The sequence below is a fragment of the Streptococcus sp. 27098_8_113 genome (assembly GCF_041432545.1).
GTDB lineage: Bacteria > Bacillota > Bacilli > Lactobacillales > Streptococcaceae > Streptococcus.
This window is the reverse complement of record NZ_JAPVZU010000013.1, coordinates 1-57,022: the sequence shown is the minus strand read 5'-3', so window position 1 is coordinate 57,022 and position 57,022 is coordinate 1. Positions and strand designations below refer to the sequence as shown.

At 42.6% G+C, this 57,022-nt stretch carries 58 protein-coding genes, 4 pseudogenes and 1 riboswitch (1 of these 63 cut by a window edge); of the genes and pseudogenes, 14 read left to right on the top strand and 48 right to left on the bottom strand.

Features of this window, described 5'->3' with window-relative positions:
• The 24 genes from rlmN to O3644_RS07975 form a co-directional block, all read right to left on the bottom strand.
• A protein-coding gene (gene rlmN, locus O3644_RS08090; protein WP_125380449.1) for a 23S rRNA (adenine(2503)-C(2))-methyltransferase RlmN crosses the window boundary here: on the bottom strand, positions 1-333 show its beginning. 756 nt of this gene lie to the left of the window's left edge; the window shows 333 of its 1,089 coding nt (coding positions 1-333); it begins with the start codon at positions 331-333; the stop codon falls past the left edge of the window.
• Positions 334-342: 9 nt separating this feature from the next.
• Positions 343-906, bottom strand: a complete 564-nt coding sequence (locus O3644_RS08085; protein WP_371595445.1) for a YutD family protein — start codon at positions 904-906, stop codon at positions 343-345.
• 185 nt (positions 907-1,091) lie between these two features.
• On the bottom strand, positions 1,092-2,189 hold the full coding sequence (locus tag O3644_RS08080) for a SepM family pheromone-processing serine protease (RefSeq protein ID WP_371595444.1): 1,098 nt from the start codon (positions 2,187-2,189) through the stop codon (positions 1,092-1,094).
• On the bottom strand, positions 2,182-2,667 hold the full coding sequence (gene coaD / locus O3644_RS08075; RefSeq protein WP_371595443.1) for a pantetheine-phosphate adenylyltransferase: 486 nt from the start codon (positions 2,665-2,667) through the stop codon (positions 2,182-2,184). The genes O3644_RS08080 and coaD overlap by 8 nt, the downstream gene beginning before the upstream one ends.
• Complete coding sequence (gene rsmD, locus O3644_RS08070) at positions 2,657-3,196, bottom strand: 16S rRNA (guanine(966)-N(2))-methyltransferase RsmD (RefSeq protein ID WP_371595442.1); 540 nt, start codon at positions 3,194-3,196, stop codon at positions 2,657-2,659. The genes coaD and rsmD overlap by 11 nt, the downstream gene beginning before the upstream one ends.
• Before the next feature lie 85 nt (positions 3,197-3,281).
• Complete coding sequence (yidD, locus tag O3644_RS08065) at positions 3,282-3,542, bottom strand: membrane protein insertion efficiency factor YidD (RefSeq protein ID WP_187421898.1); 261 nt, start codon at positions 3,540-3,542, stop codon at positions 3,282-3,284.
• Entirely contained in the window at positions 3,539-4,270 is a 732-nt protein-coding gene (locus O3644_RS08060) for a pseudouridine synthase (RefSeq protein WP_005592340.1), read from the bottom strand. The genes yidD and O3644_RS08060 overlap by 4 nt, the downstream gene beginning before the upstream one ends.
• A 133-nt stretch (positions 4,271-4,403) precedes the next feature.
• A complete protein-coding gene (gene scpB / locus O3644_RS08055) occupies positions 4,404-4,949 on the bottom strand; it encodes an SMC-Scp complex subunit ScpB (protein WP_005590827.1) in 546 nt (181 codons plus the stop codon).
• Positions 4,942-5,652 (bottom strand): segregation/condensation protein A, encoded by a 711-nt coding sequence (locus O3644_RS08050; protein WP_371595441.1) that lies wholly within the window; start codon positions 5,650-5,652, stop codon positions 4,942-4,944. Before O3644_RS08050 ends, scpB begins: the two co-directional genes overlap by 8 nt.
• 2 nt (positions 5,653-5,654) lie before the next feature.
• Positions 5,655-6,386, bottom strand: coding sequence for a site-specific tyrosine recombinase XerD (gene xerD / locus O3644_RS08045; protein WP_371595440.1), 732 nt, complete (start codon positions 6,384-6,386; stop codon positions 5,655-5,657).
• Positions 6,383-6,844: a cyclic-di-AMP-binding protein CbpB gene (cbpB, locus tag O3644_RS08040; RefSeq protein WP_187421894.1), complete on the bottom strand. Its 462-nt coding sequence runs from the start codon at positions 6,842-6,844 to the stop codon at positions 6,383-6,385. Before cbpB ends, xerD begins: the two co-directional genes overlap by 4 nt.
• Positions 6,841-7,362, bottom strand: coding sequence for a metallophosphoesterase (locus O3644_RS08035; protein WP_371595439.1), 522 nt, complete (start codon positions 7,360-7,362; stop codon positions 6,841-6,843). The genes cbpB and O3644_RS08035 overlap by 4 nt, the downstream gene beginning before the upstream one ends.
• Entirely contained in the window at positions 7,338-8,315 is a 978-nt protein-coding gene (locus tag O3644_RS08030) for a nucleoside-triphosphate diphosphatase (RefSeq protein WP_371595438.1), read from the bottom strand. Before O3644_RS08030 ends, O3644_RS08035 begins: the two co-directional genes overlap by 25 nt.
• Positions 8,312-9,106, bottom strand: a complete 795-nt coding sequence (racE, locus tag O3644_RS08025; protein WP_125371384.1) for a glutamate racemase — start codon at positions 9,104-9,106, stop codon at positions 8,312-8,314. Before racE ends, O3644_RS08030 begins: the two co-directional genes overlap by 4 nt.
• Positions 9,107-9,205: 99 nt before the next feature.
• Positions 9,206-9,454 (bottom strand): YneF family protein, encoded by a 249-nt coding sequence (locus O3644_RS08020; protein WP_015605536.1) that lies wholly within the window; start codon positions 9,452-9,454, stop codon positions 9,206-9,208.
• 57 nt (positions 9,455-9,511) lie between these two features.
• On the bottom strand, positions 9,512-10,762 hold the full coding sequence (locus O3644_RS08015; protein WP_371595437.1) for a diaminopimelate decarboxylase: 1,251 nt from the start codon (positions 10,760-10,762) through the stop codon (positions 9,512-9,514).
• Between the two features lie 256 nt (positions 10,763-11,018).
• Positions 11,019-11,669, bottom strand: coding sequence for an HNH endonuclease (locus O3644_RS08010; protein WP_371595436.1), 651 nt, complete (start codon positions 11,667-11,669; stop codon positions 11,019-11,021).
• The gene (locus O3644_RS08005) at positions 11,662-12,285 is read right to left on the bottom strand and encodes a hypothetical protein (protein WP_371595435.1); all 624 of its coding nucleotides are present in this window, start codon (positions 12,283-12,285) and stop codon (positions 11,662-11,664) included. The genes O3644_RS08010 and O3644_RS08005 overlap by 8 nt, the downstream gene beginning before the upstream one ends.
• A 22-nt stretch (positions 12,286-12,307) precedes the next feature.
• Complete coding sequence (locus tag O3644_RS08000) at positions 12,308-14,515, bottom strand: ATP-binding protein (RefSeq protein WP_371595434.1); 2,208 nt, start codon at positions 14,513-14,515, stop codon at positions 12,308-12,310.
• Between the two features lie 3 nt (positions 14,516-14,518).
• Positions 14,519-16,000 carry a class I SAM-dependent DNA methyltransferase gene (locus O3644_RS07995; RefSeq protein WP_371595433.1) on the bottom strand — a complete coding sequence of 494 codons (1,482 nt, stop codon included), beginning with the start codon at positions 15,998-16,000 and terminating at the stop codon, positions 14,519-14,521.
• Between the two features lie 53 nt (positions 16,001-16,053).
• On the bottom strand, positions 16,054-18,705 hold the full coding sequence (locus tag O3644_RS07990) for a valine--tRNA ligase (protein WP_371595432.1): 2,652 nt from the start codon (positions 18,703-18,705) through the stop codon (positions 16,054-16,056).
• A gap of 1,286 nt (positions 18,706-19,991) precedes the next feature.
• Positions 19,992-20,246, bottom strand: coding sequence for a DUF1912 family protein (locus O3644_RS07985; protein WP_285875261.1), 255 nt, complete (start codon positions 20,244-20,246; stop codon positions 19,992-19,994).
• 26 nt (positions 20,247-20,272) lie between these two features.
• Positions 20,273-21,634, bottom strand: a complete 1,362-nt coding sequence (locus O3644_RS07980) for a DUF438 domain-containing protein (protein WP_371595431.1) — start codon at positions 21,632-21,634, stop codon at positions 20,273-20,275.
• A gap of 2 nt (positions 21,635-21,636) precedes the next feature.
• Complete coding sequence (locus tag O3644_RS07975) at positions 21,637-21,867, bottom strand: DUF1858 domain-containing protein (protein WP_371595430.1); 231 nt, start codon at positions 21,865-21,867, stop codon at positions 21,637-21,639.
• Between the two features lie 292 nt (positions 21,868-22,159).
• Here O3644_RS07975 and O3644_RS07970 point away from each other — a divergent pair, with 292 nt between their 5' ends.
• Positions 22,160-23,092: a nitronate monooxygenase gene (locus O3644_RS07970; protein WP_371595429.1), complete on the top strand. Its 933-nt coding sequence runs from the start codon at positions 22,160-22,162 to the stop codon at positions 23,090-23,092.
• Between the two features lie 232 nt (positions 23,093-23,324).
• On the opposite strand, the gene rlmD is transcribed toward O3644_RS07970, so the two are convergent.
• Positions 23,325-24,683 carry a 23S rRNA (uracil(1939)-C(5))-methyltransferase RlmD gene (rlmD, locus tag O3644_RS07965; protein ID WP_371595428.1) on the bottom strand — a complete coding sequence of 453 codons (1,359 nt, stop codon included), beginning with the start codon at positions 24,681-24,683 and terminating at the stop codon, positions 23,325-23,327.
• 55 nt (positions 24,684-24,738) lie between these two features.
• Between rlmD and O3644_RS07960 the strand changes: the two genes are divergently transcribed.
• The 4 genes from O3644_RS07960 (at position 24,739) to O3644_RS07945 (ending at position 27,442) form a co-directional block, all read left to right on the top strand.
• A complete protein-coding gene (locus tag O3644_RS07960) occupies positions 24,739-25,515 on the top strand; it encodes an aminoglycoside 3'-phosphotransferase (RefSeq protein ID WP_048763763.1) in 777 nt (258 codons plus the stop codon).
• Between the two features lie 25 nt (positions 25,516-25,540).
• Positions 25,541-26,317 carry a recombination regulator RecX gene (gene recX, locus O3644_RS07955; RefSeq protein WP_371595427.1) on the top strand — a complete coding sequence of 259 codons (777 nt, stop codon included), beginning with the start codon at positions 25,541-25,543 and terminating at the stop codon, positions 26,315-26,317.
• An 86-nt stretch (positions 26,318-26,403) separates the two neighbouring features.
• On the top strand, positions 26,404-26,937 hold the full coding sequence (locus O3644_RS07950) for a DUF402 domain-containing protein (protein ID WP_005590859.1): 534 nt from the start codon (positions 26,404-26,406) through the stop codon (positions 26,935-26,937).
• Between the two features lie 187 nt (positions 26,938-27,124).
• On the top strand, positions 27,125-27,442 hold the full coding sequence (locus O3644_RS07945) for a DUF960 domain-containing protein (protein WP_048763759.1): 318 nt from the start codon (positions 27,125-27,127) through the stop codon (positions 27,440-27,442).
• A 57-nt stretch (positions 27,443-27,499) separates the two neighbouring features.
• On the opposite strand, the gene O3644_RS07940 is transcribed toward O3644_RS07945, so the two are convergent.
• A complete protein-coding gene (locus O3644_RS07940) occupies positions 27,500-27,934 on the bottom strand; it encodes a GNAT family N-acetyltransferase (RefSeq protein ID WP_048763757.1) in 435 nt (144 codons plus the stop codon).
• A 62-nt stretch (positions 27,935-27,996) separates the two neighbouring features.
• Between O3644_RS07940 and O3644_RS07935 the strand changes: the two genes are divergently transcribed.
• A complete protein-coding gene (locus O3644_RS07935; protein WP_048763755.1) occupies positions 27,997-28,422 on the top strand; it encodes a MarR family winged helix-turn-helix transcriptional regulator in 426 nt (141 codons plus the stop codon).
• Positions 28,423-28,542: 120 nt separating this feature from the next.
• Here O3644_RS07935 and O3644_RS07930 read toward each other — a convergent pair whose 3' ends face one another.
• From O3644_RS07930 to O3644_RS07915, 4 genes are all read right to left on the bottom strand, one after another.
• On the bottom strand, positions 28,543-30,084 hold the full coding sequence (locus O3644_RS07930) for an ABC-F family ATP-binding cassette domain-containing protein (protein WP_048763753.1): 1,542 nt from the start codon (positions 30,082-30,084) through the stop codon (positions 28,543-28,545).
• A gap of 94 nt (positions 30,085-30,178) precedes the next feature.
• Complete coding sequence (locus tag O3644_RS07925) at positions 30,179-30,835, bottom strand: CBS domain-containing protein (protein ID WP_048763750.1); 657 nt, start codon at positions 30,833-30,835, stop codon at positions 30,179-30,181.
• A gap of 277 nt (positions 30,836-31,112) precedes the next feature.
• Positions 31,113-31,967, bottom strand: coding sequence for a bifunctional methylenetetrahydrofolate dehydrogenase/methenyltetrahydrofolate cyclohydrolase (locus O3644_RS07920; RefSeq protein ID WP_148888311.1), 855 nt, complete (start codon positions 31,965-31,967; stop codon positions 31,113-31,115).
• 140 nt (positions 31,968-32,107) lie between these two features.
• Positions 32,108-32,338 carry a DUF1797 family protein gene (locus O3644_RS07915; RefSeq protein WP_005592360.1) on the bottom strand — a complete coding sequence of 77 codons (231 nt, stop codon included), beginning with the start codon at positions 32,336-32,338 and terminating at the stop codon, positions 32,108-32,110.
• A 241-nt stretch (positions 32,339-32,579) separates the two neighbouring features.
• Here O3644_RS07915 and O3644_RS07910 point away from each other — a divergent pair, with 241 nt between their 5' ends.
• Positions 32,580-34,853, top strand: a complete 2,274-nt coding sequence (locus tag O3644_RS07910) for an AAA family ATPase (protein ID WP_371595426.1) — start codon at positions 32,580-32,582, stop codon at positions 34,851-34,853.
• 125 nt (positions 34,854-34,978) lie between these two features.
• On the opposite strand, the pseudogene O3644_RS07905 reads toward O3644_RS07910, so the two are convergent.
• The 8 genes and pseudogenes from O3644_RS07905 to O3644_RS07870 all read right to left on the bottom strand — a co-directional run bounded on the left by O3644_RS07905 (position 34,979) and on the right by O3644_RS07870 (position 41,444).
• Positions 34,979-37,014, bottom strand: a pseudogene (locus O3644_RS07905) (cation:proton antiporter).
• 12 nt (positions 37,015-37,026) lie between these two features.
• Positions 37,027-37,281 (bottom strand): hypothetical protein, encoded by a 255-nt coding sequence (locus O3644_RS07900; protein WP_371595425.1) that lies wholly within the window; start codon positions 37,279-37,281, stop codon positions 37,027-37,029.
• Positions 37,282-37,327: 46 nt separating this feature from the next.
• Complete coding sequence (locus O3644_RS07895; protein WP_371595424.1) at positions 37,328-37,876, bottom strand: class I SAM-dependent methyltransferase; 549 nt, start codon at positions 37,874-37,876, stop codon at positions 37,328-37,330.
• On the bottom strand, positions 37,870-38,817 hold the full coding sequence (locus O3644_RS07890; RefSeq protein WP_371595423.1) for a TIGR01212 family radical SAM protein: 948 nt from the start codon (positions 38,815-38,817) through the stop codon (positions 37,870-37,872). Before O3644_RS07890 ends, O3644_RS07895 begins: the two co-directional genes overlap by 7 nt.
• Positions 38,818-38,876: 59 nt before the next feature.
• Complete coding sequence (locus O3644_RS07885) at positions 38,877-39,176, bottom strand: MGMT family protein (RefSeq protein ID WP_371595422.1); 300 nt, start codon at positions 39,174-39,176, stop codon at positions 38,877-38,879.
• A gap of 101 nt (positions 39,177-39,277) precedes the next feature.
• On the bottom strand, positions 39,278-39,928 hold the full coding sequence (locus O3644_RS07880) for a phosphatase PAP2 family protein (RefSeq protein WP_148878019.1): 651 nt from the start codon (positions 39,926-39,928) through the stop codon (positions 39,278-39,280).
• Positions 39,918-40,481 carry an ECF transporter S component gene (locus O3644_RS07875; protein WP_045498937.1) on the bottom strand — a complete coding sequence of 188 codons (564 nt, stop codon included), beginning with the start codon at positions 40,479-40,481 and terminating at the stop codon, positions 39,918-39,920. Before O3644_RS07875 ends, O3644_RS07880 begins: the two co-directional genes overlap by 11 nt.
• A 154-nt stretch (positions 40,482-40,635) precedes the next feature.
• A riboswitch (FMN riboswitch) is annotated at positions 40,636-40,854 on the bottom strand.
• An 80-nt stretch (positions 40,855-40,934) separates the two neighbouring features.
• Entirely contained in the window at positions 40,935-41,444 is a 510-nt protein-coding gene (locus O3644_RS07870) for a tRNA (cytidine(34)-2'-O)-methyltransferase (RefSeq protein WP_371595421.1), read from the bottom strand.
• 304 nt (positions 41,445-41,748) lie between these two features.
• On the opposite strand from O3644_RS07870, the gene trkA reads away from it, so the two are divergent.
• Positions 41,749-43,098, top strand: coding sequence for a Trk system potassium transporter TrkA (trkA, locus tag O3644_RS07865; protein ID WP_314042760.1), 1,350 nt, complete (start codon positions 41,749-41,751; stop codon positions 43,096-43,098).
• A gap of 4 nt (positions 43,099-43,102) precedes the next feature.
• Entirely contained in the window at positions 43,103-44,542 is a 1,440-nt protein-coding gene (locus O3644_RS07860; RefSeq protein ID WP_371595419.1) for a TrkH family potassium uptake protein, read from the top strand.
• Between the two features lie 48 nt (positions 44,543-44,590).
• Here O3644_RS07860 and tnpA read toward each other — a convergent pair.
• Both tnpA and O3644_RS07850 read right to left on the bottom strand, forming a co-directional pair.
• Positions 44,591-44,981 (bottom strand): annotated as a pseudogene (gene tnpA / locus O3644_RS07855) (IS200/IS605 family transposase).
• A 228-nt stretch (positions 44,982-45,209) separates the two neighbouring features.
• Complete coding sequence (locus tag O3644_RS07850) at positions 45,210-45,377, bottom strand: hypothetical protein (RefSeq protein ID WP_371595452.1); 168 nt, start codon at positions 45,375-45,377, stop codon at positions 45,210-45,212.
• Between the two features lie 133 nt (positions 45,378-45,510).
• On the opposite strand from O3644_RS07850, the gene O3644_RS07845 reads away from it, so the two are divergent.
• Both O3644_RS07845 and O3644_RS07840 read left to right on the top strand, forming a co-directional pair.
• The gene (locus O3644_RS07845; RefSeq protein WP_371595418.1) at positions 45,511-46,305 is read left to right on the top strand and encodes an ABC transporter ATP-binding protein; all 795 of its coding nucleotides are present in this window, start codon (positions 45,511-45,513) and stop codon (positions 46,303-46,305) included.
• Positions 46,306-46,355: 50 nt separating this feature from the next.
• Positions 46,356-46,559 (top strand): annotated as a pseudogene (locus O3644_RS07840) (beta-carotene 15,15'-monooxygenase); the annotation flags it as partial.
• A 287-nt stretch (positions 46,560-46,846) separates the two neighbouring features.
• On the opposite strand, the pseudogene O3644_RS07835 reads toward O3644_RS07840, so the two are convergent.
• Positions 46,847-47,080: pseudogene (locus O3644_RS07835) on the bottom strand (bacitracin ABC transporter permease); the annotation flags it as partial.
• A gap of 62 nt (positions 47,081-47,142) precedes the next feature.
• Positions 47,143-48,756, bottom strand: a complete 1,614-nt coding sequence (locus O3644_RS07830) for a ribonuclease Y (protein WP_371595417.1) — start codon at positions 48,754-48,756, stop codon at positions 47,143-47,145.
• A gap of 277 nt (positions 48,757-49,033) precedes the next feature.
• Between O3644_RS07830 and O3644_RS07825 the strand changes: the two genes are divergently transcribed.
• Positions 49,034-49,516, top strand: coding sequence for an S-ribosylhomocysteine lyase (locus O3644_RS07825; protein WP_005590897.1), 483 nt, complete (start codon positions 49,034-49,036; stop codon positions 49,514-49,516).
• Between the two features lie 95 nt (positions 49,517-49,611).
• Here the strand turns inward: O3644_RS07825 and O3644_RS07820 are convergent, their stop codons facing one another.
• The 6 genes from O3644_RS07820 to O3644_RS07795 all read right to left on the bottom strand — a co-directional run bounded on the left by O3644_RS07820 (position 49,612) and on the right by O3644_RS07795 (position 55,521).
• Positions 49,612-50,301 (bottom strand): response regulator transcription factor, encoded by a 690-nt coding sequence (locus tag O3644_RS07820; RefSeq protein WP_125378832.1) that lies wholly within the window; start codon positions 50,299-50,301, stop codon positions 49,612-49,614.
• Between the two features lie 9 nt (positions 50,302-50,310).
• A complete protein-coding gene (gene gndA / locus O3644_RS07815; RefSeq protein WP_371595415.1) occupies positions 50,311-51,735 on the bottom strand; it encodes an NADP-dependent phosphogluconate dehydrogenase in 1,425 nt (474 codons plus the stop codon).
• Positions 51,736-51,897: 162 nt separating this feature from the next.
• Positions 51,898-53,361, bottom strand: coding sequence for a flotillin family protein (locus O3644_RS07810; RefSeq protein WP_125378834.1), 1,464 nt, complete (start codon positions 53,359-53,361; stop codon positions 51,898-51,900).
• Between the two features lie 180 nt (positions 53,362-53,541).
• Entirely contained in the window at positions 53,542-54,225 is a 684-nt protein-coding gene (locus O3644_RS07805; RefSeq protein WP_371595414.1) for a Bax inhibitor-1/YccA family protein, read from the bottom strand.
• A gap of 19 nt (positions 54,226-54,244) precedes the next feature.
• Complete coding sequence (locus tag O3644_RS07800; protein ID WP_048766208.1) at positions 54,245-54,736, bottom strand: HD domain-containing protein; 492 nt, start codon at positions 54,734-54,736, stop codon at positions 54,245-54,247.
• Positions 54,737-54,780: 44 nt separating this feature from the next.
• Positions 54,781-55,521, bottom strand: coding sequence for a TrmH family RNA methyltransferase (locus O3644_RS07795; protein WP_371595413.1), 741 nt, complete (start codon positions 55,519-55,521; stop codon positions 54,781-54,783).
• A gap of 141 nt (positions 55,522-55,662) precedes the next feature.
• On the opposite strand from O3644_RS07795, the gene O3644_RS07790 reads away from it, so the two are divergent.
• Positions 55,663-55,941 carry an acylphosphatase gene (locus O3644_RS07790; protein WP_371595412.1) on the top strand — a complete coding sequence of 93 codons (279 nt, stop codon included), beginning with the start codon at positions 55,663-55,665 and terminating at the stop codon, positions 55,939-55,941.
• A gap of 81 nt (positions 55,942-56,022) precedes the next feature.
• Positions 56,023-56,943 (top strand): membrane protein insertase YidC, encoded by a 921-nt coding sequence (gene yidC / locus O3644_RS07785; RefSeq protein ID WP_371595411.1) that lies wholly within the window; start codon positions 56,023-56,025, stop codon positions 56,941-56,943.
• Positions 56,944-57,022 lie beyond the last annotated feature (79 nt).

The following is a 57,022-nucleotide window of genomic DNA, read 5'->3' as shown; positions in this document are numbered from 1 at the left end:
GCAGCCAACTTGGGTGGTCACACAGACAGAAAGTCCATAGTGCTGGCGCATAAGTACCGTCTCAATCAGCATGCCATCCGGCAGCTCAAAGAGATACTTGACCGTACCGTCAGCCGACTCCTGAACAATACGTTGTTTAAGCGGATTGACAACAAACTGATCATTGAGCTTGGCAATCAAATCCTTGGATAGATTGGTCATTTCCTCAAATGACTGGACACGCTTGCGATAGAGCCACTCCCAAATCTGGGCAGCACGGAATTTCTTTTCTCCCTGAGCTTCCGCCCATTCAATCATTTCTTCTCGCGTTAAGCTATAAATCGATGGTTTCATGTTTCTCCTTTATTTCTGGCGAATGACAAAATGGCGCTGCGATTGACTAGATGCTGCTTGCTTTGCCTGTTTGCCTTGTTTCTGTTGTTTGTTCTTGTTTACCTTTGAACGATGTTTTTGCTGATCATCCTTCATTCTTTTAGAGCCACGTTCCCTAGAAATTTCTGGATGTTTTTTGCTGTCCGATTTTCTCTTATGATGGGATTTTTTGTCAAAGGCAGCCCGTCTTGGCTGAGCATTTTCTAAAACAAAATAGGCACAGTCGTAATTACAATACTCTAGCAGATAGTCTTGTAAACGGCTGATTTTCTCTGCATTTTCCTTGGCTTTCTCATCCCGATAAAAACCGCGCAACCGCAACTGTTCATTGCCCCAGTCGCCAACAATATAGTCAAACTTATTCAGAATTTCTGAAAAGCGTTGGTGAAAGGCCGTCAAGTCAAAGGCCTCTTTATAATTCTCCACCAATTCAAACTCAAATTTTTCTGCAATTATCTTGCTGCCCATTTGCTTAAATTCTGGGCCAGGGAATTTATTGTAATTATACAACTCAGGTGAAATCTCTTTACGCATACCTATCCTTTGTCATTCATCTATCTTACTTCATATTATTTTATCACAAAACAAGGGGAATTTATCTTTTTCCAGAAGAAAAAGATCTTTTTGTAAAAAGTCAGACGATTTAATAAAAACTGCTAATCATTTACCAAAGAATAAATCCTTAGTTCAGCTCTAAAAGTTAAAAATCTTAGCCGAAACTAAGATTTTTTGGTTTTTTCTAAATAATCAATCGCGTCCTGAAGGGTTTTGACTGGCACGATTTTCATATCCGTTTTGATTTCCTTGGCTGCTTCAAGCGCTGCTTCATAGTTGGTTTTGGCTTTAGGATTAGCCTTTTTTTCTTCCTCGCTGACAGGATTATCCGGAGCAAAGAAAATTGTCGCTCCGATCTTGGCAGCAGAGACGACTTTTTTGTCAATCCCACCAATATCACCAACCTTACCTTCTCTGTCAATGCTGCCCGTTCCCGCAATCACACGGCCATCTCGCAAGTCAGGATTGGCCAATTGAGTATAGATGGCTAGGCTAAACATGAGACCAGCACTGGGACCACCGATACCTTCGGTCGAAAATTCAATCGGAACACTACTGTTGACCTCCGTACGGTCAATCAAACTAATGCCAATTCCGTTTTTGCCATTTTCCAGCTTGATGATTTTTCCCATTGCCGTCTTGGTTTTTCCATCTTCCTCGTAGGTCACCTTGACACTATCGCCCAAGGCCTGAGAATTCACATATTTGACCAAATCTTCTGAGCTTTCAAAGGTCTTGTCATTGACTCCCGTAACCGTATCCGCAATATTCAAAATCCCTTTAAAGGTCGAATTCGGAGCTACTTTCAGAACATAGACACCCAGATAGTTCATCTTGATGTCTTTTCCTGCAGCTTTGAGACCTTGGTATTTGGCCATATTTTGCGACGTTTCCATATAAAATTGGTTAATGCGCATATACTCAGCATCACTTGAGCCACCTGTCATATCCTGAGCTGAATAAATATCCGTAAAAGGCGTCAGCCAAGCGTAGACCAGATGAGCAAAGGTCGCATGCTGGATCCCAACCGTTACAAAATTGTAGGAACCCGGTGCCTGATCTTCTTTTCCATCCACAGTCAGAACCTTCCGAATGTCTTCTGCGCCTCCAGGCACCTCAATGTAGTAAGGCAGGGGAACAATGAAAGAGAAAAGGAAGAGCACGACCACAATAATAGAGGCTAGTCCAGCACAACCAACTACTTTTAAACCACGTTTATCTTCCTTCGTCATCGTTTTCGGATTTGTCATGTCATTATTCATCTTTTTTCTCCAATTCCTCAATCACACTTGCTGGTACATAGGCAGAAAGATTCTGCTGAAAAGCAATCAATTCCCGCATCGCTGAAGAACTGATGTATCGGTAGGCCGGCTGACTCAGCAAAAAAACGGTCTCCAAGTCAGGTGCTAAGTCCTTATTGAAAAAATGTAGGCTAGCTTCATAGTCCAAGTCCTGACCGTTGCGTAGGCCGCGGACAAGAGTAGTCACATCTAGTCTTTTTGCCACATCGACCGCCAATTCATCATGGGAAGTGATGACTTCCACATTTTCCAAATGCGCCAAAGCCGCTAGAACCATTCTTTTTTTCGCATGGATGCTAAAAAATCCTTCTTTGTGAGGATTGTAGAAAATGCCCACATACAGGCGATCAAACATCCGACTGGCACGCTCAATCAAATCCACATGTCCATTGGTAATGGGATCAAATGACCCTGTAAAGAGTCCAATTTTATCTGACATAGACCGTCACCTTTGAAATTCCATATATTTTTTGCTTCCAGATACCTAAGTCTGCGATTTCTTCTGGCAAATCAACCGACTTGTCCGTCTCACAAACAACCATAATATCCTCGCTCAAGAGCTTGCGCTCCACCATTTTTTCAATATCCGCAATAATCTGCTCCTTGGCATAGGGCGGATCCAGCAGAACCAGATCAAACTGGCCGGTCAACTGCTCCAGCGCTCGACTCGACTCCATCTTGAGCAGCTCAAAGCGCGCTGCTTCCTTGGTCATAACAATATTTTCTGCCACGATAGCTTGCGCCCGCCGATCTTTTTCAACCAAAACAGCGGAATTCATGCCACGAGATACCGCCTCAATCCCCAGACTGCCGCTGCCTGCATACAGATCCAGCACCCGGCCACCATCAAAATATGGCCCAATCATATTAAAAATCGCACCCTTGACCTTATCTGTCGTAGGTCGCGTTGTCTTGCCATCTAATGTCTTGAGGGGTCTGCCCCCGTACTTCCCTGAAACAACTCTCATAAAAAACATTATAACAAAAATATTGAAAAGCTGATAGTAATTGCTAAGGATGGACTTTATTCTCTAGCAAAAAACGGAAACAAGGCTATTTCCGTTCGAAGTCTGTTTTAGAGTCATTCCGCCGAAGACTAAAATGGTCTGGCACTGGATCGTCCCCTTCCTCGGACCAGGGATGGCAGCGACCAATTCTGGCCAAGCCCATCAGCACTCCCTTAGCTCCGTGTTTTTCAATGGCTTCAATCATGTAATTGGAACAGGTCGGCCGAAAACGGCAGGAAGGCGGAAAGGCAGGGGAAATAAAGCGCTGGTAAAATCGAACCGGCGCTATCAATATTTTCTTAATCATTTTTTCTTAGTCTTAGTCACAGCCAAGTTATGCAACTGGCTGACTTCCTTTTTACTCAATCGCCGTGCCTCACCCGGCTTGAGACCAGTTAAATCCAGATGTCCAAACTGAGTTCGTGAAAGCTTGTCCACTGGCAGCCCCACTGCTTCAAACATCTTCTTGACCTGATGATTGCGCCCTTCGTGGATGGTCAACTGAACAACCGAGCGATTCTTCACGGGATCGACCTTGAGAATCTCATAGACAGCTGGCTTGGTTTTCTTGCCCTCAATGACCAGACCGCGGGTCAGCGGACGCAGAACTTCCTTATTGGCCACACCCTTGACACGCGCCACATAGACCTTGTCAATTTCATTTCGCGGGTGAATCATTTCATCTGTGAAGTCACCGTCATTGGTCAAAATCAAGGCACCAGAAGTATCCCAGTCTAGTCGGCCAACGGGATAAATCCGCTCCTTAACCTGCGGCAGCAAATCAACGACTGTTTTGCGCCCCTTGTCATCGGTCACGCTGGAAATCACCCCGCGCGGTTTATTGAGCAGGTAGTAGACCTTTTCTTCATTGTAGATAGGCTGGCCTTCCACTTCTACTCGGTCGCCCGACTTGATGGTAGTCGCTAGCTCACGCACCACCTGACCATTCACGGTCACTAGTCCCTGCTTGATCAGCTCCTCAGCCTTTCTCCGGCTGGCAATTCCCGCATGGGCAATGTATTTATTGATTCTCATCGATATTGTCCTTTCACAAGATACAAAGACCATTTTCACAACTTTAACAGCTGGAAAAATGGCAAATAGGGGAAGCAGTGCCTCCCTCAAGGCTTGGAATCGTTCAGAAAACGTCCCTTATAGAATGAACTTGTCACTCTCCGAAAAGCTGACTTTCCTCAGCAATGAGCTCCGCTTCGTCCACAATCGGCAATTCGTCCAAATGGTTGATGCCCATGTAGTCCAAGAAATAATCCGTCGTCACATAGAGATTAGGACGGCCAATGACTTCCTTCTTGCCATCTTCCCGAATCAGCTCAAAGGCTAGTAACTTCGAAATCGCCCCGCTGGAATTGACCCCACGAATATCATCGATCTCCACCCTTGTTATGGGTTGCTTGTAAGCAATGATCGACAAGGTTTCCAGTGCAGCTCGGGATAAGCTCTGATTGATTGGCGCTCGCGAATACTCCCGTAAAATCTCAGCAAATTCAGGCTTGGTGACCAACTTATAGGTCTTTGAAGTTTCCAGCAAGGTCAAGCTGGAGTCAGGATTTGCTTGATAGTTCTCCGCCAATTTTTCCAAACTCTGGATAACACCAGTCGGCGGCAAGGAAAGGATTTCTGATAGCTGATGGACTTTCAGACCGTCTTCCCCCGCCACAAAAAGCAGGGCTTCAATCTCTGCTAATTTACTCATTCTTTCTTCCTACTAAATAAATATTTCCAAAGTTTTCCTCCTGAATGACCTGCACCTCCTGCACCTTGACCAACTCCAAAGTTGCCAAAAAGAGCGTAATCACTTCATTCATATCTTTGGTTTCTGCGAAAATATCATGCAGGGCAAGGCGTTTGTGAGCCTGACAGCGTTGGCGCACTACTTCCATCATGTCCTCGATCTTGTACTCATCTCGCACAATGGTCGTATGACTCTTGGAAAACTCCTCCTGCTTCTTGGTCATCACCTTGGAAAAAGCTAAAAAGAGATCAACAGTTGTCTTGTCGTGCAGGAGCTCAGCGTCTTCATAAACCAGTTCCAGCTTGGGCTTGGAGTAGTAAAGAGCTCGGTCCTCATGCTGGAGGGACATTTTCTGGCCTAGCAGCTTGAACTTCCGATATTCCTCAATCTGACTCAGCAAATCCTGCTCCAGATCATCTTCCAGATCCACCTGATCTACCACCTTGGGCAAGAGCTTGCGACTCTTGATCAGCATGAGCTGGCTGGCCATGACCATGTATTCTCCCGTCACTTCCAGCCGCATGGCCTGCAGAGTAGACACATAAGCCAGATATTGCTCGATGACCTCGGTAATGGGCACATCGTAAATATCGACCTGATACTTGGATACGAGGTGGAGCAACAAGTCCAGCGGCCCCTCAAAATCTTTTAACTTGATATCCATTCTTATCTATATTTTTCTAATGTAATCACTGTCTTCAAGCCCAGATCACGAGCAATGTCATAGATGCCGACACCTTTTTCCCGCTGACGCAGGATAAATTGCTCCCGCAGGCTTTGGGCTGATAAACTGGCCTGACCCTGCTCGATCAAGAAAGCTTCTAGCTGACGAAAACCCCACTGGCGTGAATAGGACTTGCCATTCTTTTCAAATAAATAAGTCCCTGTCAAATAATCGCCCAATTCGCTCGTCAGACTTTCAGGAATTTTAATAATCCGCTTCTGCCCAGCCTTCTCAATCCGTAAAACCTGAAAATCAAGATTGACATCTTCAACCTTGACCTGCAGGATTTCACTTGGCAAGAGACCCATTTCCAAAATCAAGAGCGCTATCAGCCGGCCTTGTGGTACCGTAGAAGCTTCCCAAAAGGCTGACAAGTCCATCAGCTCGCTTCCCAGTTCCTTGGAAATAGCAACTTTGGGCAGGGTCAAGCGGTGAAATTCCCCAATCATCTTGTTCTCATAAAGATAATAGAGAAATTGATTGACCGCTGAGAGCTTGCGCTTCTGGACAGCCGCCTTGAAATCCTTGATAGAGGCTTGATAAATCCGCAAGTTAGTCTCCGTCACCTTGCTGTGGATTTCATTGACAAATTGCTCCAGATCGTAGGAATAGGCTAATTTTGAATTTTCTGAGATATTTTTTTGTTCTAAAAAAGGGGTGATTTGTTCTTTCATTTTTTGGAAATCTCATACTGACTCGTGAAGGTATGCATCAACGAGTTAACAGCTTTTAAAATCGACTTTCTAGTAATGATGCCATAAAAATGTTGTTCTTTGTCCACAACAGGCAGGAAAGACTCATCCACCAGCTTGTGCAAAACGTCCGCAATCTTGTAATCTGGCTCGACAGTCAGACCATCCTTTCGTGTCATGTGGACAATGTCCATCGACATAAACTCTTCCTCTGCCAGCTCATGCTTCATCCGATAGGCCATGATGTCCGTAAGAGAAATGGTGCCAACGAACTTTTTCTCCGCAGTCACCACTGGAATGCGCGAATAGGTCATCTGGCTAAGCAAGAGAATGGCATGATCCACATTGTGCGTGTCAATCATGACTGCCAGATTCTCTCCCGGCGTCAAGAAAGTGTCTTCATGCTGCAACAGATAATCTTCAAATTCCTTAGCAATCATCGGGCAAACTCCTTGGACAAGCTTGGATAGAGTTCATGATTTCGCGTATAGAAATCAATTTTAAAACGGTCATCATCAATCTCTACCTTAGCATAGAGACGTTCGTTGATTGAGCCACGAGGTTGGCTAATGGATCCCGGATTGAGGAAGAGAGTCTTGCCTTGCATCCAAGCATCTGAAACATGCAAATGGCCATAGAGACAAATATCTGCCCCCACTTCCTGAGCCCAGAGATCCAACTTTTGGAAGCTAAAGTTGATATTGAAAAGGTGCCCGTGGGTCTGGGCAATAATGGTCCCATCCAAATCTGTCACCAGCCGTTCTGGATAACCAGGATAAAAGTCCATATTGCCCGCTACGACATGAATCCCTTTCCAGACTTCATCCTCAAAAGGTAATTCTGAGTCTCCATCATGGAAAATAGCATCGACTTTTCCTAGATAATGATGTTTCATTTCTTCGACAATGGCACGGTCCCCATGGGAATCGCTCATTACGATGATTGTTTGCTTTGCCATGCTGGAAATACCTCCATTAATTTTTGCACTGCTTGTGCACGATGGGACTGGGCATTTTTCTCTTCGATTGTCAGCTCAGCTGATGTTTTTCCTGTCTCTCCAACCAAGAACAAGGGATCATAACCAAAGCCATTTTCACCTTTTGGCTCATGGGCAATGTAGCCAGGCCAGTCCGCTTCAACTACTAAGGATTCCTTATCTGGACTTGCGACCACCAGAGTCGTGTGGAAATGAGCAGAGCGGTCTTTAATATCAAAGACCATGGCCAGTTCATGCAGGAGTTTGATATTGTTTTCATCATCCGTCGCACCAACTCCAGCAAAGCGAGCGGACCAGACGCCTGGTAAGCCACCTAAGACATCCACTTGCAAGCCTGAATCATCTGCCAAAACCATTTTGCCAGTCAACTTGCTAATCGTTTCCGCCTTGAGGCGGGCATTTTCTTCGAAAGTCATGCCTGTTTCAGCCACTTCTGGCAAATCAGGATAGTCATTCAGATTTTCTACCTCGTAGCCCAACTTCCCGAAAAGCTTACGGAACTCTGCTGTCTTGCCCTCATTGCGCGTCGCAATCAAGAGGGTATCCTTGACATCTTTTGCTCCCAGAAAGGCTTGTAAATCTACACCAGTCTGCGGCAGATGGACATAGAGGAGTTTCCCCCCTTCAACCAAAAGAAGGGCTCCCTGTCGCTGCAACAATTCCAACTTCCGATCCGTTTCCTGATTTAAAATATCCAGCAAGAAGGTCAAAAAGCGAAAGGCTGAGCCATAGCGAATGACCGTGATATTTAAGGGCAGGCCTAGCTCTTCTTCCGCTAAAATACTCTCTAGGCGGTCTAAAATCTCAGAAGCTTCAGCTGGTACCTGCTCAAACTCACTGTAAGAGGCACTTTGTCCCCATTCAGCTACATACCAGTCAGAGGCATCTTTGTATTCATAAATGTTCTTTGTCATAAGGTCACATGCTCCACATTGACTTTCAGATTCAGCCAGTTTTCTGCGATTTCCGCAAATCTCTTAGCATTGGCTGTAGTATAAAAACGATGATTCAGTTCGTGTTTCTCACGGCTACGATTGATTTCAAAATAATTGAGCAGGACAGAAATATCCCGTACACACTCAGCCCCGCTGTCAATCAGCTTGACGCTCGGCCCCATCATATTTTGAATAATCGGCCGCAGCAAAGGATAGTGGGTACAGCCCAAAACAAGTGTGTCCACCTTGCCCGCCAGAGGATGGAGAGTCTCATAGACCACCTTTTTGGTCAGGCTGGACTGGAGCTCATTGGACTCCACCAGCGGGACAAACTTGGGACAAGCCAAGCTCTGCACCTCCATCTCAGGAGAGAGAGCCTCAATCTTTTTTCGATAAATATCGGACTGAACCGTCATAGGAGTCCCGATGACCCCAATCTTGCCACCAGTCGTAGACTTGATGGCAGCGCTAGCTCCGGGCAAAATCACACCGAGGACAGGAATGTCTAACTTAGCCTTGACTTCCTCCCAAACAACAGCTGTGGCAGTATTGCAGGCAATAACAATCATCTTGACATCCTTGGTCAAGAGAAAGTTAACCAACTGCCAAGTATAGTCTCGAATCTGCTCCGCCGGCCTAGGACCATATGGAGCCCGAGCCGAATCACCTATATAAACCACTTCCTCGTGGGGGAGTTGCCGCATCAATTCACGGACAACAGTCAGACCGCCCACCCCAGAGTCTAAAAATCCAATCGGTCGGTTATCCATACAGTCTTCTTTCTAAAACAAGGGATTGGAAGCCTAGCCCAAATCCCCATTTTTTATATAGAAATCTCCGTCTGCCACCAAAAGGCAGCTAAGAGAAGCTTATTTTTTGTTTTTATTTTTAGCAACTGCTGCTTTTTGTTGATTGATGATTTGACGGTAAACTTGTTGAACGCGTGCCTCACTTGGTTTTTGACCATTGGCACTGAGCAACATCCGCACTGCTTCTACATTGAGACGTGGATTTTCCGCAAATTCTTTTTCGACTTGACGGCGAAGCAAGTACATACCCAGCAAAATCCCACCAAAGAAAGCCAGCATAATCAATAAAATTGCTAACAATGTATTCATAATAATCCGAACTCCTGTTTCATTTTTTACATTACTCTTTATTATACCAAATTATCTCTATTTTTCAAAATCAAAGCCATAGAGAGTGGCGAAATAATCCTCTGGCCTCTCTGCCCGACGAATCATACGAGCCTGACCATTTTCCTCTAGGAGAATCTCGCTAGAGCGCAACTTGGCATTGTATTGATAGCCCATGGAGAAGCCGTGGGCACCAGTATCGTGAATGACCAGTGTATCGCCAATCTGACTGACAGGCAGCTCCCGCTGGATGGCAAATTTATCGTTGTTTTCACAGAGGCTGCCGACCACATCGACAATCTCCGTCGGCCCTTCCGGCCGATCCATATTGGTAATATGGTGATAAGCTCCATACATAGCAGGACGCAGGAGATTAACCGCAGAAGCATCCACTCCCAGATAGGTCCGATAGGTCTGCTTTTTGTGAGTCACCTTGGTCACCAAAAGACCGAAAGGCGCCAGCATAAAACGTCCTAGCTCCGTAAAAATCTTGACCTGCCCCAGACCAGCTGGTGTCAGGATTTCCTCATAGGCCTGACGAACTCCTTGACCGATGACCGCAATGTCATTTTCCTCGCCTTCAGGCTGATAGTTGACCCCGACACCGCCAGACAGATTGATAAAGTCCAACTCAACCCCCGTCGCTTCCACGACCTCTACTGCCAACTCAAACAGCTGCCGAGCCAGTGCTGGATAGTAGTCATTGCTTACAGTATTGGAGGCTAAGAGGGCATGAATGCCGAATTTCTCTGCGCCCAGCTCCTTGAGGTCTTTGAAAGCCTGGATCAGCTGCGCCTTGGTCATACCAAACTTGGCTTCCTCTGGATGATCCATGATGCTGGTGCCCAGCTCAAAGACACCACCGGGATTGTAGCGGCAAGAAATCACCTTGGGAATCCCAGCCACTTCCTTCAAGAAAGCCACGTCCTCATAGGCATCTAGATTGATGGTCGCTCCCAGCTCCCGCGCCAGACGAAACTCCTCGGCTGGCGTATTATTAGACGAAAACATGATATCAGCCCCAGCAAAGCCCAGCTTTTGGCTCATGAGCAGCTCCACATAGCTAGCACAGTCCACCCCACAGCCTTCTTCCTTGAGGATTTTTAAAATAGTAGGATTTGGTGTCGCCTTGACGGCAAAATATTCCTTAAAACCAGCATTCCAAGCAAAAGCCTCATGCAAGGCACGCGCTCTTTCCCGAATCCCCCTCTCATCATACAGATAAAAAGGCGTTGGAAACTGCGCTGTCAGCTCCGCTAAGCGCTCACGACTGATAAATGGAGTTTTCATACACGCTCCTACTTTCTCTTTTACTGACAACATTATACCACAAGTGTAGGCTGGGGAGGGGAAAAAATAGGCTCCAGAATTTCTACAATGGTTTTAGCCGTTATAAAAATCCTAGAGCCTGTAAACTATAAAGTTAAAAATTTATATAGAATAAGTTAGAAGCTATGAAATCAGATTCAATTGTATACGCACTCTGAACTCGTTGGTCGGTTCGAACTTACAGAATTTGTTAGGTAGCAAGCTGTTTTCTAAAATATTATTTTAATTTATTCAAGCTTGGGAAACTATTTCTAAGTTCTAATAATCTATTATAAATTCTATCTGTTTTGTTATTTTTAGAAAAGTAAAGGTTCAACAATAGATAATCTAATTTCCTATATGCGTAGTCGAATTTCATTTTACTATAGAATAATTTAACCTTCTCATTATTTAAATATTCTTGAGAGATAACTATTTTATAATATTGATCTCGTTCAAAGACTTTTTTTATATTTTCCCCATCAGGGTGTACTATATCAATAATCTTACTTGTATCAAATTCTTTTTTTGCTTGATTGCAATTTCGACAAGCAAATATAAGATTTTCGATATGATCTACAGATTTTCCATTTGGAGATGTTTTTTTTAATTCATTACTAACATTACTAACATTAATAAAATGATCTAACTCATATTGAGGTGCTGAATTTATAGCGACTGAAACACCGCAGTAGCCACATTTTTGATGATAAATTTCTTGAAAAGTCTCATAATAATTAGAACATTTATTTTTGATTTTATCATAATGTTTCCCCAGATTGTCATCTTTGTTTGTTCGTTTATCGATTTTATCTGCTAATAGATTTTTTTCTTGAATAATTTTTGCAACGTCAGCTTCTTCTTCTCCCACAAATCGATAATCACTCATCTCTATTCTCCAATACTTCCTTCTTTATAATATCTATTAGCTCATCGATTTTTTCGTCTGTCAATTCTCTATACGATGTTATTTTATTAAGTAAATTTTGTGTATTTTCAACAATCAACGACCCTTCATAAGCACCTTTGTTTAATTCTAACTCCTTCCCAATTCTTCTCATCTCTAATATTTCTTTTATTGCTTCTTCTATTGTAGGTTGTAAGTATCTATTATAAAAATCATTAGCATTATCTTGAGAAGCATTACCTTTAGAAGTAGCAAATTTGTTTAAAACTCCATAATCTACTAAATCCCTATTTTGAGTTATTACAATTACTTTTATAAAAGGATTTAAAATTCTTAAAACTAATTTAAATTCTTGACCAGTAAATTTTGAACCAGATTCTGCATATTCATTTTCAAACAACTTAGAATCAATAACAATAATATCAGATTCTAAAACTCTACTATCAGTTAATAATGATTCATAATCTCTACTACTACTATCAAATTTTATTTCATCATAAACGATTATTATACCATCTTTTCTAAAATCATATAGATAATCAACTAATAATGGATCTAGCTTATCATCCACATATATTATTTTAATCTGCTGTGTCATATCATACCCTCACTAATAATTTTTATATGTTCATTTCTGCTTTTAAATTAAATCCTTTTGTTTCGGCATCAATATTAATATTACCATTAAGTTTATAGACTGTGTTATTCACCATCCACATCCCTAAACCATGCCCATCTTCTCTAGTGCCTTCATGAACATTTAATATTTTCAATGGATTATTTTTATATTTTTTATCAAGCCCTTTGCCATTATCAGAATATTCAAGTAGTAATTTTCCTTCATTGTAATCGAAATCAACCGATATTTCTAGTTCTTTTCTATATTCATTCACCTGCACACTATTAAGAATTAAGTTATCGAGTATAATCATTAAATAATCGTAAGATATCATTATGATGTCTTCGCCTGTACAATTAGTTTTAAAGTTAACCCAATTATATTGAGTTTTCCATTTTTCAACTATCTCCTCCACAAGAACCTCTAAACTATATTCTCGTGGTTCAAATCTTTCTTTTTTATTTTCATCAATAATGGTATCAGAGAGATCTAAAACTTTTTCTAAATCTTTTTCAAGATTTTTTAATAATAATGGAATGTTCCGACTACTTGGCTTTTCAGACTTAAGTTCCTCCCAATCATATTTTCTTTTTAAAGCTTCTTCAATTTTTTCAGGATTTGCAGCAATTGTATTCCTATTATTGTGTAATTCATGGCTCAACGAACTTATTTTTAATTGTAAAGTAGCGAGAACATTTAACAACTGTGCTTCATATCGATAATTTTCTTCCACTTCATTTTTTTCAGATGTGATATCGTTAACTTTATTTTTATACTCTGAAAGTTTATTTTTAACTTCAACTAAATCTTGAATAGTTAATTCTTCTATGGATTTACTTTGTTCAATAAAACTATCAATTTTATTTTCAATATTAACTTCTTTTATAACTGATGTTCGATTTTCTTTATCTTTTATTTTTCTAATATCTCTAATTATAGATTGTCTATAACTTTCAAATTCCTTTAAAGCACTATCAATGATTTTCTTTAAAATAATAAAATGAATATTTTGAACAATACCCTGCCTATTTGAAATATCTTCAATATGAGAATTTTCTTCTTTATCAATTATAATGTAACCTGATAATTGATTTCGACGAACTCTCCAAGAACCTGTTGGATGTGAAGCAGCTGCTGGTGAGGAAGCAGAACGTTTCCCAAGCTCTAACCAGTCTGTTCTACCTTCAAAAGAATCTATACTAAAAGCATTTCTATATAAAATTACCCCCATGTTAAATCTATTTGATAATGATTTGTATTTATATTCATATTTTTCTTTATCTACCTGAGTAACATTATTTAAACTAAAATATAATTGACCTTCAAAAGAACCTACTCCCTCTAATAAATCTGCAATCATTTGCTCTGTTATATCTTCTTTTTTAATATCTTCTTCTTCAATTATTAATTCGGAGATTTCTTTATTTAACTCGTCAATCATATTTTGTTTAAACAAATACTCTTTTATATTCTTGCTTGTCATTTTCAAAACAGAATCATTAAATTCATCTGAAAGTACTTGACCAGAAAGTATCTTATTCTTAGAATTATAATTGATTGCAATAGATTCAAGATAATTTTCCCCAATTTTGGGATTTGTCCAAATTAACTCAGCCTCCTCCTCTAAACTTTCTCCATTTTCTACTAAAAACATTATAGAAATTTTCATTTTACCATCTCTATAAGTCTTACTTATATAGTTTTTTAATGGTTTAATACTTTTTGTTGACCATTTATCTCTTAATTCATTGATTTGAATTCTAGTTCCTTGGCTAGCTATATTATAATCAATATCAATCTCTGAACTATTCCAATTGGTCTGCCAGTGATAGCCAATCTCAGATTCTTTTTTAGTAAACATATCAATTGATTCACCTAATCTAGCTAAAGCAAATCTTCCAATGCCTTTTGATCCAGCAAAAATCCGTCCCGTATCAGAATCTTTATAATCTCTGGTGCTCTTACCAACGTGCATCCAAGCTTGCCTAATATCATTTTCATTCATTCCAGAACCATCATCTATTATTTCAAGCATTAAGCGCCCAGTATTCTCAGATTTTTTGAAAATTAAGTTTAACTTACTAGCCCCGGCATCATAAGCATTTTTTATTAATTCTAAAATAGCAGATTCTTTTGTTGAGAAATTATTTCTACCTAAAACCTCTGCAATAATATTATCTTCAACGATATAGTTAAGTTTATCACCCATTTTTTACTCCTCATCAAATAATTTAATTGGGATTCTAATTTTTTTTAGATCGTTAGTGCTTATATTTTTATATCCTGATGAATAATTCTTAGATATTCTTTTTAAATACTCTACTACAAGTTTTGAATTTAAATATTTTAGAATTCTATTATAAGATGACTGACTCAGATCCCTTAAAAATACAATTGAAATACCAGCCAATACAAAACCAAAATCAATTTGTTTAAATGGAACATCTTCTAAATTAGCAACCTTCGGTATTATAATTTTTTGAGAATTGTAATTCAACATTCCCTGAGTCCGACCAAAATAAATACCATACTTTTCTTGAAAAGAATCATTTAACTCATTTCTTAAATAGTCATAAGTATATGGATAACGTTCACTAATTGTAATTATTTTCTGATTTCTATCATCATAGGGAAAGATTGTATAATAATTTTTATTAAGATTAGAAACTCGCACTCCCTTTTTTAAAATAGCTTTCTCAATAAGATAATGTCTAGATTTTTTTTCTATAACATAATAATCTTCCAATTCATCAATGATATCTTCTTCAGCAATAAGAAATACACTATCTTGTAAGGTGGCTAAACCATTTTTTATATCTGCTATTTCTCCCAGTAAGACGGAGTCTCCTCCTTCATACATAAATTCTTCATCATATAGATAATAAATTTCTTTGTTATGCAGTTCATCATATGAAAAACTCTTTAATTTAGTATTGTTTGAACTTACAATCTCTAAATTAGCATTTTCATTAGAAATAACCGTGATTGCTGTATATGTTGTTGCATCTTCAAAATTCAATAAATCACCATAATCAATTATTTTTTCAATGTATTTATTAGAGATTAATGTTTGAAGTAGTGTTTCAGCACCTCTAGCTCTCAAATAATTGTTTGGAGTAATGTAACTTATTTTTCCTTTTTTATTCCAAAGAGATAGTCCTAACTCAAAGAAATAATAATAGATGTCAAAGTTAAATCGATTACAGAATTCACTATGTTTTTTTAGTTTATCAACCATATATTTGCCCATATTTTTTCTTGAAATATATGGAGGATTACTAATAACATAATCGTATTTTTTTTGTTTATCAAATTTTTGATAGTAATCTAATGCATCAAAAATATAAACATTCCAATTTACTGATAGATCATTGTAATATTTACTAACCAATTTATCAAGTCTCGAAATACATAGTTTAATAGCGTCTTCTCTAATATCAAATGCAGAAAAGTTATTTTCCAATTTCTTTTTTATTTTTTCTTGACATTTATTTTGATTCTTTTTTAGAAACTCTTCAACAATTAAATAAAAAATATGTCCCTCTCCAACAGCAGGTTCAATTATTGTGAACTCTTTTGTATAATCAATATTTAAACAATCAATCATAGTTTTCGCTAATGATTTACTAGTGTAGTAAATACCATTTTTCTTTAAAAAGTTTTGTTGACCCATCACTTTATATTCTCTGTTCATAATTATTATGTCTATTATACCAAAAAACACGGCATTACACCGTGTTTCTATGTTTATTTTACGAGTTTCTTCATCTCATCAATACGTGCGACGGTCGCATCGTACTTGGCTTGGTAGTCGGCTTGTTTGTCGCGTTCTTTTTGGACGACTTCTGGTTTGGCATTGGCTACGAAGCGTTCGTTAGAGAGCTTTTTACCGACCATATCCAGTTCTTTTTGCCATTTAGCCAGTTCCTTGTCGAGACGAGCCAGTTCTTCTTCGACATTGAGGAGGTCTGCGAGTGGCAGGTAGATTTCTGCTCCTGTGATGACGCTTGACATAGCGAGTTCAGGTGCAGGGATGGTTGATGCGATTTCCAAGTGTTCAGGATTTGTGAAGCGTTTGATGTAGTTGACATTGCTGTTAAAGAAGGCTTCCAAGTCGCTATCGCTTGTCTTAACAAGGATGGTGATAGGCTTGCTTGGCGCTACGTTTACTTCAGCACGCGCATTCCGAACTGCACGAATCAAGTCTTTGAGACTCTCTACACCAGTGTGAGCCGCAAGGTCTTCAAAGGCTGGGTTGACAGTTGGGTATTCTGCTGTGACGATCGAGTCTTCTGAGATTTGTCCAAAGATTTCCTCTGTTACGAATGGCATGATTGGGTGAAGGAGACGAAGGATCTTGTCCAAGGTATAAAGGAGAACAGAGCGTGTGATAACTTTCTCTTCTTCGTTATCGCTATAAAGGACTTCCTTAGTCAACTCAACGTACCAGTCCGCGAACTCATCCCAGATGAAGTTGTAAAGGATGTGTCCAGCAACACCAAACTCAAACTTATCAAAGTTTTCAGTGACTTTTCCGATCGTTTCATTGAGGTTGTGGAGAATCCAGCGGTCTGTGACGTTTCCAGCTTCCTTCTTGGCAACTTTTTCCACATTGGCAGTTGCTTGCTCGAGAGTCAAGCCTTCATTGTTCATGAGGATGTAGCGAGAGATGTTCCAGATTTTGTTGATGAAATTCCATGAAGCATCCATTTTCTCGTAAGAGAAGCGCACGTCTTGCCCTGGTGCAGAACCGTTTGAAAGGAACCAACGCAGGCTATCTGTTCCGTACTTATCAATAACATCCATTGGATCAATCCCGTTACCAAGAGATTTCGACATCTTGCGTCCTTGCTCATCACGAATGAGACCATGAATCAAGGCATTTTTGAATGGCGACCTGCCAGTAAATTCCAAACCTTGGAAAATCATTCGAGATACCCAGAACGGGATAATATCATAACCAGTCACCAAAGTTGATGTTGGATAATAACGTTTGAAGTCTTCTGAGTCCACATCCGGCCAGCCCATGGTAGAGAATGGCCAAAGAGCCGAACTGAACCACGTATCCAAGACGTCTTCGTCCTGAGTCCAACCATCGCCTTCCGGTGCTTCTTCGCCCACATATATTTCACCCTTGGCATTGTACCAAGCAGGGATTTGGTGACCCCACCAGAGCTGACGAGAGATTACCCAGTCGTGGACATTTTCCATCCATTGAAGGAAGGTATCGTTGAAACGAGGAGGGTAGAATTCTACCTTGTCTTCTGTGTCTTGGTTGGTAATGGCATTCTTGGCCAATTGGTCCATCTTGACGAACCATTGAGTAGACAAGCGTGGCTCAACCACAACACCTGTACGCTCTGAGTGACCAACACTGTGGACACGTTTTTCAATCTTAACAAGAGCACCGATTTCTTCCAACTTAGCAACGACCGCCTTACGAGCTTCAAAGCGGTCCATGCCTGCAAATTCAAAGGCCAAGTCATTCATAGTTCCGTCGTCGTTCATAACGTTAACCTGTGGCAAGTTGTGACGTTGACCAACCAAGAAGTCGTTTGGATCGTGGGCAGGTGTGATTTTCACGACACCTGTCCCAAACTCAGGGTCTGCGTGCTCGTCGGCAACGATTGGGATGAGTTTATTAGCGATTGGAAGGATGACATTTTTACCAATCAAGTCCTTGTAGCGTGGGTCTTCTGGATTGACCGCAACGGCAACGTCCCCAAACATAGTCTCAGGACGAGTTGTCGCCACTTCAAGGGCGCGTGAACCATCTTCCAGCATGTAGTTCATGTGGTAGAAGGCACCTTCCACATCCTTGTGGATAACTTCGATATCAGAAAGGGCTGTGCGAGCTGCTGGGTCCCAGTTGATGATAAACTCACCACGGTAGATCCAGCCTTTCTTATAAAGCTCGACAAATACCTTGCGAACGGCTTTTGACAAACCTTCGTCAAGGGTGAAACGCTCACGAGAGTAGTCCACAGAGAGCCCCATCTTGCCCCATTGTTCCTTGATGGTAGTGGCATATTCGTCTTTCCATTCCCAGACCTTATCGAGGAATTTCTCACGACCGAGGTCATAACGGCTAATGCCCTCACCACGCAAGCGCTCCTCAACTTTAGCTTGAGTAGCAATCCCAGCATGGTCCATCCCTGGAAGCCAAAGCGTATCAAAGCCTTGCATGCGTTTTTGACGGATGATGATATCCTGAAGAGTCGTATCCCAAGCGTGACCAAGGTGAAGTTTCCCAGTTACGTTTGGTGGTGGAATGACAATCGAATAAGGCTTAGCCTTTTGATCTCCTGAAGGCTTGAAAACATCCGCATCAAGCCATTTTTGGTAACGGCCAGCCTCAACCTCGGCTGGATTGTATTTAGGTGAAAGTTCTTTAGACATGTGTGTTCTCCTTGTATCTATTTTAAGTAATAAATCTTTAATAAATTCTTCTGCTATATTACGTTTTAAATTCACATTAAGTGTGTAGTCACTTTTACCAACTTTAACTTCTGTTTTATTTCTCCAGGTCACATTCGGGGATTTTGATAATCTTCCTGGTACTCCCTCTATTCTTTCCTCAAGATCATTTGGGTAAAGTTTATTTAACTTCTCAAAAATGCGCTTGTAATACTCTCTAACAGATTCATCCTGTTGTATCTCAATATTAAATCTCTCCTCACTTTCTGAATGATCTGTTGCATTTGAATTTTCTTTGGGTAGACTCTGTTCAATATTTAACAGCTTTTCTTCAATCTCTTTTTTCTTATCTACTTCGTTCTTATACTCCTTAAAAAAACCTACAATGGCAGATTTGCTCTTTTCTGAAGTATTATTTAAATAATAATCAGACAGTAAGACTAAAAGACAATTACTTAAGGTGTGTAGTTTTCTTTTATATTCTTTATCATCATTACTGGCATTTGTATCCATACTATTTCGAAGAAATATTTGCATGGCTCTTAGTAAGTTTAATAAAATTTCCTCTATATCTGCTTTTCTATCAACTAACTTAGTACTCAGTTGTTCAAAATCCTCTACGACAATTGTTTTCCAATATTCAGGAACTGAAAAAGTCATAATAATCTCATTATAAAGTTTTTCAGATTTTAGCCTAAATTCATTCAATTCAACATTCAATCCATCACTACTTATCTCATTGTTATTTAAATATGCTATATATTCATTTATAATGTCCGAATAACTTCTTATTAAATTTGAACTTTTCAGTTTTGACTCAATTAATTCGTTCTTTGATTTCTTCCATTCTTTATACCATTCCACACTAACAGGTGATACTGCTGTAGCTAAGGCTATCCCAACTGCTAATATTCCTTCAAATTCCATCCTTCTACCTCGCTTTCTATAAAAAATCGTCCCTGTCATAGTTATGACAGGGACGAATGTGCTTATCCGCGGTACCACCCAATTTCGGGCAAGCGCCCGCAACTTTTCTCTTCTTCTTTCTCTTTTATGACGTCGTTAAGTCGCTTTGGCATACGCTAGTATAGCCTGCAGCTCCTTGCCTAGTCCTAAAAGGAAACAAAAAGACACTTTTATTTCAATTTATCATCCATCAGCAACCAGCTTTGATACATTTGTGGACTTCTCAGCGCCGCCACTTTCTGTAAAATGCTTGACTCAAAACACCTCTGATGAACTTATTCTATCACCTTTCCAGTGAAAAATCAATAATTTCTCTCACCCAAAAGTCCGTCTGGCAGATCGTGAAATCCTTGGCCCGCCTGATAGTTGGCGAATTTCCCTAAAAGGAACTGGTAAGCATCGAGACGACTTTCATAGCGAATCGCCGCTTCCTTGGCCCGCTCATCCTGGTCCGCCTCATAGACCGCTTGACTCTCCTTGAGGGCCATCTCGTTAATCATGACCTGGGTCTTGACCCAAGCTTCAAACTCCTGTAAAAATTCCTGTTCGTAACTCATTTTTCTCACTTTCTAACTGCAAATACCTAGTCCAAATCTCGGTAAAAATCACTGTCAATGTCACGGAAGGGCTGAATGTCCTGTACATACTCCAGCACCCCCTGAAATTCACCAGCCTCATCTCGCACTGCCGCATAGGTCACATGGACAAACTTGCCCCGAGACTCCGACTTGAACCACATCTCAAACTTGTCTCGCTCTCCCTTACGCAACGCCTTGAAAATCTTCCGCACCTTATCCAAAAACTTGGGCGGGTGACAGAGCTCGACATTGCGCCCTATCTGGGACGGCGTCCGCTTAAAAATCATCTCGTCTGCCGGCACACTGTCATTATAATACTGGAAAATATCGTCCTTATTGACAAAAGTAATCTCTATGGGCAGATGGTCCAAAATCAGATTGGCCTCCGCCACTGACAGATAGCCATGGCCAAAAGGCTGCTGGGAGTCCCGATTAAAGGCTTGCTCCTTCTTTTCCTTAGGCTTAAAGGAAATGGTGACCTGGCCATCTTGCATATCAATGACCTGCTGAAATCTGCCATCACTAGTCTGTTCTCTACTGGCTGGCGCTTCGCTTCCTTCATCAGCAGCATCCCCAGCTTCCTCCTCCGAGAATGAGTGCCGAGCAGGAATCCATTTCTCCGTTGGCTTGATGATGGCATAGCCATAAGCATCACTCTCCTCAGCAATCTTGAGCCAGTCATCCTGAGTAAAGGACTCGAGGAGAATCATGAGAAGAATAGACTCTTCCTTGAAAATCATAGCTTCAAACTCAGCTGCAAAAGACTCAAACTTGTCCTTGACTTCTTGAATCGAAGTATCCGGCAACTGCTCAGCAGCAGCCTTAGCCTCTTGGAAAAGGTCTCGAATCTGATCGTCTACGCCCCACATGACCTTGGGCGGCGAATCGTGGCCGTAGCTCTCCATGATAGGAAACATGAGCTCTTCCTTACGCTGATAGTGGATATCAAACTGTCCCACCAAACCCAGCTGGCGCTGGAGTCCCTTGCGGATTTCAGGAAGAAGCTCCTCATCTTCTGTGCTTTCATAGGTGGATAGGAGTCTGCGAACCCGCATAAGGGCAGCCCGCAGTGCTAGATTTTCCTGCTTAAAAATCTGAACAGGATGGCCTGGATGGTCGGTATCAGCCACCTCCACATCCTGAATGGCACCTTTAAAGAGATTGGCATGGACATTGCAGAGAGACATGACATCTTCAAAGGTCACTCCCGTATCCGAGTTCATCAGCTCATGCTCCATCAGGCTGATCTCAATAGCGGACACACCAGCAAAATGCTCATTGAAGAGCTCCTGAACAGATTCTGCCGAAGCTCCATTATGTAGGTCCAGCAAGATTGACTTGAGGACTTCAATGCGTTCAGTAGCCATGCCTAAATCCCCACCACTTCATAGCCGTTTAATTCCAGCGTTTGCTTGATTTTATTCAGGTCAATGCCATTCATGCTGGCTCCTTTTTTGATCGAAACCACGCGCCCGACTGTATTGCGCATGACAGGATTGGCCAGAGGCTTAAAACCCAACTCGACCAAAACATCTAAAACTTCGGGCTGCTTCTCAATCACTTCTGCCACTGGAACAGACAAATCAATCACATTATCCATATGCTCTACCTCCGTGTATTTTTTATTATTATATCACAAAAGATGCGTCCAATAAAAATCCTTTCCATGCTTGCTCAAATTCGATCTTAGAGAATATAACAAATTCTAATAGGCTATAAGTTATTGTTATAAGGACACTGATAAATTTAATTTCACAAGGAAAGGCTATTCCTATCAACCATTTCTGAGATTTTTTTCACAAACTTCTATCTTTTGTCAGTCTACGGCTTTATTGAAAACGCTTTATTATAGTGATATAATGATTTTAAATACAGAATAAAGGAGATGCCCTATGTCTATTACAAAATTGTTGAACATTAAGTACCCTATTTTCCAAGGAGCTATGGCTCAGATTTCCCACTACCAACTGGCGGCAGCTGTTTCCGAAGCTGGCGGACTGGGAATCATTGCTTCAGGAGGAATGACAGGTGAGCAGTTGCGCGAAGAAATCCGTGAACTGCGTAAATTGACTAACAAGCCATTTGCCGTCAATGTTATGCTCATGATGAAAAATATCAAGGATATTGTGACAGTCATCATTGAAGAAAAAGTTCCTGTCGTAACGACTGGGGCTGGTACACCGAAATTCATCATGCCTTATCTGAAAGAGGCAGGTATCAAGGTTATCCCTGTTATCGCCAGTGTCAAACACGCGCAAAAAATGCAAGAGCTCGGAGTTGATGCCGTGATTGCCGAAGGTTCTGAAGCTGGTGGCCACATCGGTGAAACCAATACTATGGCTCTCATTCCTCAGATTGTTGACTCAGTTGATATTCCAGTCATCGCTGCAGGTGGCGTTGCCGATGGTCGTGGTCTCGCTGCCGCTTTTGTCCTCGGTGCACAAGGGGTTCAGATGGGAACTATCTTCCTAGCTTCTGAAGAATGCCCAATTTCAGCAGGTTACAAGGATGCCATTGTCGCAGCCAATGATACTGCTACTGCCGTTACTGGTCGTATTGCTGGTGCACCAGTTCGTTGTATCCGTAATGAAATGACCGACCACTATATCGAACTAGAAAACAAAGGCACCAATCGTGACGAACTCGAAGAAATCACCATCGGTTCTCTTTCTAAAGCTGTTTACGAAGGAGATACCGTACATGGCTCTATGATGAGTGGCCAAATCGCTGGCTTAGTCAAGGAAATTCGTCCATGTAAAGAAATCCTCGACACAATCGTTGCCGATGCCCAAAAGGTTCTCCAAAACACTGAAATCAAGCTATAATCCTCTAACTCAAAAGAGAGTGGGACAGAAATCGGTAATTCGTTAGAATTCGATTTCGTCGTCCCACCTCCGCACAGTTGAGTAGGGCTGTAAAAGCTGATGAAATCAGCGTAGTAGAGCCCACTCAACCACTGCGTCTTGCTCGACAATCCAAAGACAATTGAGAGGCTAGGACTTTTGTCCCAGCCTCTTTTGCTGTTTATTTAGGCTTGTTTTCCAAAAAATCACTCTTCTACTTGACTTTTTTGACCAATTTTACCACTGCTTCCGTTCGAGCGGTATGGGGAAACATGTCAACCGACTGGATGTAGTGGACATCGTAGACCTGACATAGCTTGACCAAATCGCGCGCCAAGGTTGAGACATTGCAGGAAACATAGACCATCTTTTCAGGTGCATAGCGGACAATCGTCTCCAACAGCTTATCATCCAGACCTGTTCGCGGCGGATCGACAATCAAGGCATCCGCCCGATAACCATCCGCGTACCAGCGAGGAATAATCTCCTCTGCCGTTCCAGCCTCGTAGAGCGTATTGTCAAAGCCCATCCGTTTCGCATTGCGCTTAGCGTCTTCAATGGCCTCAGGGATGATGTCCATGCCTCGCAAAGACTTGACCCTTTTAGCAAAAGCAAAGCCGATGGTCCCAACCCCGCAATAAGCGTCAATCAAATGGTCTTCTTTCGTCACATCCAACGCCTTGACCGCCTCCCCATAGAGCACCTCTGTCTGCTCAGGATTGAGCTGATAGAAAGCTCGAGGTGACAGGGAAAACTCATAGTCCAGCACACCCTCTTGAATGGCTTCCTCGCCCCAGATAATCTCTGTCTTATCCCCATAAATCTCACTGGACTTGCTCGTATGATAATTGACCGCCACTGTCTCCAGCTCGGGAAATTCAGCCACCAGGTCTCGGACGACTGGAGAAAAGTCTAGCTTGCGACCTGTTACAAAAATCATCTGCACCTGACCCGTTTTTCTGGCCCTGCGAATCATGACGGTACGCACTCCAGTTGTCTTGCGCTCATCGTAGATGGGCAGCCTGTATTTACCTAAAAGCCGAGCTACCTTATTGACAATAGCCTGCGTTACCTTGTCCTGAACCAGACAGTTTTTCAGCGAGACCAGATAGTGGGAATTCTGGGCATAAAGCCCAGCCTTGACCTCATCCTTGAACTTCCGAGTCTGAAACTGTAGCTTGGCTCGATAATAGAGCGGCTCCTGCATACCAATGGTCGGACGAATCTCGTAGTTTTCGTAACCAGCTGGCGCAAATTTTTTCAGAGCCTGACGCAGCAAATCCTCCTTAAACTCCAACTGCTTGTCATAATGGAGGTGCATAATTTGACAGCCTCCGCAGTTTTCATAAATCTCACACGGCGCTTCAACTCGAAATTTCGACCGCTTGTTGATGGTCAAGAGCTTGGCCTCGATAAAATTACGCTGAACTCTGGTCACCTGACAGTAGACTTCTTCACCTTTCAAAGCCCCCGGCACAAAGACCAGCGTTTTCTTATAAAATCCAATTCCTTCCCCATTGATTCCCATTTTCTTAATTTTCAAAGGGATTCTTTGCTTCACTTTTACATTCATGCCTCTATTATACCACGCTAGAGTCGATTCGTTGAGAATATGTTACAATAAAAGTATGAAAGCAGAAAAAATATCTCTTCCACTCGCACATTTCCCTGAGCAAATCCGAACTTATCTAGAGGGAGCCAACTTTTACGACAGCTCCTCACATTCAAGCGCCCGTGTTTTCTATGCTGATACGGGCTATTATTTGAAAATCGACCAAAAAGGCAAGTTATCCCGAGAAGCCACACTTGCCAAATGGTTTGAGAAGCAAGAACTCGGTGTGCCTGTCATTCACTACCTATCAGCAGATCATGACTACCTGCTGACTAGAGAAGCCGAGGGCAAGGATGCCCTAGCCTTTCTTCAACAGCCAGAAGAGCTTTGCCAAACAATGGCTGCAGCACTCAAAAGACTTCACAGCCTCCAACCCCAGCATTTCCCAATCCAGCATCGCCTCCAACACTATAAAGAGCAAGCAGAGGAAAATTATCGGAAAGGCTGCTTTTATCAAAAAGCCTTGCTGCCTCAATTTCACATCTCAAGTCGTGAGGAAGCCTACCAGCTTATTCGAGAGCAAGGACATCTACTGACGGCGGACGCCTTGATTCACGGAGATGCCTGCTTGCCTAATTTCATTCTGAAAGACGCAGCAACCTTCTCCTGCTTTATTGACGTTGGTCTCGCTGGCCTTAGCGATCGCCACATTGACCTTTACTGGGCCATCTGGTCTCTTACTTATAATTTATCTGACCCTCAATACGCAGAGCTCTTTCTTGACTACTATGGCCGGAAGGATGTTGATACAGACAAACTGCGCTTGATTGCTGCCTTTGAAGCATTTGGTTAAAAGAAAGGACTTTACCAAATCCCCTATGAAATTCACAAAAATTGAAAAGAAAAAACGGCTCTACCTCTTGGAGTTGGACGACAGTGAAAAGCTCTATATTACTGAAGACACCATTGTCCGCTTCATGCTGTCTAAAGGGATGGAAATCACGGAGCAAGAGTTAAAAGAGATTCAAACTTACGCCCAATTTTCCTACGGAAAAAATCTAGCCCTCTACCATCTCTCCTTCAAGCAAAGAACTGCCAAGGAAGTTAAAGACTACTTAATACAGCACGACATCCAACCATACATCATCAGCCAAGTCTTGGACGCCTTGAAAAAAGATAATTGGATCAACGACAGAAAATATGCCAATTCTTATATCCAATCCAACCTTCTCACTGGTAACAAAGGCGCTTTTGTTCTCAAGCAAAAACTCAGTCAAAAAGGGATTTCTAACACTATCATAGAAGAGGAATTGAACCAGTTTGATTTCGCTGAACTAACAGACAAGATTGCCGAAAAGTTGCTCAAAAAATACCAAGGAAAGCTTCCTAGTAAAGCTTTGCAAGATAAAATCCTCCAAGCTCTGATAAACAAAGGATTTTCTTATGGACAAGCCAAAACCGCCTATCAGCATTTGGAAATCGAAGAAGACCAGGAAAACCAGCAAGAACTGCTCTATAAAGAACTAGACAAGCAATACCGCAAGTACTTCAAAAAGTACGAGGGATACGACTTAAAACAGCGTCTGACCCAAGCTCTGGCCCGCAAAGGCTATGATTTTTCGGACATTGCCAGCGCTCTGAGAGAATATCTTTAAGATTTTCTATGAAAACTTAGGCATTTTTATGAAAATATGTTACAATAAAGAGGATAAACTTAAAAATTGTAGAAAGTTGGTAGGTTATGAAACTTCCCAAAGAAGGCGACTTTATTACAATTCAAAGTTATAAGCATGATGGGAATCTTCACCGCACTTGGCGAGATACCATGGTACTAAAGACAACAGAAAATGCCATTATTGGCGTTAATGACCACACACTGGTAACAGAAAGTGATGGCCGGCGCTGGGTAACACGAGAGCCCGCCATTGTCTATTTTCATAAGAAATATTGGTTTAATATCATTGCCATGATTCGTGATAATGGCACTTCATACTACTGCAACCTTGCCAGCCCCTATTATCTGGACAATGAAGCCCTCAAGTATATCGACTATGATTTAGATGTCAAGGTCTTCACAGACGGAGAAAAACGGCTGCTTGATGTGGAAGAGTATGAGCGTCATAAAAGGCAAATGAACTATTCGGATGATTTGGATTTCATTCTCAAGGAAAACGTCAAGATTCTGGTTGACTGGATCAACAACGAACGCGGTCCCTTCTCCGATGCTTATGTGAAAATTTGGTACAAACGTTATGTTGAACTAAAGAATCGATAAAGTTGTCAAAGAGCGCAAGCTCTTTTTTCTTGCTTTCTTTTCCAAAAATCCTTTGTCTAGCAAGGAAGCAATTTCTTGCAATTCCTACTTATTTCTTGTATGATAGAACCATCAATGCTGCTAGTAAAGCACTAGAGGTCCAATTTCTGGTCCTCCACAGCAAAATTTCCAGAAAGGAGTGAGTCTCATGGCTTTTACCAATACTTGTGGTCGCTATGCCAGCTTTGGCGCTATCACTAGCCTTCCAGATGATGTGATTGACACTTTCTGGTACATTATCGACAACTTCCTTAAAGATGTTTTCCCTTTGAATAATCTGATTCGCTTCGAATTGATCAATAACGAAGGGAAACTGACTTTTCGCTTCTCTGAGGACCATCTCGATACACTCATCTCCTTTGATTTCACCTATAAATTTGACCCATTCTATCCTCGCATGATCTACGTTGTGGATAATAACGGCAGAGAGACGGTCATGTTAGCCGATGAATACTCTATGTTTTAAGAAAGCAAAATCCAGTTGAGACACTGCCATTATAAGCGGTTCTTCAACTGGATTTTTTTATTTTTTGTAAATCATTTTGATATGAGGCGTCGATTCAAAGATAAAAGGCTCTCCTTGAGTCACAAAACCGAATTTTTCATAAAGGCCCACGACTTGCTCCTGAGCTTCAATCTCAATCATTTTTCTCGGCCACTTTTTCTCACAAAGAATCAATATTTCCTCTACCAATCTATTCCCTAGGCCCTTTCCCCTGGCTGACGGGGCCGTCACAAGGCGACCAAAAACGACTTTTTCATCTTCCTCAAACACGCGGGCATAAGCATCTATTTCCTCTTGCTCATTTACATGGAAAAGGTGCATAGCTGTTAGATCCTTCTCATCCAATTCATGATAGATTCGCTCTTGCTCGACGACAAAGGTATCGATTCGCAGTTTTAAAAGCTTGTAAAACTCCAGCGTGTCCAACTCTTGCAAATATTTTTTATGCCACATGCTTGTTTCCGTCCTTGCTTTATTATATAATCATTGTAAATGCAACTATCAAAGGAGTTCTTATGGATTACCGTCAGTTATTTCGTCAAATGGGATTCATCTCCCGTCAAGCCATGATGAGAATGAACCAAGAAGCTAGCCAATACGGGCTTGATAATAATCTCTTTCTCATTCTTACTCGCATTGTCGAACACCCCGCCATCCATCAATCTCAGCTAGCAGAGCTGGTTCAGATTGACAAGACTACTCTAAGCCGGTCTCTAAGAAAGCTGGAAGAAAGAGGGTTGATTGTCAAAAAGACCAAGCAAGAGAATAAGAAATTCAAGGAGCTCTATCCACTGACTCCTGCACTAAAAGTATATGACAAGCTGATTGGCTACGAGGATAAATACATTCAGGCTAGTCTGCATCAACTGACTTCATCTGAACTCTTTCAACTGGATCATATCTTACAGAAAATTCAAAACTCCCGACAAGAAGAATTATAACACAATATAGTTGCATTTGCAACTATATGATATTAAAAACTAAAGCTATTAAAAGCGGCTGCTTGCAAGTGACTGAGAAGATACCCTCGTCTCTGCAAGCAAAACCGCCTTAATAGCTTTTTAAGTTAGTTGATTGAAGTCCCAGATTTGATCCATCCAGCCCTCATAGAAATCAGGCTCGTGGCAAACCATGAGGATGCTGCCCTTGTATTCTTTCAGAGCGCGCTTGAGCTCCTCCTTGGCATCTACATCCAAGTGGTTGGTTGGCTCGTCCAGAACCAGAACATTATTTTCTCGGTTCATGAGGAGGCAAAGTCGAACCTTGGCCTGCTCGCCACCTGAAAGAACCTGAATCTGACTCTCAATATGCTTGGAAGTCAATCCACATCTAGCCAGAGCCGCTCGGACTTCTGCTTGATTTAGAGCTGGAAAGGCATTCCAAACTGCTTCGAGCGGTGTCTGACGATTGCCGCCTTCCACTTCCTGCTCGAAATAGCCCAGTTCTAAATAGTCTCCGCGCTCGACTTCCCCAGCAATTGGTGGGATAATCCCCAGCAAACTCTTGAGCAGGGTCGTTTTCCCAATCCCATTTGCCCCGATGATGGCCACCTTCTGATTGCGCTCAAAGGTCAGATTAAGAGGCTGGGTCAGTGGACGGTCGTAGCCAATCTGCAAGTCCTTGGCTTGGAAGATAAAACGGCCAGGTGTACGTGCAGACTTGAAATCAAAGGATGGTTTTGGTTTCTCACTTTGCAACTCAATAATGTCCATCTTATCCAGCTTTTTCTGGCGGGACATGGCCATATTACGGGTCGCCACACGGGCTTTGTTGCGGGCCACAAAGTCCTTAAGGTCTGCAATTTCCTTCTGCTGGCGCTCGTAGGCTGCTTCCAGCTGAGATTTTTTCATCTCATAGACTTCTAAGAACTGGTAATAATCCCCAGAATAGCGGGTCAACTGCTGATTTTCTACATGGTAGACGATATTGATCACATCATTCAAGAAAGGAATATCATGGGAGATCAGGACAAAGGCGTTTTCATAGTTTTGGAGGTAGCGCTTGAGCCAGTCAATGTGTTCCGCATCCAGATAGTTGGTTGGCTCGTCCAAGAGCAGGATATCCGGTTTTTCCAAAAGCAATTTAGCCAAGAGAACCTTAGTCCGCTGCCCACCAGATAGCTCTGTCACATCACTCTCCATACCGTAGTCCATGACACCTAGTGCTCGTGCAACTTCGTCAATCTTGGCATCCAGCGTATAGAAATCCCGGCTCTCCAAGCGGTCCTGCAGCTCGCCCACTTCTTCCATGAGGGCATCCACATCCGCTCCATCCTCAGCCATGCTCATATAGATTTCATTGATGCGGGCCTCAGTCTTGAACAGCTCGTCAAAGGCTGTCCGCAGCACATCGCGGACAGTTTGGCCCTGCTCCAATACAGCATGCTGGTCCAGATAGCCAGCCGTCACATACTTGGACCACTCGACCTTACCCTCATCCGGCAGCATTTTACCCGTCACAATGCTCATAAAGGTTGACTTTCCCTCACCATTGGCGCCGACTAGACCGATATGCTCCCCCTTGAGCAGGCGGAAGGATACATCCTCAAAAATAGCCCGGTCTCCAAAACCGTGGCTGAGATTTTTTACTTCTAAAATACTCATCTTTTCTCCTCTATCATTGATTGCAGTTCCTTGATTATACCATCTTAGGAAGCCAATTGGCAAGAAAATAAAAGCCTCAACTGAGGCTCTTACTTTATAAAACTTTTGCGCTAGTGCGGGTAATATCTTCTACTTTTATATTGTGTGCTTCAAACTTGGACTTCAAGGAAACCAAGTCAATATCTCCGTCAATTTGTACCTCAATGACAACTTTACCGTCCTTACGAGGAATATTGACTGTGTTTGAAATATTGAGGTTTTCTTCGACAAGTAAGGCAATAATATGCGATAGGACACCAACCTCGTCTTCTGTGACAAAGCGCATTCGAACGCCCTTTTCGCCATAACCAGACACTTCTAGAAAAGCCTTGAAAATGTCGCGATCCGTAATGATTCCATAGACCTGCTCATTGTCAACAACTGGTAAGATTCCAATTTTATTTTTCAGCATCAAATAAGTCGCATCTTCTAGACTAGCATACTGGGAAATCGTAACGACATCGTGGATCATCACATCTTTTACTTTGGTTTTATTCAGAAGATAGTTCATTTCATAAATAGATAGGCTCGTTGCCTTTGATGGACTTGCTTCTGCGATTGTTCCTTCTGTCACAAGACCCACCAGCTTATCATTTTCAATCACGGGCAAGCGGTGCAATTTTTGGTCACGCATAATATCTGCCGCATGCGCAATCGTTGTGTCTGGACTAATGTATACAACCTTACGCGTCATAAAATCTTTTACTGCCATGAGAAGCCTCCTCTAGTTTCTTTTTCTAATCTTATTATACTGTATTTTCTAACTAATTTCAAACGCTTTCACAGTTTTCTCTTATGTTTTCAAAATTTAGAAAAATCAGGCAGGCTACCTATAAAAAAGCTAGATTCTCTATGAGAAAACGAGGGGGAACGTTTGACCCAGCCTCGCTTTAGCCTATCTCTCTAGTTTCTTGTCTAATACCTCTAGCGACAAGATTACGAAAAAGCAATTGAAAGAGAAAATTGATCGGCCTAATGCTACTTTTCTATTATTTCTCCAAACTTCTAACAAAGGCCTGATAAGTTTGTTCCATTAGCATGGTAATCGTCATCGGTCCGACCCCTTTTGGAACCGGCGTAATGAGACTAGCCACTTCTGCCACTTCGTCAAATTTAACATCGCCAATCAACTTGCCATTTTCATCCCGGTTCATGCCGACGTCAATAACGACAGCTCCCTCCTTGACAAAGTCCTTGGTTACAAAGTGTCCTCGTCCGATAGCCACCACTAAAATATCAGCTTTCTTTGCAATTTTTGCTAAATGATGGGTCCTTGAGTGCGTCAAAGTAACGGTCGCATTTTTAGACAACAGAAGCTGAGCCATAGGTTTACCGACAATATTACTACGGCCAATCACCACCGCATTCTTTCCTTCCAAGTCCACCTTATATTCACGGAACATTTCCATGATTCCTGCTGGTGTAGAAGGGATCATCAAGGGATGTCCTGACCAAAGTCGCCCCATATTGGTCGGATGAAAGCCATCTACATCCTTGTCTGGATCAATGGCTAATAGAACCGCTTCGTCATCAATATGAGCTGGCAAAGGAAGCTGGACTAGGATTCCGTGCCAAGCTGGATCCTGATTATATTTAGCAATCAAAGCCAGCAATTCTTCCTGACTCGTTGACTCGGGCAGGCGCACGACTTCACTACGAAAGCCAGCGGCTAGAGCAGACCGCTCTTTATTTCTCACATAAACCTGACTGGCTGGATTGTCACCCACCAAAATCACCACTAAACCAGGTTCCTGACCTGTCTCTGATTTTAACTTTGCTGTTTTTTCTGCAAGTTTCGCTTGAAGCTTTTCTGCTAAAGCTTTCCCGTCAATAATGTTTGCCATTCTTTTCTCATTTCTTTTTCACTATATTTATTCATTATATCAGAAATCCTTCTGTCCCACTTATACATTTTTCTTATATAAAGTTATAAGATTAAAAGACTGAGCTTGACGAGCAAAATAAAAAAGCAGAAGCCTGCTTTTTAGTATAATAATTCATAAATTTCCATGGCAATCAAGTCAATACTATCGAAAGTATAAGTCTCACGCGCTGCCACATCACGCAGAGTAAAAATTGGTCCATTTTCTTCGTCGTAGCTGTACGCCACTTCGGCAACAACTACTCCTTCACGTTCAAAATTACGTTTTAAATTTCCACCATCTTTGGCCATAGCTTCCAAACGATTGATGATTCTAACTAAATGTGATTCCATTTTATTTCTCCTATTTACTTGCTTCTCCCCTATTTTACCATAAAAAGAAACTGAAATACCAGTAAAAGACCATTTTTTTCTCTTTTTCGCGCTATAATTTCTCAAAAAATCAGTCTCAGGGAGGATTTTGTAGTAAATTCTTGCATTGTGCAAGAATACTGATATAATGAAACTATAATACTTTGACTATTTTTGACCATTTAAAAATAGGTGGATCTACGGCCAAAGAAAGAGGTAGAATATGCTTTGTCAAAATTGTAAAATCAATGAATCAACCATCCATCTCTATACAAATGTAAACGGAAACAAGCAGCAGATTGACCTTTGTCAAAACTGCTACCAAATCATGAAGACAGACCCTAACAATAGCCTTTTTCGAGGACTGACTCAGGCTAACAACCAAGGAATTGACCCTATTGACGATTTCTTTAACAGTCTTGGTAATTTCCAACAACCCCAAGAACCAAATCCAAATATCCCGCCAACTCAATCTGGAGGAGGCTACGGTGGCGGTGGCTATGGTGGCAATTCCAATCATGGAGGTGGAGCACGCCAACAGGCTCCGCAAAAGCCAAAAGGTCTCCTAGAAGAGTTTGGTATCAATGTGACTGAGATCGCCCGTAAAGGAGAGATTGACCCTGTCATCGGTCGGGACGAAGAGATTACTCGTGTCATCGAAATCCTCAATCGTCGTACCAAGAACAATCCTGTCCTTATTGGAGAGCCCGGTGTCGGAAAAACAGCTGTGGTGGAAGGCTTGGCCCAGAAGATTGTGGATGGGGACGTACCTCACAAACTCCAAGGCAAGGAAGTTATCCGCCTAGACGTTGTCAGCCTAGTACAAGGGACTGGTATCCGTGGCCAATTTGAAGAGCGGATGCAGAAGCTCATGGACGAGATTCGCTCCCGTCAAGATGTCATTCTCTTTATTGATGAAATCCATGAAATCGTAGGAGCTGGATCTGCTGGCGATGGCAATATGGATGCCGGAAATATCCTCAAACCAGCTTTGGCTCGCGGAGAACTCCAAATGGTTGGGGCTACTACCCTCAATGAATACCGTATCATTGAGAAAGATGCAGCCCTCGAGCGCCGCATGCAGCCGGTCAAAGTAGACGAGCCGACAGTAGAGGAAACGATTACCATCCTCAAAGGGATTCAGAAAAAATACGAAGACTACCATCATGTCAAGTACACAGACGCGGCCATTGAAGCTGCGGCACTTCTCTCCAACCGCTACATCCAAGATCGCTTCCTGCCAGACAAGGCTATCGACCTCTTGGATGAGGCTGGTTCTAAGATGAATCTGACCCTCAACTTTGTTGATCCCAAGGTCATTGACCAACGTCTGATTGAGGCCGAAAACCTCAAGGCTCAGGCGACTCGTGACGAAGACTTTGAAAAAGCGGCTTACTTCCGCGATCAGATTGCCAAATACAAGGAACTTCAGAAGACGAGCGTGCTAGATAACGATATTCCAATTATCAGCGAAAAAACCATTGAGCATATCGTGGAGCAAAAGACCAATATCCCAGTTGGTGACCTGAAGGAAAAAGAACAGTCTCAACTGGTTAACCTCGCCAGCGACCTAAAGGCCCATGTCATCGGTCAAGACGATGCTGTGGATAAGATTGCCAAGGCTATCCGCCGCAATCGGGTCGGACTAGGAAGTCCTAATCGCCCAATCGGCAGCTTCCTCTTTGTCGGACCTACTGGTGTCGGTAAGACTGAGCTGTCTAAGCAACTAGCCATTGAGCTCTTTGGCTCTGCTGACAGCATGATTCGCTTTGATATGAGTGAATACATGGAAAAACACAGCGTGGCCAAGCTGGTCGGTGCCCCTCCAGGCTACGTCGGCTATGAGGAAGCTGGCCAGTTGACCGAGCGCGTCCGCCGCAATCCATACTCGCTCATTCTACTGGATGAGGTAGAAAAGGCCCATCCTGACGTCATGCACATGTTCCTGCAGGTTCTGGATGATGGCCGCCTAACCGATGGTCAAGGTCGGACTGTCAGCTTCAAGGACACCATTATCATCATGACATCCAATGCCGGAACGGGCAAAGCTGAAGCCAGTGTTGGCTTTGGGGCAGCGCGTGAAGGCCGCACCAACTCCGTCTTGGGTGAGCTGGGTAACTTCTTCAGCCCTGAGTTCATGAACCGCTTCGACGGCATTATCGAATTCAAGCCACTCAGCAAGGACAACCTACTGCAAATTGTCAACCTTATGCTAGACGATGTCAACCAGCGCTTAGCAACTAACGACATTCATCTGGATGTTAAGGAGAAGGTCAAGGAAAAATTAGTTGACCTAGGCTACGATCCAAAAATGGGCGCTCGCCCACTGCGCCGTACCATTCAGGACCATATCGAAGATGCTATTACTGACTTCTATCTGGAAAATCCAAGCGAAAAAGATCTCAAAGCTATCATGACTAGCAATGGAAAAATTCTCATCAAATCAGCAAAAAAGGCTGAAGCAGAAAAAACTAAGCTCGATGAAAGCCAAAGCTAACTGACTTTAACTCTGCGTCTTGATAAACTTTTTAAAACAAAGCAAAAAGAGAACGGAATACTTTATCCGTTCTCTTTTTGAATTCTATTTAATTTTTAGTGGAGCTCACTGGATAGCCTTATCTTCTAGCGCTCTCTAGCGTAATTAACCATGTCGTAGGGCAGGGTATTGGCTCTTTCTTTCAGTGAGTAATTCTCTAAATTATTGACATTTTGGCGCAGGCGTTTTGCATAGCTACTTGAGATCAATTTCTTTTTCTCGTATTCAAAGATAATTTTTCTCTCCAAATAATAGCCCCAGATCATTTCTGAGATGTTATTGGGCTTGAATCGCGCAATAACACGCTCGATGAAGGCACCACTACCGATGATCTCCGTTTCTCTTAGTCGAGATTCCTGCAAAAAAGTAATTAGAGAAGGCTTATAGATGCCCTTTAGATGTTCCAAACTTTCGATAATGACTTCGGTATTGGACAGATAAAGCTCTGCTATATCCTCCATATCCTCAGCAGTTAGATGCTTAGCTCCACCTTGCCTCCAAGAGCGCCATCTAGCACCAAGGGTGACGATTTCATGGAGCAACATGCGCAATACGCGCAATGTAACGAGAAACTAAGTTTCGATTGATGCCCTGCTCAATATTATGTAGGTAACGCTGATAAAGATGATAGCTACGATCGCTGATTTTTCCTTCCTCAAAAGCTTGCTCCAGACCATCATTTTCGATACTCAAAATCAATAATTTCAGAGCTGCCAAGTCTCGCTGAGTGGCCTTGTCTTCCTGTTCAAGGATTAGGTTTTCGATACGACCATGGTAATTGTCAATAGCCGCATAGAGAGGTGCCTTAGCCTTAGCTTGCTTGAGGCCTGCTTCCAGCTCACTCACCACTTCATTTAAAATAGCAATGTGCATCAGGTGCTCGGCTTCCTCTTCTCTTTCCTCAGACAGATGAGGAAGAGTGAGTAAACCTGTCAGAAAGCTCAGAAAGGTGACACCTGCAACCAAGAAAAGCAACAAAGGATGATCTTGCTCCAATTGACTCGGAATCAAAAGAATAGTCGCAATGGAGACGGTTCCTTTGACACCTGAAAAGGTCAGCAGCAGCATTTCCTTCAGGTAGTTTCCAACATTCTTGTGCAATCTTCTGATTCGAATGAAGTAAAAAGTGAACAACATGACAAACCGAAGGGCAAAGAGTAGGAAAGTCAGAAGGACAATGCTCACGAGTAGCAAGAGATTATCGTAAATCGGGCTCTTTAAGATTGGCTCTGCAATCATCTCCAGCTCTATTCCTAAAATGATAAAGACAGAGCCATTAAGCATAAAGTTCACTGTATTCCAGATGGTTTCCGTGACCGAATCCACCTGGGCTTCCAGAAGCGTTATCCGCTTGAAGCGGCTAGCTTTAAAGATACCTGCAACGACTACTGCAATAATCCCTGAGACATGAATTTCCTCTGCTAAAAAGAAGGTAACCAAGGGTAGGCTCAGCTCCAGCAAGAGCTCACTAGCAATATCTGATACTTGGGCACTCATCAGCAATTTATGCAGCCAGCGATTAAGGGCTGCGCTGGCCATCCCGACGGCAAAACCACCGATAATGGAAAGAACTAAGGATATACTAGCTTTTCCTAGGGAAAAACTTCCTGTAGTCCAGGCCAAAAGAGCCACACGAAAAGCAACTAGACCAGACGCATCGTTGAGCAATCCCTCTCCTTTTAGGATATTTTCCACCCGCTTGGGGAAGGAAAAACGTTCTGATAGGGAAGCAAAGGCAACCAAGTCTGTTTGGACCCAAAGCGGCTCCTACGGCAATGCAGGCCGCCAAGGGCAAAGCAGCCCAGAGAAGATGGGCCAGATAGCCCAAACCAAGCGTTGAAATAAAGATAACTGGAAAAATCAAATACAAAATGATTCGCCAGTGCTTGAGAATACTGGTAATATTGCTTTCCTCAGCCTCCCGAAAGAGCAATGGCCCAATTACCAAGGCCAAAAATAGCTCTGTATCTAAATGAAATTTCCCCTGAGGAAGGAGAAAACCAAGCGAAATTCCCAGCACAATTTGCACTAGAGGTAAAGGAAGCTGGGGCAGCAAGCGATTGGTCACATTCGATACAACCAACAGGAGTAGAAAAACAATCGTGTAGAGAAGGATTTCCACTTTGAACCTCCTTTATCTTTGCTGGCAGCACTCTTTAAACAATTCTTTTTGCGCTGAAATCTTTTGATCGATTTTGGATAGGTCGCGGTGCTCAATCATCTTTTGGCAGCGCTCCATTTCTAAATTCACCAATTTTTTCTTGATTCGCAGCATTTTTTTATTCATTTTGGCCTCGTCCAAAAGGCCAGCAGTCATTTCTTCATTGGCAGACTCGACGTATTTGTTTCGTAAGCCAGCCAATTTTTCATGCAAATATTGTTTATCCATTTTTCTCCAAATGATTCCTTAGAAAGTTTTTAAAACTTCGAAATTCTTATTTTCTTTTTAATTTCTCAATCATAACCAAAAAAGGCGGATTGTTAATCTGATTGATGGTCTTGTAGAGGGCGACAGTGAAGTCCTGCTGGGGCAGCTGACTGACGAAGTCTAGCACCGCATCTTTTTCAACTTCACCACCTTCATGCCCATAGTAAATCATGATAGCTGCGCGGCCGCCTTTTGCTAAGCCTTGACAGACCTTTTCCAGAGCTTCCAGCGTCGTATCGGGTCTTGTAATGACAGACTTGTCCGCCGAAGGCAGGTAGCCAAGATTAAAAATAGCAGCCTTGAAATGGTCCGTGTATTGGTCCAGAGTCTCATGCCCAGCCAAGATTAGCTGGGCATTGTCCAAGCCAGCTTCTGCCAAACGCTGGCGGGTTTTTTCCACAGCCTGCTCCTGAATGTCAAAAGCATAGACTTGTTTGGCCAATTGAGCCAAAAAGAGGGTGTCATGTCCGTTGCCCATAGTAGCATCCACTACGGTGTCTTCCTTGGTCACGACTTCAGCCAAAAAGGCATGGGCCATTTGTAAAGGTCTTAACATACGAATTTCTGCTCCTTTGCTTTACAGCCTTGCTTGCTGCCACGACGACGCATTTCTGCCTCGATGGCATTGAGAACTTCCCATTTATTGAGGCTCCACATGGGGCCAATCAACATATCTCGCGGGGCATCACCTGTGATACGGTGGATGACAATATGCTTGGGGATAATCTCCAGCTGGTCACAGATAATGGAGACATACTCCTCCTGACTGAGCAGCTGCAGCCGCCCTTCGTGATAATCCCGCTGCATACGGGTATTGGTCATCAGGTGAAGCAAGTGGAGCTTGATTCCTTGAATGTCATTATCCGTCACACAGCGGCGGACATTTTCCAGCATCATCTCATGAGTCTCTCCCGGCAGGCCGTTGATCAAGTGAGAGACAATCTCCGCCTTGGGAGCCAGCTTACGAACGCGCTGGACCGTCTCCACATAAAGCTCATAAGAATGAGCACGGTTGATAAGGTCTGAAGTTTCCTCATAAGTGGTCTGAAGCCCCAGCTCCACGGTCACATGCATGCGCTCAGACAGGTCAGCTAAGTAGGCGATGGTCTCATCAGGCAAACAGTCGGGCCGAGTTCCGATATTGAGGCCAACGACACCTGGCTCGTTAATGGCTTGCTCATACCGCTCACGGATCACTTCAAGCTTCTCATGGGTATTGGTGAAATTCTGGAAATAAACCAGATACTTACGAACATCCGGCCACTTGCGGTGCATGAAGTCAATTTCCTTATAGAACTGCTCGCGAATGGGCGCATCAGGCGCCACGATGGCATCACCAGAACCCGAAACAGTACAGAAAGTACAGCCTCCATGCGCTACCGTACCATCCCGATTGGGACAGTCAAAGCCCGCATCAATGGGCACCTTAAAAGTCTTTTCTCCAAAAAGTTTTCGATAATAATCATTCAAAGAATTGTAAGATTTCATACCTTCCATTCTACCACAAAAAGGAGCCTAGAAACAAAAATTTCCCCCTTCACTAAGAAAGAAGAAAATCATGCCTCCCACTGATAACGCTTGAGGTCCACACAGCCATTGGACTTCAAGTCTACTCCCTCCGCCCAGAGCAAGTGTGCTTGGTCTTTCCAGCCTGGTGCGAGGCGCCCTTCCGCATTGACCACCCGATGGCAAGGATGCTTGCCATCATAAAGCTCCGACTGGCTGAGAATCTTCCCAACTAAACGGGCGTTTTTAGGCCGCTCAATCAAACGAGCAATCTGACCATAGGTCGCCACGCGCCCAGCAGGAATCTCATCCACAAGAGCTAAAACCGACTTGATGATTTCTGGATTCAAAACGGATACCACCTCCTGATCTTACTTGCTCCTATCTTAAAGAAAGAGACTTTCTTTGTCAAGACAAAAAGGCCAGCAAAGCCAACCTTTCTCATCTCTATTTATTTCTGCTTTCCTGTGAAGCGCCATTGAAAGCGCAGCTGGTCATAAAAGGGAAATTCGATATTGAGAATGGCAAAGCCCATCAAGGCTCCTCCGATCACATCCGTCGGATAGTGCACGCCCAGATAGACTCTGGATGCCATAATGGTCAAGATAAAGAGCAAGAGCAAGCCCTGTACCAAACGCTTGATTTGTTGATTTTGCATCCGTTGCTGGACGATAATAATCAAAGTTCCCACCACAATAGCTGTCGCCATGGCATGCCCACTTGGGAAAGAATAGCCTCCCTCTTCGACCAAATGCAAAATACTTGGCCGGCTTCTTTGATAAACGAGTTTAATCAGCTTAATCAAAATCCCATGTAAGACCAGATTTCCAGCTAGCAAGGCAGCTTCGATCTTCCATTTTTTATAAAGGAAAAATAGGACTAGGGCAGAAACCCAGATAATAATCCCCAGCGGGTCAATGAAACTGGTGACCAGTTTGAAAAATGTCGTCAAAGCTGTGGGGAAGTCTCCTCGCAGCCAAGTTTGAATCGGGCTATCAAAGGCAACTAGCTGCTCTGGATAAAACTTGACCATGTAGCCTAATATGACGAAAAGTAAAAGGGCAAAACTGCCCTTCATTAAAAATGTTTGTTTATCTCTCATAATGTTTTAAGGTTGGTTTCAAGAGGACGTATAACAACCAGAATGAAACAGCAAAGATTACACCCTCAATCAAGTTGAAAGGTAATACCATAGTCATGAGGTAGTTGGAAAGTCCCATAATTTTTCCAATATCAAAGTTGGCAAACTTCGCGTACAAAGGAACAGCGTAAACATAGTTGAGAACCAACATAGCCACGGTTAAACCAATAGTCCCAGCTAGAGAGCCTAGTAGGAAACGAAGGGTTGTCCGTTCCTTTTTCCAAATCAAAGCAAAGACGATGACAAAAACTCCCAAAGCTACAATATTCATTGGCAAACCAATGTAAGTATTCACTCCCTGGCTGTTAAGAAGCAGTTTCAAGAGTGAGCGAAGCAAGAGAACTCCTAGAGCAGCAGGCAAATCCATGACCACCAAGCCCACAAGGACTGGCAAGATACTAAATTCGATCTTGAGGAAGGATGCCGCTGGTAAAAGCGGGAAGTCAAAGTACATCAGCACAAATGAGATGGCTGATAGAATTGCAATGGTCGAAAGTCGACGTGCGTTTGTCATAACAGGTTCCTCCAATTTTCTATAAAATCAGAAGAAGTTAGAAAGGATTCCTCTATCTATTCTCACTTTTTATATCCCAAAAGTTCCCTCTCACTCCATCAAAGCAAGCGGTTACAGTTTAGCTATAAATCTATCAGAACAGACAAAGCTATTCTTTCGTCTTCTCCCATCCAGACTATACTGTCGGTTGTGGAATCGCACCACATCAGCTTTCGCTCGCGGACTTATTTGGCTAAGATATTTTAGATTTATCTAGGCGTTGCAGTCGAAGATAATACTTAAAGTATATCGCGACAAGACAACGACGAGAAAGCTAAAATAGCTAGTCAAAATTACCGCCGGTCGGGAATTTCACCCTGCCCTGAAGACCCTTTAATCATAACAAAAAACGCTTGCAAGTGCAAGCTTTTTGATTGATGTAATCAATATTATTTTAACTTAAGTATTTTTCATTTATTTCAACTTATCCGCTTCGTATTCATGCACCAAGTCCAGTCCAGCAAAGTTCTGTTGGCGTAGGGCTTCATAGACAATCATACAGACCGTATTAGAGACATTTAAGCTGCGGACATGCTGGTCATTCATGGGAATGCGCAAGGCCTTTTCTGGATGCTGGCGCATAAATTCCTCAGGCAATCCCTTATCTTCACGACCAAACATGAAATAATGCGGCCCTTCTGCTGCGAAATTCTCCTCCGAGTAGACCTTCTCGGCAAACTTAGAAATCAGATAGAGCCGTCCGTCCATCTGCTTCATAAAGTCGTCTAGACTCTCATGGAAGCTAATATCCAGCTTATCCCAATAATCCAGTCCAGCCCGCTTCATCTTACGGTCGTCAATAGGAAAGCCCATGGGCTTGATGATATGGAGGGGAGAGTTGGTCGCTGCACAAGTACGAGCAATATTGCCTGTATTCTGTGGAATTTGTGGTTCAAAAAGGACGATGTGATTTTGCTGAGACATAATTTTTCCTGATTTTCATTAGAATAAAAAAATAGCCACACTGCCCGGAGTCAAGCTCAGCAAACAGCGTGGTTAAGGCATCATTAACTTACATCACAACAGGTTTGATGTAAATCAATGAGGGTACTTTCCTAGTATATCATTTTCTTCTGACAAGTCAATAAAAATGACCCCAAAAAGTGAGATTTTTGTAGGATTTCTTTTGAAACAGCTTCCTATTCTGTAAAAAACGACTTTATTGAGATTTATAGATGAAATTTTATATAAAAAAAGGTATGATAGATACATATTCGGGAGGAATAATATGAAAATTATCGTCGTCGGAAGCGGGAAGGTCGGAGCCGCCCTTTGTCGCTCGCTCGTTGCTGAAAAGCATGATGTCGTTTTAATTGAGCAAAATGAAGCTGTTCTAAATCATATTACAAAACGTTACGATATTATGGGCATCGTTGGAAATGGTGCGAATTTTAAAATCTTGGAGCAGGCAGATGTTGCCCACTGTGATATCTTTATTGCCATGACTGAGCAGGATGAGGTCAACATGGTTTCAGCCGTTCTCGCAAAGAAAATGGGAGCTAAAGAAACCATTGTCCGTGTCAGAAATCCTGAATACTCTAATGCTTATTTTAAAGAAAAAAATATTCTAGGCTTCTCTCTGATGGTCAATCCTGAACTCCTCGCTGCTCGTTATATTGCCAATATTATTGATTTTCCTAATGCCCTGTCATTGGAGCATTTTGCTAATGGTCGAGTGACCTTGATGGAGTTTAAAATCAAGCCAGAAAGCTATCTCTGCCAAATGAATCTCTCGCAATTCAGGAAGCATTTCCCCCACGTTATTATCTGTGCTATTGAGAGAGAGGGCACACTCAGTATTCCAGATGGGGATTTCACCTTGCAGCCATCTGATAAAATCTTCCTGACTGGAAATCGTTCAGAAATTGTCCGCTTCCACAATAAAATCCGACCAAGAGTCATCAAGAGCCTCATGATTATCGGGGCAGGCAAGATTGCCTATTATTTATTGAATATTCTCAAAAATAGCAAGATTGAGCTCAAGGTCGTCGAGATCAATCGCCAGCGGGCAGAGTTCTTTAGCCAAGAATTTCCTGATCTCTACGTGGTCAATGGAGACGGTACAGCCAAAGATATTCTACTCGAGGAAAGAGCTGCACATTACGATGCAATAGCTACTCTGACAGGCGTCGATGAAGAAAATATCATCACCTCAATGTTCCTCAATAATCTTGGCGTTCAAAAAAACATTACCAAGATCAATCGGACAAGTCTCCTCGAGATTATTGACAATCAAGACTTCGCAAGTATTGTCACGCCAAAAGGGATTGCTGTTGATACCATTATGCACTTTATCCGCGGACGGAATAACGCGCAATTCTCCAGCCTAGAAGCCTTGCACCATGTAGCAAATGGCCAGATTGAAACGCTCCAATTCCAGATCAACGAAGGAAATAAAATGATCGAACAGCCTCTTTCTCAGCTCAAATTGAGGAGCGGGGTGCTGATTGCTGCTATCATTCGTCAAGGCGTAGCCATTTTCCCAAGTGGAGATGACTATTTGGAAGTCGGAGATAAGATCATCGTGACAACCTTGATTCAAAACATCGATAAGATTTACGATTTGTTAGAGAGGTAGCCCCATGAATAGACCTATGATTCGCTTTCTCCTCTCCAAACTCCTGCTCATCGAAGCAGCCCTCTTGTTGGTTCCAACAATCGTTGCCCTGATCTACCACGAAGATCTTGAAGTCTTCCTTTCTATCGGCGCGACAATGATTATTTTAGTGATTTTGGGTGGATTAGGTTCAGCCTTTAAACCTAAAGATGCCCACATTTACACTAAGGAAGGGGTACTGATTGTTGCCCTTTGCTGGATTCTCTGGTCCTTCTTTGGCGCTCTGCCTTTTGTCTTTTCTGGCCAGATTCCGAATCTAATTGATGCTTTCTTTGAAGTCAGCTCTGGCTTTACCACTACTGGTGCCACAATCTTAAACGATGTATCTGTCCTTTCCCACTCCCTCCTCTTTTGGCGTAGTTTCACCCACTTGATTGGAGGAATGGGGGTGCTGGTCTTTGCCTTAGCTATCATGGACAATGCTAAAAATGGCCACTTAGAAGTCATGAAAGCGGAAGTTCCTGGACCAGTTTTTGGCAAGGTCGTGTCGAAATTAAGAAACACTGCCCAGATTCTTTATATTATCTATCTAGCGCTCTTTGCCCTTTTTGCCTTTCTTTATTTCCTCGCCGGCATGCCACTCTTTGATAGTATCGTCATCGCAATGGGAACGGCTGGTACAGGAGGCTTCACTGTCTTTAACGACGGAATTGCCCACTATAACAGTTCTCTAATCACCTACCTTGTCAGCTTCGGCGTTCTGACCTTTGGGGTAAACTTCAATCTCTACTATTATCTCTTGATTCGAAGATTTAAAGCCTGTTTTCATGACGAGGAGTTGAAAGGCTATCTCTGGATTGTCCTCACTGCCACTATTTTGATTAGCTTCAATGTTCTAAATGTTTACGGGGAATTTGCAAAAAGCTTAGAAATTTCATTTTTCCAAGTTTCCAACATTATTACTACGACAGGATTCGGCTATGGAGATACCGTACAGTGGCCCCTCTTCTCACAAATCATTCTGCTGCTGCTCATGTGTCTAGGTGGTTCTGCTGGCTCCACCGCTGGCGGTTTCAAAGTGATCCGTGCCATTATCATCGGTCGCATCGCTAAAAACCAAATCCTTTCCACACTTTCGCCAAACCGCGTTCTAACCATGCATATCAACGGCGCTGTTTTGGATAAAGATACCCAACACAAGGTTCTTAAATATTTGGCAGTTTATATTTTGATTATCGCAGCTTTGATTTTCATCATCAGTCTGGACAATAACAATCTAATGACTGTTACCAGTGCTGTCATCAGCTGTTTCAATAATATCGGACCAATGATTGGGACAACCGAGACTTTCTCTATCTATAGTCCATTTTCTAAATTCCTACTTTCTCTTGCCATGATTGCAGGACGTTTAGAAATCTATCCTATCCTGCTTCTATTCCTACCAAGAACCTGGTCTAATAGATAGCAGGAAAATAGCTATCATTACTTGACTAAAGCCTGTAAAAACGGGCTTTTATCTTGTTCTAAAACTACCATATAAAAATTGCTCCTCGTACTCTTTGACACTTAACTTTTCAAGGACAATGTTATTTTTTCCCAATCCCGAATATATTTGGCAACTGTCTTTCCGTTTAGGCCAACGATGCTTACATATTTATCAAATATCCCGTGAAATCAAAACTCGAAAGTTTTGGAGGGATCAAGACAAGTATGTGACCATGATCTGGCATCATCTGTCCCTCAATAATTTCCACACCTTTGTATTGACATAGATGAAGAAAAATCTCAATGGGATCTCGTCTTATTTTGTAGTGAATGATTTTTCTGCGATACTTGGGGGTAAATATGATAGGATATTTACACATCCATTTGGCATGTGATAAACTGCAACCGGTTTTAGCCATTTCCTTTTCCTCCTTTGTCTTACCTGAACAAGTAGATTATACTAGAAAAAAGAAATGAAAGCTCAAAGCCTTGGCAGCCACCAGCTTATGTGGTAGTTTTCTTGTTTTTCTCTACGAGAAAAACTGACTTGAAGACATAATGAAAATAAGGCGGAAGGCCCTTCTTCCGTCTTATTTCTGGTCTCGAGACTCTGGAATCAATCGATTCCTAAGCTCTTCGTTCTTCTTCTACTGCTGAGTTTCCTTGTGATTATCATAGCGATTAACCAAGAACTTGGCGATTTCTTTGAGGATAGAATAAGTCGGGATTGCCTCGATCATCTCTAGTACACCATAGATATTGCTGGATAAGAGCAAGAGTACCATGATGATAATAGGAAGATCCTCATCTGACACCAGATAAAGAAGATAATCATTAGCAAAAGGACCTACATCAGCTTACTTTTATAAAACATCTGACTCCTCCTATCGGTTATTTTATCCTAAATTTTGTTATAATAAAGAAGATTTAACGAAAGAAAGAGTAAAAATGGAAAAGATTATCAAACTGGAAAATGTAAGCTTGGCTAAACAAGGCCGAACCATCTTAAAAGATCTCAACTGGCAGGTGAAAAAGGGGGAGCATTGGGCCATCCTCGGTCTCAACGGTTCTGGAAAGTCTACTCTTCTGCGCCTGCTCATGGCTGAGCATTGGAAGACCCAGGGCAAGGTGACGGTTCTGGATACGGAATTTGGCGCCGGCGACATTCCTCAGCTGCGAACTAGGATTGGAGTAGTTGGGTCCTTCATTGCTGAACGCCTGCCTAGCCATCTCACTGCCGAAGAAATCGTCCTGACAGGCAAGTATAAAAGCAGTATTCTCTACGCTCCTTACGGACAAGAAGAACTGGACCAAGCGAGGGAAATGCTGGCCTCCATTGGCGGGCAAGAATTGATTGGCCGAAGCTACGCCAGTCTGTCTCAAGGGGAAAAACAGCTCTTGCTGATTGCCCGCAGTCTCATGGAAAAGCCAGAACTGCTTATCTTAGACGAAGCGACCAGCGGTCTGGATCTCTTTGCCCGCGAGCGCCTGCTGGATCAGATTGGTAAGATTACGCAGATGGACCAGACTCCAACTATCCTCTATGTCACCCACCATGTAGAGGAAATCACTGCTGCTATGGATCATGTTCTGCTCCTAAAAGAAGGGAAAATCATAGCCCAAGGTCCTAAAGAAGACATTCTTCAAAAAGAGGTCATGGATCGCTTCTATCCTCAGCCAGTCGAGCTGATTGAGCTGGGAGAAGACCGCTATTTCGTCAAGGTGGAGGTCAGATCCTCATGAAGCAATTTTCTAACACCATCTTCAAACTGGGCTAGTTTCTGATTCTGACCATGACTGCGATTGCCTTACTTTTCCTGTCTGGGCAGATTCTGCTGTCCCATACTTACATCCCTTTGAGGACTGTTGAGGGGGGGCAATTCGTCAGTAATCCCTGGTATTTCTATCCTATCCTCCTGCTCTTTCTCCTCAGCCTCTTTTTAATCCGGCCCCTGCTAGAAAAAGTTCAGACCAAGCATCTTTTTTGGATTTTGTCCTTCACTTGACTGATACCCATAACGAGATTTTCCCTTGTTCTAAAACTACCATCTGAGAAAGCTTTGACACTTAACTTATCAAAAACAAGGTCATTTTTTCCCAATCACGTATATTAGAAACTATCTTTTCATTTAGGCCAACGATATTCACATAGTCCCCTCTCCCCCAAAACTTTCGATTGTCATAATATAACCCCTCTTGTTTTTCAATCTGAACAGGAGGGGTTGTTTTGATTTGAAATGAATCAGACTTGGCTTTGTGTTATTAGCATTTTCATCACCTCATTTTAATCGTAATCAGCATACCTCCACCAAGCCATTGTTGCGATAAGACCTAGAATACTTACCCCAAATAAACTGACAATGCTCCCAAAATTCAATAGTGCTTTTCCTGCAATACCACTTGCGAGTGCAGGAATCGCCCATGGAATGTATTTCCCAAAGTTAAGAGCAGAACCAAGCTGAGAAAAAATAATAGTAAAAATAATAAATGCCAATGGTGACAAATATCCCCGGCCAAGCACTGGCAGTTTAATACTTCATTTAAAACAAACAAAAAGGTCGAGATATTGTCTCAACCTTTTTATTTAGCATAATCAACTGCTCGCATTTCGCGAATGACTGTGACCTTAATATTTCCTGGATATTCCAAGGTGTTTTCAATCTTTTCACGCACATCATGTGCCAAGATTGTAATCTTGTCATCCTTGATTTTCTCTGGACTGACCATGATTCGGATTTCACGACCTGCCTGAAGGGCAAAGCTTGTCTTAACCCCTTCAAAGCTATTCGCAATTTCTTCCAAATCTTGCAATCGCTTGATGTAGCTTTCCAGCGACTCACTGCGAGCTCCTGGGCGAGCTGCACTTAGGGCATCCGCTGCTGCAACGATGACTGCAATGACACTCTCAGGTTCTACATCTCCGTGGTGGCTAGCAATGGTATTGATAACAACTGGATGTTCCTTATACTTGCGAGCTAACTCAGTTCCGATTTCCACGTGGCTACCTTCTACTTCTCGATCGATAGCCTTACCAATATCATGGAGGAAACCTGCACGACGAGCCAAGTTAACATTTTCACCCAACTCTCCAGCGATAACTCCAGCCAATTTGGCAACCTCAATCGAGTGACGGAGAACATTTTGTCCGTAGGAAGTACGGAACTGCAAGCGACCCATGATCTTCATCAAATCAGGATGCAGATTAGGCGCTCCGATTTCATAGGCTGCGGCTTCACCATACTCTCGAATACGGTTATCAATCTCTAAGCGATTCTTTTCGACCAATTCCTCGATACGAGCCGGATGAATCCGACCATCCTTGAGAAGAGCTTCCATAGTCATCCGAGCAATCTCACGGCGAACTGGATCGAAACCTGAAAGAGTAACCACTTCAGGCGTATCATCAATGATAACATCAATCCCTGTCAAGCTTTCAAAGGTTCGAATATTGCGACCTTCACGTCCGATAATCCGTCCCTTCATGCTGTCATCAGGAAGATGAACCGTTGAATTGGTCTGCTCAGCCACATAGTCACCAGCAATCCGCTGCATAGCTTGAACCAAGATATCCTTGGCCACCTTGTCCGAACGCTCTTTGATATCCTGCTCTGCTTCCCGAATACGAGTCGCAATCTCCTTGGACAACTTGTCCTCGGTCTTGGTCAAGATAATCTCACGCGCTTCCGTCTGAGTCAAGGACGCTACCCGCTCAAGCTCAGCTTCTTTTTGCTTCTCTAGCTCAGCTACTTGTGCTTCACGCGCATCAATGTGTTTAGCTTTATCAGTCAGACTTTGTTCTTTGTGCTCCAAAGTCTTTTCCTTGTTGGTTAAATTATCATCTTTGCGGTCAAGACTACTTGCACGCTCTGTCAAGCGGCTTTCAATTTGTTTTAACTCCTGACGCTCAGACTTAAATTCTGCATCAACCTCTTCACGATATTTTCTGGCTTCTTCTTTTGCCTCCAAAAGTGCTTCTTTTTTAAGCGAACTGGTTTCGCGCATCGCTTCTTTGACAATCAAATCAGCTTCGCGTTCTGCCTGACCGCGTAAATTGGTTGCTTCTTGTTCAGCATTTAAAAGAGTAAGTTCCGCAGCTTCTTTAGATGCTTTCATCTTAACCGCGATTCCTACATACCCAATCACTAAACCAATGATGGCAGCAAAAACAAAAGCAGCTATTGTATATAAGCCCATGTTTTTACTCCAAATCTATTTAATTATTGAATTCAAAATTCCTTTTTATTCTATCATAAATAGCAGAAATTCACAAATCAATTTTTTGAAAAAGAAGGCCGTTTTTTGCCTATTATTGGGCGAAAAGGCGCTAAATCAAAGAATTTAATATATAAAATTTTTTTATTTCCTAACTCTTATTTTTTTATGCTATAATCAAAAGGAAGTGTTTGAAATGTCGCTTTTGAAACCTGATCTCATTTTCAGGTTCCAATTTTAAAATTTTAAAGGAGAAATCATGTCTAAAGAAGTTATCGTTGAAAGTTTTGAGCTTGACCATACAATTGTAAAAGCACCCTATGTTCGCCTCATTGGCGAGGAAACTGGCCCCAAAGGAGATATTATCTCTAACTTTGATATTCGCTTGGTACAGCCAAATGAAGACTCTATTCCGACTGCTGGCCTGCATACCATCGAGCACTTACTGGCTATGCTTATTCGCAAGCGAATTGACGGTATGATTGACTGCTCGCCTTTCGGTTGCCGCACAGGTTTCCATATGATTATGTGGGGACAGCACTCAGCAACCGAAATTGCCCAAGTCATCAAATCTTGCTTAGAAGAAATCGCTGAAACGACTACTTGGGAAGATGTCCCTGGTACTACTATCGAATCCTGTGGCAATTACAAGGATCATAGCCTTTTTTCTGCCAAAGAATGGGCGAAACTCATTCTCAGCCAAGGGATCTCTGACAATGCTTTCGAGCGCCATGTCCTCTAAGCAGAGGGATTTTAATCTTCTAGGATTTTATTATTTGCGCTAAAAATAAAAAAATTAACCCGTCCTACTGGAAACAGAGGGCGGGTTTATTCTTTTTATTCCTGCATAGCATAGCCGATACCACGGACAGTTTTGATATAGCTGGTCTGCCCAGCAACATCAATCTTACTACGTAGGTAACGAATATAGACATCTACTACATTAGTTTCAGTGGCACCTTCATACTTCCAGACACGTTCCAGAAGCTGCTCGCGACTCATGACCTTTTGGTTGCTCATCAACGTCACTAATAGATCATATTCTCGTCGTGTCAAGGCAATCACTTCCTCTCCACGATAGACGATATGATTTTTCAAATCAACTCGTAGATTGCGGTAAGCAGTCGGTGTTTTTAGCTTGCTACAATGCTGGTCGATAAAGTCCCGACCTCGAAAGATATCGGATACTTTCTCAACCAAATCACTGATAATAAAAGGTTTGACGGTATAGGAAACAGCAAAGCGCTGAATCTCATCTGCATGTTCTTTGATTTCTTCACGGCTGGCTAAGACGATAATAACTGAGGCCGGCTTGAACAAACTCAGTTGCCTAGCAAACTCACTAGCGGTCATATCCTGCAGGTCATAATTAAGCAAAAATAGATCATAGTCATTTTCTTTAGCTAGTGCCAAACCTTGACTTCCTGTCTCAACCACATCCAAAAGAAATGCTTCCTTTTGCAGTTCCAAAGTCACAAATCGTGCAAGATTCTTTTCATTTTCTACTAATAAAATTCGCTTTGCCATAGGCCTATCCTATTTTTCGTCATACCAAGAGTAGTGGAAGGTTCCTTCTTTGTCTTTACGTTGGTAAGTATGAGCACCAAAGTAGTCACGTTGTGCTTGGATCAAGTTAGCTGGAAGGTCCGCTGAACGGTAGCTATCAAAGTAAGTAATGGCTGCTGAGAAGGTTGGTACTGGTACGCCAGCTTGAACAGCAAGAGCTACGATATCACGCACTGCTTGTTGGTACTTAGCAGTAACGTCCAAGAAGTACTCATCCAAAAGAAGGTTAGCAAGATCTGCATCGCGGTTGTAGGCATCCGTGATCTTTTGCAAGAAACGTGAACGGATGATACAACCATCGCGCCAGATAGATGCGATATCTGCAAATGGCAAGTTCCAATTATTTTCTTTAGAAGCTACACGTAATTGAGCAAAACCTTGTGCGTATGAAATGATTTTTGAGAAGTAAAGGGCTTGACGGATCTTTTCGATCAACTCGGCCTTGTCTCCTTCAAATTTGAAGGCAGCTGGTTTTGGAAGCACCTTGCTAGCATGTACACGCTCTTCTTTGTATGTAGAGATGTAGCGAGCAAATACTGACTCAGTGATGAGTGACAATGGCACACCAAGGTCAAGCGCTGATTGGCTAGTCCATTTACCAGTTCCTTTGTTTCCTGCAGCATCGAGGATGTAATCTACGATTGGTCCATCTTGACCTTCATCGTCTTTACGGCTCAAGATATCAGCTGTGATTTCGATCAAGTAGCTATCAAGCTCGCCTTTATTCCACTCAGTAAAGATTTCAGCCATGTCTTCTGCAGAAAGGCCGAGCAAGTGTTGCATCAAGTCATAGCTTTCTGCGATCAATTGCATATCACCGTACTCGATACCGTTATGAACCATCTTCACATAGTGACCAGCTCCGTCAGGACCGATGTAAGTCACACATGGTTTGCCATCTTCAGGTGCTTTAGCTGAGATTTCTTCGAGAACGTCAGCTACCAATTCATAGGCTTCTTTTTGTCCACCAGGCATGATAGAAGGTCCTTCAAGGGCACCTTTTTCACCACCAGAAACACCAGTACCGATAAAGTTGATGCCTGAATTTGCTAATTCTTCATTACGACGGATTGTATCTTTGTAGAAAGTGTTTCCTCCGTCGATCAAGATATCGCCCTTGTCAAGATGTGGAAGAAGGGCTTGGATAGTAGCATCTGTACCAGGTCCAGCTTGAACCATAAGCATGATACGACGAGGTTTTTCGATAGATTGAACGAAAGACTCTACATCGTAGCTAGGCACGAATTTCTTTTCAGGGTGACAAGCGATTACATCTTCCGTTTTATTTGCTGAACGGTTATAGATGGCAACAGTATAGCCACGAGATTCAATATTGAGAGCCAAGTTACGACCCATCACGGCCATACCGACAACACCAAAGTTTGCTTTAGTCATTTTTTACTCCTATAGTCATAGTTGTTTAATTTGTTATATTTTAACATTTTTACAAGGTAATGAAAAGTATTTAGCTGATTGAAATGCTTTTCTGGGGGAGGACAAACAAACAGCCAGAAGTTCCAACTCCCAGCTGTTTGGATATCTTAGACACATTTAGATTTATTTCTCATCAACTTCAATGACCGCTTGTTCATCTTGTTTGAGCTTGTTGACAGTCATATTGACGCCAAGTGCTCCAGCTAACAGTTGACGAATGTCAAAGCCTGCTCCTTGGGAAACTTGGTCAATGCTCTGCATGATGTCGCCGACCATTTTAGAAGCGTTGCCTTCACCATACATGGTAATCTTATCTACCTTGGTCAATGGCTCTGCTACCGCGCGAGCGATTTCTGGCAATTTATCGACAATCATTTCCGTAATCGCAGCTTCCTGCATCTTCTTCATGGCTTCTGCTTTCTTGTCCAAACCTTGGGCTTCCGCTTCTAGTTTAAGACGAATGGCTTCCGCTTCTGCACGTCCTTTGGCTTCAATAGCTTCTGCTTCTTGCAGTTGCGCAAATTTCTCAGCCTCGGCCTGAGCCTTGCGGGCTTCCGCTTCTTTTTGTGTTTCAAAGAGTTCCGCTTCGGCCTGACGCTGACGTTCAATCAATTGCGCTTCTGCGGCCTGTTGACGGGCATATTTTTCAGCTTCGGCTTGCTTGCGGATATTGGCATCCAATTCCTGCTCACGGACCTTAACTTCCCGTTCTTTGACTTCCGCTTCTTTTTCCTGCTTCATGATGTTGGCTTCTGCTGCCACACGTTCTTGTTCACGACGTTGGATTTCAGCCTCAATCCCTTTAGCCGCGTCCGCTTTAGCTTGCGCAATATCTGCCTCCTGCTTGAGGGCTGCTTGTTTCAGTTTGAGTTCATTTTGCTTTTGAGCAATTTCCAAGTCAGCGGCCACGCGCTTGTCGTTAGCCAACTTGTCCTGCTCAGCCTCAACTTCCTTGCGCTCACGTTCAGCCTTAGCTTTGGCAATCAGGGCGTCTTTCTTAATCGTTTCGACATTTTCAATACCGAGGTTGTCAATCACGCCGCCTTCATCAGAGAAGGATTGAACGGTAAAGGCAATGACTTCCAGACCCATCTTAGCCAAATCTGGCGCCACGTTATCTTGCACTTTAGAAGCAAATTCCTGACGGTCATTGACCATCTTGCGCAGTTCCATCTGGCCGATTACCTCACGAAGGTTCCCTTCGAGAACATCTTGGACAGAGTTGGAAATATCTGTTGTGTTCCAATTAAGGAAGTTTTCTGCCGCACGCTCAATCATTTCATCCGTAGTACCAATCTTCAGCTTAACAGCCGCATCGGCACGAACGTTGATAAAATCAAGTGTTGGCACAGACTCAGAAGTACGGACGTCGGTAGAAAACTGCTCAATATCCAGATAAGAGCGCTGCTCTACAAAAGGAATCATGAAGCCAGCCTTACCTCTTAAATGACGCTGCTTACGCAGACCAGTAATAACGACTACTTCATTTGGCTTAGCATTGACATAGCCCTTAGCCAAAAGAATAATAAGCACAATGGCTGCAACGATTGCAAAAATCAACCAGCCTGGGATAAATAACATATCCATAGAAACTTCCTTTCTTTTCCAGAGCAATAGACGAGTGCATTGCCCAAATATATTTTTAGTTAGTATATCAAAAAATTAACAGTTTGCAAAACTTTTACTGCTACTCCTATCCAACTTCCAAAATTCCCCTCAAACAAAAAAGATAGCTCCTCATTCATCAAGGAAACTATCCATGTTTTATTAGTCATTTCTTCCAAAGATACGAAGAATGCTGAGGAAGAGGTTGATAAAGTCAAGGTAGAGGCTCAAAGCTAGAGAAATAGCCCAGCCAAGACCTGCCTGTCCACCCGTTTGCTCATAAACGTAGCGAATTTTTTGATTGTCCCAAGCAATCAACCCTGCGAAAATGACGACGCTGACGTAGCTGACAATATAGTCTATCATGTCGCTACCAAGGAAAATATTGACAAAACTTGCAATCACAATCCCAATCAGGCTCGCAATCATAGCACGGCCCATGCCAGATAAATCTTTTTTAATGATGACGCCCATGGCTGCCATAACAAGGAAAACAGCCGCACTAACTGCAAATGCTTTGAAAACCACGCCTCCTGTGTACATGGCCACAATGAAACTCATGGTAAATCCGTTTAGGGCTGAGTAGCTCAAAAAGAGAGGAAGAGCAGCTGGACTATTGCGGAGGCCTCTGCTGGAAGCTGACCAAACCAAGGCCAGTTCAATAAAGATAGCTCCATAGTAAATCCAGCTATAATGGAGCAAAATCTCAACTAGAGCTGTCTGGAAGGTCGTCAGCATTAAGCCTGAAACCAGTGCAGAGATGGCAATTCCCATCCCAACAAATCCGTAGACCTTAGAATAAAAACTAGAAAGTCCACTGTTTTCTTGAATAATTGTATTGTTCATAATGTCTCCTTTTTACATTTTAACTTTTCATCATCTTTCGATGATATTTTTTACGTCCACTCAGCTTTTGTCGCCAAGGTGCCGTCGCTTCTTTGATCGCCCAATACTTATCCACCATGGTCACAACGAAGGACTCCTTGTAGCGGGGTGGTGCTAAGGTCGCTCCCCACATGTGCTTGATGATAATATCTTCCTCAACTCGATTGAGCTTGGTAATCTTGCGGGCATTTCGGACTGCTAGGCGGGGATGAACCCAGGCATGACTCTTTTTAAACTTGGTTTCGCGCCAGTCATAATAAAATAGATCATGCAGAAGAGCACCTCGTGCCGTACTGCGGGCATTCCAGCCAAATTTTTTAGCAATCTTATAACTAGTATAACTGACATTGATTGAATGTTCAAGCCGATTGGAATGAATATGATGGGTAATTCCTTTTAAGCGTTGGACGCTGGGCTTCTCAATCAAATGCCCCACATAGGCCATAAATTCATCATCTTCTCTGTAAGGCATATCATCACCTCCATTTCGTTTTATTATAGAGAGATTTCTAAAAGCTAGCTTAAAGCAAACATCAGAATGCCGGCTGCCACAGCAACGTTAAGACTTTCAGCCTGCCCCTTCATGGAAATGTGAACCAGAACATCAGCCGCATCCGTCATTTCTTGGCTGATTCCCTGACCTTCATTGCCCATGACTAGGAGGAAATTTTCATTTTTTTCGACCTTTTGATAATCCACAGAATCTTCTGATAAAGTCGAAGCCAAAATTTGCAGGTCACTTTGACGAGCTAGGGCCAGCATATCCTCTCTGCTCACGCGATAAATGGGCAGATGAAAATGGCTGCCCTGCATAGAACGCAAGGTTTTGAGATTGTAAATGTCAGCGGAGTGACTAGAGATGAAAACTCCTTGATAACCCGCCGCATCCGCTGTTCGGATGATGGTTCCGACATTGCCAGGATCCTGCACATCTTCTAAAAAGAGGTAGGCACCTTCCAGCTTTTCTGGAATATTCTGCTCCTCAAAGGCTAATTCTGCAACGATTCCCTGAGGAGTCTTGCTGTCTGCCAAATCACTCAGAATCTCTGGACTGACAAAAATCGTCTGAGAAAAGGCTGCCAAACGCTCTTCGTACTCTGCCAAGGCAAAAATTCGCAGAATCCGTGCCTGACTGACCAGAGCCTCCTCAAAAAGATGCCAGCCCTCAATCAAATACGACTCGCTACGATATTTTTTTTGATGCAGCTTTTTAGCTTTTTTTACCACATTATTGGCTTTTGAGGTTATAATATTCATAAATACATTATAACACAATCTAGCAGTTTTGAACTCATCCTCTAGACTTAGCTTCAGAGAAAATCTTGTCTCCAGCAAGCAACCGCTCGCTGCGCTATGGGCTGATAAGCGAGTTTCAAACCGCTACAAAAGGAGGTAACGATGCAAAAAGTAAGAATGATCGCGCAAGGACGAGTCCAAGGCGTCGGCTTTCGTTGGGGCGTTTACTCCCTCGCTCTACAAATCGGCAGGATTACTGGTCGCGTCTGGAATAACGACGACGGTACAGTCGAAATTTTGGCTCAAGCTGAAAGCTCTGCCCTCATGGCCAAGTTCATTCAAGAAATCCGCAAGGGTCCAACTCCTTTTTCAAAAGTCAGCTATTTAGATGTCACCATAGACAATTTTGAGTCCTATACTGACTTTAAAATTGCAAATTAGGTCTGGAGAACTATTGTATATTTCCTTAAAAAACAGTAGAATAGATAGGTATTATTTTTTAGAAACAAAGGAAATGAACTCGTGAAAACATTTAAACGTATTTTATTCTCTGGAATGAGCTTGTCCCTCCTTCTATTATTGACAGGGTGTGTCGGACGAGACAAGGCAGGTAATCCTTCTGGTATTATTTGGGACGTGCTTGGTCAGCCTATGGCAGATAGCATCCAGTTCTTTGCCAAGAATTCAGGTCTTGGTTATGGTCTAGCGATTATTATCGTTACACTCATCGTGCGGCTGATTATTTTCCCACTGGGAATCTATCAATCTTGGAAAGCTACTCTTCAATCAGAAAAGATGAACTACTTCAAGCCCATCTTTGCCCCTATCCAAGAACGGATCAATAATGCCGAAACTCAAGAAGAAAAACTAGAAGCGCAGCAAGAACTTATGGCTGCTCAAAGAGAAAATGGTCTGAGTATGTTTGGCGGTATCGGCTGCCTCCCTCTACTCATTCAAATGCCTTTCTTCTCAGCCCTCTTCTTTGCTGCCCAATACACAAACGGTGTAGCCAGCAGTACATTCCTTGGCATCAATCTTGGAAAACCTAGTCTAGCCTTGACTCTCATTGTCGGTGTACTCTACTACATCCAGTCACTTCTCTCCCTACATGGTATCGAAGATGAAACCCAAAAAGCGCAGATGAAGAGTGCAACTTACATGAGCCCGATTATGATTGTTGTCTTCTCCTTCATGTCACCAGCAGCTGTGACGCTCTACTGGGTAGTCGGTGGTTTCGTTCAAATTATCCAACAATTCATCATTAACTACTTAATGCGTCCACGGATTAGAAAGCAAGTAGCGGAAGAATACAAAAAGAATCCTCCTAAAGCCATGAGCAATGCAGGTCGCATCAAAGATGTGACACCAAAAGCGAGCCAAGCAATCACTCAAAACAATAAAAAGAAAAAGAATCGCAACGCTGGTAAACAACGTTCTAGATAAATAAACTATCCATTTCCCTCCAAGATTTCCTATCTAATCTTGGAGGGATTTTTTTCTACTCGTTCTAATAATACTAAAA

What these genes read in the sequence shown, in the direction of transcription:
- O3644_RS08085 (WP_371595445.1), bottom strand. Translation starts at nt 906, where the DNA reads ATGCGTAAAGAGATTTCACCTGAGTTGTATAATTACAATAAATTCCCT.
- O3644_RS08080 (WP_371595444.1), bottom strand. Translation starts at nt 2,189, where the DNA reads ATGAATAATGACATGACAAATCCGAAAACGATGACGAAGGAAGATAAA.
- coaD (WP_371595443.1), bottom strand. Translation starts at nt 2,667, where the DNA reads ATGTCAGATAAAATTGGACTCTTTACAGGGTCATTTGATCCCATTACC.
- rsmD (WP_371595442.1), bottom strand. Translation starts at nt 3,196, where the DNA reads ATGAGAGTTGTTTCAGGGAAGTACGGGGGCAGACCCCTCAAGACATTA.
- yidD (WP_187421898.1), bottom strand. Translation starts at nt 3,542, where the DNA reads ATGATTAAGAAAATATTGATAGCGCCGGTTCGATTTTACCAGCGCTTT.
- O3644_RS08060 (WP_005592340.1), bottom strand. Translation starts at nt 4,270, where the DNA reads ATGAGAATCAATAAATACATTGCCCATGCGGGAATTGCCAGCCGGAGA.
- scpB (WP_005590827.1), bottom strand. Translation starts at nt 4,949, where the DNA reads ATGAGTAAATTAGCAGAGATTGAAGCCCTGCTTTTTGTGGCGGGGGAA.
- O3644_RS08050 (WP_371595441.1), bottom strand. Translation starts at nt 5,652, where the DNA reads ATGGATATCAAGTTAAAAGATTTTGAGGGGCCGCTGGACTTGTTGCTC.
- xerD (WP_371595440.1), bottom strand. Translation starts at nt 6,386, where the DNA reads ATGAAAGAACAAATCACCCCTTTTTTAGAACAAAAAAATATCTCAGAA.
- cbpB (WP_187421894.1), bottom strand. Translation starts at nt 6,844, where the DNA reads ATGATTGCTAAGGAATTTGAAGATTATCTGTTGCAGCATGAAGACACT.
- O3644_RS08035 (WP_371595439.1), bottom strand. Translation starts at nt 7,362, where the DNA reads ATGGCAAAGCAAACAATCATCGTAATGAGCGATTCCCATGGGGACCGT.
- O3644_RS08030 (WP_371595438.1), bottom strand. Translation starts at nt 8,315, where the DNA reads ATGACAAAGAACATTTATGAATACAAAGATGCCTCTGACTGGTATGTA.
- racE (WP_125371384.1), bottom strand. Translation starts at nt 9,106, where the DNA reads ATGGATAACCGACCGATTGGATTTTTAGACTCTGGGGTGGGCGGTCTG.
- O3644_RS08020 (WP_015605536.1), bottom strand. Translation starts at nt 9,454, where the DNA reads ATGAATACATTGTTAGCAATTTTATTGATTATGCTGGCTTTCTTTGGT.
- O3644_RS08015 (WP_371595437.1), bottom strand. Translation starts at nt 10,762, where the DNA reads ATGAAAACTCCATTTATCAGTCGTGAGCGCTTAGCGGAGCTGACAGCG.
- O3644_RS08010 (WP_371595436.1), bottom strand. Translation starts at nt 11,669, where the DNA reads ATGAGTGATTATCGATTTGTGGGAGAAGAAGAAGCTGACGTTGCAAAA.
- O3644_RS08005 (WP_371595435.1), bottom strand. Translation starts at nt 12,285, where the DNA reads ATGACACAGCAGATTAAAATAATATATGTGGATGATAAGCTAGATCCA.
- O3644_RS08000 (WP_371595434.1), bottom strand. Translation starts at nt 14,515, where the DNA reads ATGGGTGATAAACTTAACTATATCGTTGAAGATAATATTATTGCAGAG.
- O3644_RS07995 (WP_371595433.1), bottom strand. Translation starts at nt 16,000, where the DNA reads ATGAACAGAGAATATAAAGTGATGGGTCAACAAAACTTTTTAAAGAAA.
- O3644_RS07990 (WP_371595432.1), bottom strand. Translation starts at nt 18,705, where the DNA reads ATGTCTAAAGAACTTTCACCTAAATACAATCCAGCCGAGGTTGAGGCT.
- O3644_RS07985 (WP_285875261.1), bottom strand. Translation starts at nt 20,246, where the DNA reads ATGAGTTACGAACAGGAATTTTTACAGGAGTTTGAAGCTTGGGTCAAG.
- O3644_RS07980 (WP_371595431.1), bottom strand. Translation starts at nt 21,634, where the DNA reads ATGGCTACTGAACGCATTGAAGTCCTCAAGTCAATCTTGCTGGACCTA.
- O3644_RS07975 (WP_371595430.1), bottom strand. Translation starts at nt 21,867, where the DNA reads ATGGATAATGTGATTGATTTGTCTGTTCCAGTGGCAGAAGTGATTGAG.
- O3644_RS07970 (WP_371595429.1), top strand. Translation starts at nt 22,160, where the DNA reads ATGTCTATTACAAAATTGTTGAACATTAAGTACCCTATTTTCCAAGGA.
- rlmD (WP_371595428.1), bottom strand. Translation starts at nt 24,683, where the DNA reads ATGAATGTAAAAGTGAAGCAAAGAATCCCTTTGAAAATTAAGAAAATG.
- O3644_RS07960 (WP_048763763.1), top strand. Translation starts at nt 24,739, where the DNA reads ATGAAAGCAGAAAAAATATCTCTTCCACTCGCACATTTCCCTGAGCAA.
- recX (WP_371595427.1), top strand. Translation starts at nt 25,541, where the DNA reads ATGAAATTCACAAAAATTGAAAAGAAAAAACGGCTCTACCTCTTGGAG.
- O3644_RS07950 (WP_005590859.1), top strand. Translation starts at nt 26,404, where the DNA reads ATGAAACTTCCCAAAGAAGGCGACTTTATTACAATTCAAAGTTATAAG.
- O3644_RS07945 (WP_048763759.1), top strand. Translation starts at nt 27,125, where the DNA reads ATGGCTTTTACCAATACTTGTGGTCGCTATGCCAGCTTTGGCGCTATC.
- O3644_RS07940 (WP_048763757.1), bottom strand. Translation starts at nt 27,934, where the DNA reads ATGTGGCATAAAAAATATTTGCAAGAGTTGGACACGCTGGAGTTTTAC.
- O3644_RS07935 (WP_048763755.1), top strand. Translation starts at nt 27,997, where the DNA reads ATGGATTACCGTCAGTTATTTCGTCAAATGGGATTCATCTCCCGTCAA.
- O3644_RS07930 (WP_048763753.1), bottom strand. Translation starts at nt 30,084, where the DNA reads ATGAGTATTTTAGAAGTAAAAAATCTCAGCCACGGTTTTGGAGACCGG.
- O3644_RS07925 (WP_048763750.1), bottom strand. Translation starts at nt 30,835, where the DNA reads ATGGCAGTAAAAGATTTTATGACGCGTAAGGTTGTATACATTAGTCCA.
- O3644_RS07920 (WP_148888311.1), bottom strand. Translation starts at nt 31,967, where the DNA reads ATGGCAAACATTATTGACGGGAAAGCTTTAGCAGAAAAGCTTCAAGCG.
- O3644_RS07915 (WP_005592360.1), bottom strand. Translation starts at nt 32,338, where the DNA reads ATGGAATCACATTTAGTTAGAATCATCAATCGTTTGGAAGCTATGGCC.
- O3644_RS07910 (WP_371595426.1), top strand. Translation starts at nt 32,580, where the DNA reads ATGCTTTGTCAAAATTGTAAAATCAATGAATCAACCATCCATCTCTAT.
- O3644_RS07900 (WP_371595425.1), bottom strand. Translation starts at nt 37,281, where the DNA reads ATGGATAAACAATATTTGCATGAAAAATTGGCTGGCTTACGAAACAAA.
- O3644_RS07895 (WP_371595424.1), bottom strand. Translation starts at nt 37,876, where the DNA reads ATGTTAAGACCTTTACAAATGGCCCATGCCTTTTTGGCTGAAGTCGTG.
- O3644_RS07890 (WP_371595423.1), bottom strand. Translation starts at nt 38,817, where the DNA reads ATGGAAGGTATGAAATCTTACAATTCTTTGAATGATTATTATCGAAAA.
- O3644_RS07880 (WP_148878019.1), bottom strand. Translation starts at nt 39,928, where the DNA reads ATGAGAGATAAACAAACATTTTTAATGAAGGGCAGTTTTGCCCTTTTA.
- O3644_RS07875 (WP_045498937.1), bottom strand. Translation starts at nt 40,481, where the DNA reads ATGACAAACGCACGTCGACTTTCGACCATTGCAATTCTATCAGCCATC.
- O3644_RS07870 (WP_371595421.1), bottom strand. Translation starts at nt 41,444, where the DNA reads ATGTCTCAGCAAAATCACATCGTCCTTTTTGAACCACAAATTCCACAG.
- trkA (WP_314042760.1), top strand. Translation starts at nt 41,749, where the DNA reads ATGAAAATTATCGTCGTCGGAAGCGGGAAGGTCGGAGCCGCCCTTTGT.
- O3644_RS07860 (WP_371595419.1), top strand. Translation starts at nt 43,103, where the DNA reads ATGAATAGACCTATGATTCGCTTTCTCCTCTCCAAACTCCTGCTCATC.
- O3644_RS07845 (WP_371595418.1), top strand. Translation starts at nt 45,511, where the DNA reads ATGGAAAAGATTATCAAACTGGAAAATGTAAGCTTGGCTAAACAAGGC.
- O3644_RS07830 (WP_371595417.1), bottom strand. Translation starts at nt 48,756, where the DNA reads ATGGGCTTATATACAATAGCTGCTTTTGTTTTTGCTGCCATCATTGGT.
- O3644_RS07825 (WP_005590897.1), top strand. Translation starts at nt 49,034, where the DNA reads ATGTCTAAAGAAGTTATCGTTGAAAGTTTTGAGCTTGACCATACAATT.
- O3644_RS07820 (WP_125378832.1), bottom strand. Translation starts at nt 50,301, where the DNA reads ATGGCAAAGCGAATTTTATTAGTAGAAAATGAAAAGAATCTTGCACGA.
- gndA (WP_371595415.1), bottom strand. Translation starts at nt 51,735, where the DNA reads ATGACTAAAGCAAACTTTGGTGTTGTCGGTATGGCCGTGATGGGTCGT.
- O3644_RS07810 (WP_125378834.1), bottom strand. Translation starts at nt 53,361, where the DNA reads ATGGATATGTTATTTATCCCAGGCTGGTTGATTTTTGCAATCGTTGCA.
- O3644_RS07805 (WP_371595414.1), bottom strand. Translation starts at nt 54,225, where the DNA reads ATGAACAATACAATTATTCAAGAAAACAGTGGACTTTCTAGTTTTTAT.
- O3644_RS07800 (WP_048766208.1), bottom strand. Translation starts at nt 54,736, where the DNA reads ATGCCTTACAGAGAAGATGATGAATTTATGGCCTATGTGGGGCATTTG.
- O3644_RS07795 (WP_371595413.1), bottom strand. Translation starts at nt 55,521, where the DNA reads ATGAATATTATAACCTCAAAAGCCAATAATGTGGTAAAAAAAGCTAAA.
- O3644_RS07790 (WP_371595412.1), top strand. Translation starts at nt 55,663, where the DNA reads ATGCAAAAAGTAAGAATGATCGCGCAAGGACGAGTCCAAGGCGTCGGC.